Genomic DNA, 54,209 nt, shown 5'->3' with positions numbered 1-54,209 from the left:
CCGAGGTTGAGCTGACCTACAATTGGGACCCCGAGCAATATTCGGGCGGGCGAAATTTCGGCCATCTGGCCTACAAGGTCGATGACATCCATGCGGCCTGTCAGCGGCTGCTGGACGGCGGGGTGACCATCAACCGGCCGCCGCGCGACGGATATATGGCCTTCGTCCGGTCCCCCGATGGAATCTCGGTTGAGCTGCTGCAGGAGGGCGATCCCCTGCCGCCCGTTGAACCGTGGGCATCCATGCCCAATACGGGGGCCTGGTAAGGTTAGGAGATCGTTGATTGCCGATCTCCCAATTGCGGCGTACTGTCGCACCTGTTCATGACAGGGAGGAATGCCATGACAGATAGTCCAATCGAGAATGCGGGTCGCGGCCTGCGACTGGTGGGCGGCTTCTACGCCATCCTTATGATTATCCTGGGTGTTGCGGCGCTGGCCCTGCCGGTGGTGTCGACGCTCGCGACGGTACTGGTCATCGGCATCGTCATGGCGGCAGGTGGTCTGATCGGCCTGATCGCCACCTTTACGGAGCGCCGCGGCAACGGCGTCTGGATGAACGCCCTGTGGTCGATCATGGCCCTGGGCCTCGGCATCTGGATCATCGCCCAGCCGGGCGTCGGAGCCGTATCGCTGACCATGTTTGTCGGCATCGTTCTGGTCGCGCGCGGGATCACCGGCATCATCCTGGCGTTTGACGGTCGGTATGGCTCGTCGCGGATCTGGCTAGGCCTGGGGGGTGCGCTCAGCCTGCTGCTGGGCGGACTGGTGCTGTTCAACCTTATGGAAATGGCGGGCCTGACCCTGGGCACCATCGTCGGCGTGGACTTCCTGGTGACCGGCGTGTCCCTGCTCCTCGCTTCGATGATGGGCAATCGCGCCTCGAGCTGACGCGAACCCCGGCACCGGATCAGGCGTGGCACGACGTCTTGTCGTCCTGACCGGTGCCGGCATTTCGGCCGAAAGCGGCGTCCCGACCTTTCGGGCCGATGATGGTCTTTGGGAAGGCCATCGGGTGGAGGACGTGGCCACGCCTGAGGCCTTCGCCGCCAATCCCGGCCTCGTCCAAGATTTCTACAACAAACGCCGGGCCCTGTTGCCCACGGTGCATCCCAATGCCGCGCATCGGGCCCTGGCCGACCTGGCCGCCCATTGGGACGGCGCGTTTCTTCTGGTTACCCAGAATGTTGATGACCTGCACGACAGGGCTCATGCCGCCGTCTCGCCGAGGCCCGGGTTCGAACTGATCCATATGCACGGCGAGTTGCTCAAGGTCCGCTGTACCGCCACGGATCAGGTGTGCGACTGGCGCGAGGATTTGGCCCCCTACCACGACAGCCCCTTCTCGTCGGACGGCTGGTTGCGACCGCACATCGTCTGGTTTGGCGAGATGCCGCTCGAAATGCCACGCATCTATGCGGCGCTGGAACGCTGCGACCTGTTCGTCTCCATCGGCACCTCGGGTGCCGTCTATCCGGCGGCTGGTTTCGTCCGAGAGGCCCGATTGGCCGGAGCGCGGACGGTGGAAATCAATCTGGAGCCGTCGCTGGCAGCCAGTGCGTTCGAAGAGCATCTCTATGGCCCGGCCACCGAGATGGTGCCGCCTTTCATCGCGACACTCTAATCGCGTCGCCGCCAGCTCAGGGTGATCGCCGCGCCGCTTGAACGATCCGAGGGCGCGATGACCGCCTGACGGTCCTCTCCGGCCCAGACGATGACTCCAAGCGTCGCGCCCCCCTGGACGAAGACCCGGCTCATCCCCAAGGCGGTCAGGGTTTCAGCGGCGAGGTCTGAGAGCTGGATGACACCAGCCTCGGCCATGTCGACAGAGCAGACCTGATCGTTGTCGTTGATCAGAACAACCCGGCCACGATGGGTGAGAGAACCGTCCAAGACGACGAAAGACGGTGGATTGGCTGGGTTGAGATTGGGAGCCGCGCGGTAATCGGCGGCGATGCCGGCCTGAACGGCGGCAGCCAGATCACCTGTCTGCAACCAGGGACCACAGATCTCTGTCAGCGTCACGCGCGTGATCAGCGGGATATTCATGGATTGCGCCGAGGCCGCCGGGGCCGCCACAAGCGCCATCGCCATGATCGGGGCTGCTATCGCACGCATTCGTCCCTCCTGTTCGAGGCGGCTTAGCGCGCCACGAACCAAGGGGCCACTGACCGGGCCTGACGGCCTAGCCGAGCCAATGCATGTGTTCGACCAGTATGGTCACGCCGATCCCGATCAGCAGCACGCCGCCCAACCCTTCTGCCAGCTTGCCGAAGCGAGCCCCGACCGCGCTTCCGATCATCATGCCCAGGGTCGTCAGGGCAAAGGTGGTGAAGCCGATGCTCAGCGCGACAATCCAGATATTCGCCCCAATGAAAGCCAGGCTGACGCCGACCGCAGCCGCATCGATCGAGGTGCCGATAGCCGTGGCAATCAGGCCCAGCAGGCCGCGGCGGGCCGAAGCCTCGGCATCAAACGCCTCAACCGGCTGAAACGCCTCCCACAGCATTCTGGCCCCGACAGCGCCGAGCAGCCCAAAGGCGATCCAGTGATCAATCGCCTCAACGAAGCTGGCCGCCACCAGGCCGAGCGACCAGCCGATGATCGGCGTAATCGCCTCAATCACGCCGAAGACCAGGCCATTGCGCACCGCCTTGCCCAGCGGCGGGCGGTGCGAAGCCCCGCGCCCAACCGCCGCCGCAAAGGCGTCGGTCGACATGCTCAGGGACAGGGCCGCAATCGCGAGAGGGGTCATGTTGAAAAGTCCGCCGGGCACACAAGACAGCGCGCTCTCGCACTCCGCCGGTCAGGAGCCGAAAGGCACGCTGGTCTCGCTAGGCGGCCACCGGCAAACGGTGATCTCGCTGGTCACGCCACGCCCCGAGAGGCGAGTCTGTTGACGTGACCCCGGCATATGTCTGGGTGCCGGAAGCTACTCCCCAACGGTGCGCTGACTACAGCGAGGGCGTGGCCGATGCAACCTGCGCCGTACCGGCGCGCGGCGATCAGGTTTGGAAAGATGCGGTCGCGGCCGCGTTCTGCCAAACGTGCGGCATCGACCACCGCGTCGATCGGCCCCGGCTTCCAACAGGAGGTGCGGGGCCGACGCGTCTTTGCCCTCAGGGAGAGACGCCATGTCGGATGAAATGAAGCGCCAGCGCCGTCGCCGGGATGCCTTGCGCATGAAGGCCAAGGCGCGCCGAATCTATCCAGACAGGCTCAAGGCTCACTACTGGGCGGACCGCCTGGCCGTCTGTTCATGCGCCATGTGCGGCAATCCACGGCATGTCTGGAAAGGCGAGGCCGAGACGGTTCAGGAGTGGAAGGCACGCCTGCGCGAAACTGACGAGGACTGATGGCGGGTTTGCAGCGCGGCGTTCCTGGGCCATGTAGGGCCATGGGGGAAACTGCGGACCAGACGCCGAGGGGCCTGTCGATCTTCAGCCTGTTGGCGATCATCGTCACCGGCCTGATCCCGATCTGGGGCGTGATCAACTACGGCTGGGACGCGATCCAGATCGTCGTCCTGTTCTGGCTGGAGACCCTGCTCGTGGGGATTTTCACCTGGCTGCGGGTGCGCGACGCTGAGCGCAACGCAGCACAGGACGAACCTTTCCAGCTCAGCGTCTTCTTCCTCATTCACTACGGCCTGTTCTGGCTGGTCCACGGCGTCCTGACCTGGCTTCTGGTGCTGGTGTTCATGCCGGGCGGAGGCTGGAATGCCGCCTGGTTATCGACCTTTGGCGACCGCTCGTTCTGGCTGGCGCTCATCGGGATCGGGCTGATGCTGACGATGATGTACTGGCGCGACTGGGCCAGGCCCCAGGCTTGGCGAGGGGCCGACCCCGCCGCTGAGATGTTCCGGCCCTATGGTCGGGTCGTTGCCCTGCACCTGGCGGTCATCGGCGGGTTCTGGATCGTCAGCCTCAGCGGCGGCGCGCGCAATCTGGTCATCCTGCTCTGCGTGGCCAAGATGCTCATCGATGTGGGGGTGTCGCTCTGGCAAGCCGGCTTCAAGGTACGGCTTGAGGCGGTGCGATGACCGACCAGCCCGCCCGATTCCCGCTGGCCAAGGTCTGGACCGTCATCTCGATCGTGTTCGGCAATCTGTTGCCGGTTTTCGGGGTCCTGTTCCTGGACTGGGATCCGGGCTTGATCCTGATCCTCTACTGGATCGAGAACTTCTTCGTGGGCTTGTTCACCGTGCCACGCATCCTGATGGCGCAAGGACCGCCGCCGACAGCGGGATCGGTGATCGGAGGAACGCCGTTGATAGCGCGCCTAGGGACAGCGGCTTTCTTCACCTTCCACTACGGCGTCTTCTGGATCGTCCATGGCTTTTTCGCCTTGCTGTTGGCGAGCGAGATTTCCCCGGGAGAGTCCTCCCCCGAGGAGATGCGCGGCTTCGGCCTGGCCATCATCGGCATCTTGGTCATTCAGGCCATGCAATTCTGGCAGGGGTGGCTCCGCCCCAGGGCCTGGGAGACGGCCAATCCCAAGATGGAAATGTTCCTGCCCTACCCGCGGGTCATGGTGCTGCATATCACGGTGCTGCTCGGCGCAGCCGGCCTGAATGCGATCGGCGCACCGACCTGGACGATGCTGCTGCTGTGCATCGGTAAGATGGCCATCGAGCTGACCGGCACGCTCGGCAAGAACTGGCTGGCCAAGGCGCGCATCGACTAAATTCCATCGACGGCTGAAGCAGCGCCTTGCCCGGCCTTGTACCGGGGTCCCATTACCGCATCGATCGTTCGTGAGTTTCGATGTTCCAGCCGTCCACCGGGTGTCGAGGTAATGGGTAGCCGGGACAAGCCCGGCTATGACGGACGTACCTGGAACCCGGCAAGATGCACCGCTGAATGTCGATTGACCCTAGGCGTCGACCTTCACGACCCCGCGCCGGATCTGGTCCAGCTCGATCGAGTCGAACAGGGCCTGGAAGTTGCCCTCGCCGAACGCCTGGTTGCCCTTGCGCTGGATGATCTCGAAGAAGATCGGGCCGAAGGTATCCTGGGTGAAGATTTGCAGCAGCAGGCCGTCTTGGTCCGAGCCGTCGATCAGGATGCGGTTCGCACGCATCCGCTCCACGTCTTCGCCATGGCCCGGCAGGCGTTTGTCGATCAGGTCGAAATAGGTTTCGATGGTGTCCTGGAAATCGATGCCGCGCCGCTTCATCTCTTCGACCGTTTCGAAGATATTGTCGGTGTGCAGGGCGATGTGCTGGATGCCCTCGCCGTTGTAGCGACGCAGGAACTCCTCGATCTGGGATTGCTCGTCCTGGCTCTCGTTCAGCGGAATGCGGATCATGCCGTCCGGCGCGACCATGGCTTGCGAGAACAGGCCGGTCGCCTTGCCCTTGATGTCGAAATACTTCTGCTCCTCGAAGCCGAAGACGTCGCCATAGAAGCCCGACCAGGTCCGCATCTGGCCCTTGCGGACGTTGTGCGTGAGGTGATCCAGCAGCGTCAGGCCCACCTGGTTCTTCGCCTCGGCCTCGGCCCAGCCCGGCGCTTCGGTCCAGCCGTCATAGAGGCTTTCGCCCCCGAACTGGTCGACGAGATACAGCAGGCTGCCGCCGATGCCTTGCAGCACATAGGGATAGTCGCCCAGGGCGTTCTGCGGTGCCTCAGCCGGCCTGGCACCGCGCTGGACAGCCAGATCATAGGCCTCGGCGGCATTCTTGACGCGGAAGGCCATGCCGGCGGCTGACGGGCCATGAGCCTCACGGAAGGCCACAGCATTGGGCTCGTCAGAGGAGTTGATCAGGAAGCTGATGTCGCCCTGCTTCATCCGCACCACGCCACCGTCCGGGCGAGTATGCGAAGCAACGAAGCCCATCTTTTCGAAATGGGCCTTCATGGCCTGGGGATCGGGGCTGACGAACTCGACGAATTCAAAGCCGTCCAGGCCCATCGGATCGGTCGGGTTGGCTGTCATGGCGGCCTCCTGCTGTGTCTCGGTTGCGCGGAACCTAGGCACTGGCGACCCGAAAGCCAAGGTGAGGCCGTGCGGAAGTCACGCCTGCGGCGCGGTGCCCCGTCCGTTGGGGCGGCTTTTTGGTGGATCAACCCGCGCGGGCGGCTCGTCGAATGGCCTGTTCGTCCATGGCTGCGGATTCGCGACGAGCGAGCGCGGCCAACTGGCTCAATCGGGTCGCCTCGGCGACGTGTTCGAACTTCTTGAGCTCCTCGAACGCCGACATCAGGGCGTCTCGGGCCCCCAACTCTTCCGATTCAACCTCGCGCAGATCGGATTGGGCGGTATCGCGACGCAGCTTCCAGCCACCCAGATACGCCTCAAGCAGCCGGCCCGACGACGGACAGGCGCGCGCATTCTCTGTTTCCAGCTCGCGTTCGGCATCCAGCACGGCAATGCGCATTTCGGCGGTTGCCCGGCGCGTGGTGATGTCCGCCAGACGCTTCTGCAGCGTCTCTACCTCGTAGTTGGAGATGCGGATCAGCGACTGTGCCCACTTAGTCATTGGATCGGCTCCTCAACCCTGCCCTGGTTCAGTATGGCTGCCAGACGAGCAAACGCTTCGTTAAGAGGCGTCGAATCGTCCTTGTCCTGACGCAGGAATTCCTCGAGCGACGGGTTCAGGGCAATGGCCCGGTCAACGATGGGGTCGGCACCGGCGCGATAGGCCCCGATGCGGATCAGCTCTTCCATGTCGGCATAGGATGACAGGCTCAGGCGCGCCCGCTTGTTCAGTTCACGCTCCTCGGGCGTCTGACAGTCCGGCATCGTCCGGCTGACGGACTTCAGCACATCGACAGCCGGGAAACGTCCGCGCTCGGCGATCTTGCGATCCATGACGATGTGGCCGTCGAGAATCCCGCGCACGGCGTCGGCGATGGGCTCGTCGTGGTCGCCGCCGTCCACCAGCACGGTGAACAGGCCGGTGATCGGCCCGCCCCGCTTGCCATTCGGCCCGACAGGCCCCGGCCCCGCACGTTCCAACAGCTTGGGCAGTTCGGAAAAGACGGTGGGCGTATAGCCCTTGGTCGTTGGCGGCTCGCCCGCCGCCAGGCCGATCTCGCGCTGGGCCATGGCGAAGCGGGTGACCGAATCCATCAGGCACAGGACTTCCAGACCCTGATCCCGCAGATATTCCGACAGGGCCAGGGTCATATAGGCGGCCTGGCGGCGCTTCAGCGCCGGCTCGTCAGACGTGGCCACGACGACGATGGATCGGGCCAGCCCGGCCTCGCCCAGCGTTTCTTCGATGAATTCGCGGACCTCTCGGCCCCGCTCCCCGATCAGGCCGACGACGACGGCATCACAGGTCGCCTCGCGCGCCAGCATCGACAGCAGCACCGACTTGCCGACACCCGACCCGGCAAAGATACCCAGGCGCTGCCCCCGACAGGTGGTGACGAAACAGTCGAGCGCCCGCACGCCCAGGTCCAATCGTTCCCCCACACGATCCCGCGCGTGGGCGGCAGGCGGCGCGGCGCGCAGCGGATAGGGAACGGGCCCGCGCGGCAGCGGCCCCTTGCCGTCGATCGGCTCACCGAAAGCATCGACGATGCGACCCAGCCAGGCGGTCGTGGGCCGCACATTGGCACCGTCTGCCACCAGCCGGATATCGGCACCGGGCGACACGCCCTCGACCGGTCCGAACGGCATCAGCAGGGCCTTGGAATCGCGAAATCCCACCACCTCGGCCGGCAGGGGATCGTTGGCGGCGCTACGGATGATCTCGGCCCGGGCCCCAACCGACAGACGCGACAACCCACCGCGGGCCTCGATCAGCAGGCCCGACACCGCCGCGACCTTGCCGGTCACGACCAGCGGATCGACGGCGCGGACAGACTGAATGAGATGACGCAAACCTAGGCCCCGCGGAACTGATCTCCACGAATGCGGGAACGTGGTTAATGGGGGATGAAATTCGGCACCTCTCCTCCCCATCATCATGGGGAAAGGACCGAGAAACTAGGCCGGTGCGTCTGTTGGGATGGCCGACTTGGGCGTCGGGTCACGACTGGTGGCCGCCGCGCCGACAGACGCCGCGACAATGAAGGCCACGGCCAGCCACTGAACGCCCGTCAGCATCTCACCCAGCAACAGCAGCCCGAACAGGGCCCCAACCGCAGGATCAAGGCTGAGCATGACGCCAAAGGTCCGGCGCGGCAGGTGGCGCAGGGCCGCCATCTCCAGGGAATAGGGGATGGCGCTCGAGAGGATAGCGACCAGCAAGCCCAGGCCCAGCACGGTCGGCGTCAGGACGCCGGGCACGGACAGCGGCTCAATCCCGATGGGGGCGACGACCAGCACGGCGGCAAACATCCCCAAGGCCAGCGACCGCCCCGGATCGAAGTCCGACAGCTTCTTGCCCAGCACGATGTAGAGCGCCCAGAAGACCGCAGCCAGCGCGGCGAAACCGGCCCCCACCGGATCAATGCCACCACCGGCGATCGGCAACAGCAACAACAGGCCGGCGGCCGCCAGAGCCACCCACAGAACATGCGACAGCCGCCGCGCACCGATCAGGGCCACACTGAGCGGACCAATAAACTCAATGCCCAGCGCCACGCCGATCGGAAGGGTCCGAAGCGACAGGTAGAAGGTCAGGTTCATGGCCCCCAGCACCAGGCCGAACAGCACCGTCAGCCACAGGTTGGCCCCCGTCCGCCGCGCCTTCCACGGCCGGAAGATCACCGCCAGCACCACAGCCGACAGAATGACGCGCAGGGTCACGGCCCCTTCGGCCCCGACCAGGGGGAAGAGCGACTTGGCTACCGTCGTCCCGACCGCAAACGAAACAATGGCCGCAACCACCGCCGCATAGGGCCAGATCGCGCGCAGGCGAGCCGTCATATCATCGTGTCTCAGGGCCAGTTGGATCATGCTGTGACCGTATCGAATTCCCGCTTGCGCTTCCCGGCGATCTTCGCAGGATGTGCGTCTGTTTTCGTCGTGCACGGGCCTGAAATGACGGAATTCGTCAAACTCGATTCCTTTGACCGCAAGCTGATCGCGCGGGCACGGGCCAATAACCTGGAACCGGCGCGGGTGACGGCAGACGCCGTGGGCCTGTCGGAATCGGCGGTCCTGCGCCGGATGCGGCGGCTGCGGGCCGAGGGCGTGATCGTGCGCGACGTGGCGGTCGTCGATCCGGGCCGGATCGCGCCTCACATGACGATCCACGTTCTGGTACGTTTTCCGTCTCGCGATCGGGCACGCGGCACCGCCTTCAAGGCGGCGATGAAGGTCAGCCGTGAGGTCCAGGCGGCCTGGGACGTGACCGGAGAGTGGGATTATCTGCTCAACGTCGCCGTGCCGAACATGGAAGCCTATGAGGCGTTCTGCGAGCGCGCGCTGGGCGACGATGCCGGTGTCGAGGACTTCCAGAGCATGATCACCATCCGCGAGATCGTGGCCTTCGACCCGTCCCGGGCACCGTTGGCGGGCTAGGCCAACCGCTCCAGCAGGTCCTGCGCGAACACCGACAAGGTGTCGTCGCGCGCACCCATGACGATGATGCGATCACCGGACCTGGCCAGTTCAACCAGTCGATCCCCACACGCTGCGCGATCGGCATAGGCCTCAGCCTTCACACCCATGGCCACCAGATCGCCGACCAGATCCTGGCTCCCCACGGACCTGTCCGTGGTCCCGCCGTAGTAGACGGGCTCAGGCATGATCAGCACATCATCGGGGGCGAGCCCCTGCTGGAATGCCTCGGCCAGCTCGCGACGCATCAGACGGATCGGTCCAAAGCCGTGCGGCTGGAACATGACCAGCAACCGGCCGGGGAAGGCCCGTAGCGTCCGCAAGGTCGCGGCGATCTTGTCCGGGTTATGGGCAAAGTCGTCGATGACGATGATCCCTCCGGCAATCCCTGTCACCTCAAGTCGACGCCGGACCCCGCGATAGTCCGAAAGCGCCTGGGCCGCCGCCGCCATGTCGACCCCGAGGGCCCGAGCGGCCAGCAATGCCGCCAGAGCATTGGCGACATTGTGCAGGCCCGGCGTCCGCAAGCTGACCGGCCAGTTGGCTCCATCCCGGGAATGGGCGGTGAAGTCGACGCCATCCGGACGCTGGACGATATCGCGCGCGCTGAGGTCCGCCTCGCTGGAGATCAGGCTGAAACTGACCGCCTCCTGAGCCCGCCCGCCCAGGGCCAGGCTTTCGGCGTTGTCGAAATTCAGGACGGCCACACGCGACTTGGCGACAAAGTCGCCGAAAAGCTGGCGCAGCTCTTCCATCGTTTTGTGGTCAAGGCTGATGTTGGACACGACGGCAACGGTGGGGTCGTACAGGGCAATGGTGCCGTCGCTCTCATCGACCTCGGCGGCAAACAGGTCCGGGGCGCCGACACGCGCCGCGGCAAATGGTGCGTCGGCTGTCACATAGTTGAGCATGTCCGCCCCGTTGATGACGGTCGGGTCCTGGCCGGCGCGGTCCAGAATCCAGGCCAGCATGGCCGTGATCGTCGACTTGCCCGAGGTGCCGGCCACGCCGACGCGCTGGTCCGAGCCGTTGAACAACTCGCTGAGCAGCTCGGCCCGGCGCATGACCCTGGCCCCGACGCGGCGCGCCGACACCATGTCAGGAACCGTATCCTCGACGGCGGCGGACGCCACCACGATCTGATCGGCGCTGACGACACCCGAGCCATCCTGGGCGAACAGGTCGATCCCCTGGCTTTGCAGATAGTCAAATCGGGCAGCCACCCGCGCCTGGTCCAGCGCCCGGTCAGACCCCTGAACCCGGAAGCCCTTCGAACGCATGATGAGCGCCAGCGGGGCCATGCCCGAGCCACCGACGCCACAGAAAAAATAGGACGATTGGGTCATGGGGCCTCTATAGACGGACAGGCGCGTTTGGGGAGAGCCGATTGATGACATCACCGTTCAGGATCGGCATCGTCGCGCCCGCCGGACGGTTCAGCCCCGAGGCCGCCGAACGTGTCGTCAAGCTGGCCGCTTTGCGCCAGGGGCATCCCGTCGAGTTGGTCGTTCACCCTCAGTGCTTCCTGGCCCAGGGCCATTTCGCCGGGTCGGACCGGGCCCGCGAGGATGCCCTGGTCGAGGTGGCCAACGACCCTACCCTCGACGCTGTCTGGTTCGCGCGGGGCGGCTATGGCTCCAATCGCGTCGCTGAGGCGGCGGTCGAGCGGATGAATGCCGCCGCATTGAAAAAGCCGTTCCTGGGCTATTCGGACCTGGGGTTTGTCCTGGCCGCCCTGGCCAAGGCCGGGGCGTCGCGCGCCGCCCATGGACCGATGTGCCAGGACGTTCTGCGCCCCGGCGGTGAGGCGGCGGTGTGGCGCGCGCTCGACTGGCTGGTCGACGAGACTGACGCGGCGTGCGAGCCGAACGCGCTCAAGATGCCGACCATGGCTTTCAACCTGACCGTCCTGTCGAACCTGCTGGGGACACCGCTTGAGCCGGATTTCTCGGGCCGCACATTGATGCTCGAGGATCTGTCCGAGCACCTGTATCGCATCGACCGAAGCCTCTTTCACATCACGTCCAGCCCCAATGTCCGGCGTGCGGCGGGCCTTCGCCTGGGCCGCATTTCAGACATCCCTGACAACGACCCGCCATTCGAGCAGACTCCCGAACAGATTGTGCGGCACTGGTGCGAGGTTTCAGGCGTTTCGTTCCTCGGGGAGGCCGATATCGGCCATGATCTCGACAACAAGATCGTGCCCTTTTCCTGAGCCGCAAGCGGAGGCCGTCATGCGACCGGCGATGATCCCGACGATAGCGATGTCCATGGCCTTGGCCGCCTGTGCCTCGACACCCGCCCCACCCACGGTCTTCAACGGTGAGGCCACGACGCGGCTTGGGGAGACGGCCCGCATCGGCGACGTCTCGATCCGGCCGATCGAGGTGGTCCAGGACAGCCGCTGCCCCGTTGATGTGCAATGCGTTCACGCCGGCTTCTTCCATGTCAGGGTCGAGATCCGCACCGCGCGAGAGGCGCGCGCCGAGGTGATGGAGCTTCGCCGCGGCATCGCCCTGGAGGACGCTCGCAGCTTGCGCCTGACGGCGGTAACGCCGCCCCGTCGGACCGCACCGGACCAGGGGCCGCTGGACTATCAGATGACCTTCGCTCTCGGACCGGGCGACTGAATCTGGATATGTGAAAGCCGCCCGCCGGCGGGGCGGACGGCTCTCGTCTCCGGGTGGGGTAGTGGCCCCACGGGGTCGGTGGCGGGTCGCAGGACCTCCCAATCCGGAGAGGTTCGTTAAACGGCCTCAGCCCTCGCTGTCGTCCTGGCCTTCATCAGGCTCGGGACTGCCCAGCATGTCGTCGGCAATCCGGTCCGTCGATCCGCGCACGGCCTTTTCAATGGCGTCGGCAATGTCGGGATTCGCCTTGAGAAACTCGCGGACATTCTCACGACCCTGGCCGATCCGGGTCGAGTCATAAGAGAACCAGGAACCAGACTTCTCAATGACCCCGGCCTTGACGCCCAGGTCAATGATCTCACCCAGCTTGGACACGCCTTCGCCGTACATGATGTCGAAGACAACTTCGCGGAACGGCGGCGCGACCTTGTTCTTGACCACCTTCACGCGGGTCGAGTTGCCGACGATCTCGTCACGGTTCTTGATCGACCCGATGCGGCGAATATCCAGACGCACCGAGGCATAGAATTTCAGGGCATTGCCGCCCGTCGTCGTCTCGGGCGAGCCATACATCACGCCGATCTTGTGACGGATCTGGTTGATGAACAGCACGATGCACTTGGACTTGGAAATCGAGCCGGTCAGCTTGCGCAGGGCCTGGCTCATCAGTCGCGCCTGAAGCCCCGGCAGGCTGTCGCCCATCTCGCCTTCGATTTCGGCCCGCGGCGTCAGAGCGGCGACGGAATCGACGACCACGATATCCACCGCCCCCGAACGGACCAGGGTGTCGGTAATCTCCAGCGCCTGTTCGCCGTGGTCTGGCTGGGACACCAGCAGGTCATCCAGGTTCACGCCCAGCTTGGCGGCATAGCCCGGATCCAGCGCGTGTTCGGCGTCGACGAAGGCGGCGACGCCGCCCTTCTTCTGAACCTCGGCGACGGTGTGCAGCGCCAGGGTGGTCTTGCCCGAGCTTTCCGGGCCGTAGATCTCGATCACCCGGCCCACCGGCAGACCCCCGATTCCCAGGGCCATGTCCAGGCCGAGCGACCCGGTCGAAACGCTTTCGATCTCGGCGGCAACGCCCCCGGTCCCCAGCTTCATCACCGAGCCCTTGCCGAAGGCGCGGTCGATCTGGGCCAGCGCCGCTTCGAGCGCCTTCGCCTTATCCGAATCCTGCTTACCCACCAGTCTCAAAGCCGCCTGCGCCATCAAAGATCTCCCCTTACACGATTCCCGTCGCTGTCCGGTCAGCCCGCCATGGACCCGCCGCCGCGTCGAAGGGCATATGTGCATGGTTTGTTCTCGTTCGCAATATGTTCTCGTTCGTTTGTTCGACGAGCACCGCCCGGATACGACCATTTTTGTCGCATCGCTTCGCCCCCAGGGGGTACGGTCAGAACAGCCCTCGCAGCCGTTTTCCCGTGTGCTAAGGCGTAGGCCTGATCCGAGCGAAAGGGTTCGCAATCATGGACGAGTGGACGTTCGGCCTGTCGGCCATGGACCTCGGGGCGCTGGTTGTTTTTCTGCTGTCCTGGCTGGCCTGTGAGCCGATGATCCGCGCGATCAGCCGGCGGCGCGGGGCCCTGAACGCCGACCTCGACCTGATGCGGACGGCCTGGATGCGCGCCATGACCCGACGCGAAATGCGCATGGTCGACAGCCAGCTGCTCGGCCACACGATCAACTCGGCCTCCTTTTTCGCCTCGGCCAACCTGATCCTGATTGCTGCGGTTGGCGGTGTCCTGTTTGGCGGCGAAGCCGCTTTGCGAAACCTCCCGGCCGTGGGGGTTGAGGCCCCCACCCGCGTCATGGAGGTCAAGTTCGCTCTGATCAGTATCTGCCTGGCGCGTGGCCTGCTGGACTTCATCTGGTCCATCCGCCAGCTCAACTACACGGTGGCGCTGGTCGGGGCGGCCCCGGAGTCAGACGCGGCGCCGGACCATCTGGATGCCTATGCCCTGACGGTGGCCGAGGTTCTCAACCCGGCCATGCATGGGTTCAACCGCGGCGTTCGGGTCTACTACTTCGCACTTGCGGCCGGCGCCTGGCTGATTCATCCGGCATTCCTGGCGCTCGGCGCCTTGATGGCCATCGCCCTTCTGGCCTGGCGACAGTCGGCATCGCCTGCGGCCTTGGGGGTCCGCCACGCCCTATCGGTCCTCGGCGGCCCGGCTCCGCCGACCTCATAAGTTTTTTCGCGACTGCGAAAGAATCGGGGTTGCGAATTGTGCATTGCAACGTATCTTGGGTTTGCCCTGATTGGGCGTTTCCTCCCAAATGACTTCAAGCCGCGCTTTCGGGCGCGGCTTTTTTTGACTCCAGCCAGGCGATCAACGCCTCGCCAACTGCCTGGATGTCTGCCTGTAGCCTCTCCAGACCGGGCACCGGCTCCAGGGTTTCTTCATTGAGGTACAGGCTCCGGTCGATCTCGACCTGGACGGCGTGAAAGCTCTGATTGGGCTGACCCCAGAGCTGGGTCGTATACCCCCCGGCAAACGGACGGTTCATAACGACCCGCCGTCCCCGCGCCTCAAAGGCGGCCCGAACGGCGCCGGCGATTTCTGATGACGCACTCTGCCCGTGGCGATCACCCAGCACGATGTCGGGGCGCATCCCTCCGCGTCGTTGCTCCGCCTGTGCCGCCAGCGACGGCATCGAGTGCCAGTCGATCAGCACCGCCCGCCCCCACTGGGTCCGCGTCTCATGCATCATCGCCGTCAGTTCGGCATGATAGAGGCGGTGAACCTCATGGATGCGCCCTTCGATCTCAGTGCGGTCCAGCCGTCCGCGATAGAGTGTCTTGCCGTCCCCGCCCAGGCGCGGAACAACCCCCAGACCGGCGCGGGTGCGAGGCGTCTCGCGTCCTCGACCATCCTCGACAAGTCGAGGGTCGATATCTGCGGGGTCCCGATTCACATCGACGAAGGCCCGCGCCGTCCGGTTGACCAGCCGCGCTATACCTAAAGCCCCTGCCCCGTCGGTCAGCTGGTCCACCAGCGGATCTTCGAGGCTTCGCAGCGTGGCGATATTGGCCTGAAGTTGCGCGCGGTGTGCTTGTGGAAACCCCCGCCCCGCGTGGGCAACGGCATAGATCAAAGGAGTCGACCTGCACGCCGCGAACCACTCGAGGATCATCGTCTGGTCGCCCGTCGCCTTCATTCCCGGTTTACGCCCTTTCCGCTAAGCTGCCGGTTCTGATTGTAGGGGGCACAAGCTGTGGCGCATATCCTTTTGGCCGAAGACGACGGGTCCCTGCGCGGCTTTCTCGCCCGGGCTCTGGAAAAGGCCGGACACACGGTCATTGCCTGCGAAAACGGGGATGACGCCATCGATGCCCTCGATCAGGGGCCTTATGATCTACTGCTGACCGACATCGTCATGCCGGGGGCCGACGGCATTGAGGTGGCGCGCATTGCCGCCCAGCGTCAGCCTGGCGTCAAGATCATGTTCATTACCGGGTTCGCGGCGGTGGCGCTTTCCGCCGCCCAGGCTGCGCCCGAAGCCAAGGTTCTGTCCAAGCCGGTCCACCTGCGCGACATCGTCGCCGAGGTCGATCGCATGGTGGCCGCTTAACCCCCCTTGCGGCCCCCGCGAATGCCGGGCTATAGACCCGCCTCCGCGCCCACAAGGCGATCGGACGGACGCGTAGCTCAGCGGTAGAGCACTACGTTGACATCGTAGGGGTCACAGGTTCAATCCCTGTCGCGTCCACCATTCCTTCAAACAAATCCGCACGACGGGGCTCAGTCGCTGGGCACCGGCGCTTGCGCCGGATTTGGCCCCTCACCCGTCAGCGCAAAACAAGAAACGCCCTCCGGCCGGGACCGAAGGGCGCATCTCGACTCGTCAGGTCATGGAACCTAGGGCCGGTCGCGTTCCGGCAAGGCCGTGACTTCCGCATCGGTCAGACGGCGCACGCCCGTCACCGGACAGGTCGTGCGGCCGCCGGGAAGATCCGGCACGATGAGTTCGGCATCCATGCTGGAACAGACCGAGGTGCCGCCGCCGCGCGGAACAATGCCGATCTGGTGCGACCAGTCGGCGTTGGAGCAGCCCATGGTGCTCAACTCGAAAACTTCATTACGACCGGTCCGTACATAGACATGGCGGTCATCCGAAGAGGCGAAAGATCGGACTTCGCTGGTGAAAAAGCACTCACGCGGGGCACCTGTCTGGGCCATACCGGGGGTCGTGGGTGCACAAGCCGTCCCGGCCCCGAGGGCCAGGGTCGCAAGGATAAGCGGGGTTCTCATTTCTGGGCTCCTGCCTTGGGGGATGCCGCAAGACGATGCGGCACTATGAGAGGGAGGTGATCAGCAGATACAGGCGAAGGTGTGGCCATCATCTCGGCAACCAGGTGTTCCGCCAGAAGCGGGGCCCACATGAAACCGCGACCGCCCAGCCCGCTCAGAGCCCACACCCCCTGCCCGACCTGCCCGCACAGGGGCCTGTGATCAGCGGTGACAGCGCGCACGGCGGCCCGGCCCGCAACCGCCCTGCCCTCCAGCTTGCCGGCAAGGACCGGGCGCGTCTCAACCAGTCGGGCCAGCAGTCGATTCGTGTCCGCGACATCGACATCCGCTTCGGCGCGCCCTCGGTCATGGGTGGCACCGATCAGGGTTCCTGACCGCGTCGGTATGGCATAGCCGGGGCCCCAGATCGCCGCCCGTCCAGCCGTGATACCATCCGCCCAGCACAGTTGCCCGCGGACAGGTGACACCCCCGCCACCCCCAGAGCCTTGGAGGCAAAGCCGGCCGCGACAATGATCGCGTCAAAGCGCCGCTCGCGCCCATCGTCCGTGACGATGACGGGCTCTGAGCCAGGCCGAATCTCCAGCACGCCGGCTCGCACTATCTCCGTGTCCGCCAGCCAGGCATCGAGAACCGCGCGCGGATCAATTGTCAGGGCATCCATCAGCCAAACGCCCGGCTGTCCCGGGGGTTCGTCAACGAGGGCCGCGGCGCCCTCGGCGTCCAACTCTGAAATCAGGGTCGACGGCCAGATGGCTTGTCCCGCTGCGGTCAGCCAACGTTTCTGGTCTGCGGCGTCGCGCGCCAGCTTCAGCACGCCCCGATCGATCACGGCCTGAGGTGTTTCCCGCTGATAGAGGTCAGTCGCGAAGAGGAAGGCCTGGGCCGCCAGCACAGAGGCCGGCGACAGCCCGGCATCGACCCAGGGCGTCACCAGCGCCGCCGGAGCCCCCGAAGCGCCGGCCCCCGGCCCCACTACGTCAAACACCGTTGCCGACTTGCCGAGGCGGGCCAGGGCGCGAGCCAGGGCGGCTCCGGCAATACCGGCCCCAATCACAGCAACGTGCCGGAGATCGGGCGCGTCCTGACATTCGCTCGGATAGACCGCCTCCAGCCGCTCGCGCTTGCGCCCATGGCCTGGCTTTTTCTCGACCTCAAATCCAGCCGTCGCAAGGCCGCGCCGGACCTGGCCCGCGACGGTAAAGGTCGCCGCGCGCGCGCCTGGGGCCGAGCGCTGTCCGACCAGGCTCAACACCTCATCGGACCACATGGCGGGATTGGCTGCCGGTGCAAAGCCATCCAGAAACCAGGCGTCTGCACGCCCGGACCACTGTCGCAACATCGGCTCGACCTCACCAAAGGCGAGATCCAGCGTGGCGTGGCAGTCGGGCAAAGCCATCCGGTGGGTTCCCGGCGTCAGGACCGGCCAACGATCAACAATCTGGCCTGAAATGTCTGACAGGTCCGGCCAGGCGGCATGGGCCTGCTCGAGAGCCTGTTTCCACAGCGGGTGGGCCTCGACCGACCAGATATGCAGATGACCGCCCGCGGGCCGTTCACGCCTCCACAGGTCCAGCAGCGCCAGGATGTTGAGGCCCGTGCCGAATCCCAACTCCGCCACGGTGAAATGGGTCCGACCCTGCCAGACCTGCGGCATGCCACATCCGGCCAGGAACACAGCCCGGCTCTCCGCCAGCCCGCCCTCCCGAGAGAAATAAACGTCGCCATAGACCGACGACAGCGGCTGACCGTCCTCGGTCCAGTCCAGTTCGGCCAGTTTGAGAAAATCGGGACGCATCCAGGATGCTGTGAACCCGAATGCTCCAAAGGAAAAGGGGCCGCCCTGCGGGCGACCCCTTCCCAGACAGTCTGCCTTGCGGCGATGTCTTAGTGAGCAGCTTCCGAAGCAGCAGCCTCGGTTTGCTCAGCAGCGGCTTCCATGCTGGCACCGGCGGCTTCAGCGCCGTCGGCAACAGCTTCACCGGTGGCGGCAGCGGCATCGCCGGCAGCAGCCGCAGCGGCGTCAGCCGAGGCAGCGGCGTCAGCGGCGGCGTCCGTGGCCGTTTCGGCAGCGGCGTCGGCTTCAGCGGCTTCTTCAGCGGCCGGCTGGCAGGCGGCGACCGACAGAGCGGCAACACCGATGGAAGCGATGAGGAGCTTGCGGATGATCATGATGCGTTCCTTCCCTAGGGACTTTTTTGACGCGGGATCATGAGTCCCGCTGAGGGGACGTAACGCGTATTTGATCGCAGCCGCAAGCAAAGAATCACGAAGCCGTGATCACTTTTTTCCCTCCGCCACCGATCAGGCGGCGGCATCCATGGGCGCGGCAGCGAGCGTTTCTTCAAGCTGGGCAAAGCTCGGCTGGGCGGTCGATGGAATGTCGGTTCGGCCGATTTCCACCGAGATCTGGGCGGCGTTTCCGTGCAGGTGGGCGATCAGGACCGACTGGATGATCTTGTAGAAGGCAGCCTCCTCGTCAACGATCGCCTTGAGCCGCGCCGCGATCGGTCCGACCAGGCCGTAGGCCAGGAACACGCCCAGGAAAGTGCCGACCAGGGCGCCGCCGATCATGCCGCCCAGAATCTCCGGCGGCTCGGTGATCGAGCCCATGGTCTTGATAACCCCCAGCACCGCCGCGACGATCCCGAGCGCCGGAAGGGCGTCGGCCATGTTCTGCAGCGCATGAGGCGCGGCCAAGGCTTCGTGGTGGTGCTTTTCGAGCTGCTTTTCCATCGCGTCCTCGACCTGATGCGGGTCTTCGAGGTTCATGGTCATCATCCGCAGGGTGTCGCAGATGAAGTCGATAGCAAAATGGTCCTTCATGATCTTCGGGAACTTCTGGAAGATCGCGGAATCCTTGGGGTTCTCGATATGGCTTTCGAGGGCGATCACGCCCTTGGATTTCATGGTCTTGGTCAGCATGAACAGCAGGCTGAGAAGGTCCTTGTAGTCGCCGGCCTTCCACTTGGGTCCCGCAAAAGCCTTGCCCAGACCGGCCAGGGTCTTCTTGATCACCGCCGGCGAGTTCGAGATCAGGAACGCGGCGATGGCCGCTCCGCCGATAGCCATCATCTCATGCGGCAGCGCATGCAGGATGACGCCAAACTTGCCGCCCGCCAGCACATAGCTGCCGAACACCATGGCAAAGAGCATGACGATGCCGATGATCTGAAACATGAGTTGGCCCGAACGTGAGAATTCTTCCGGCATGGTGAAGTGGAATGCTTAAGGCGGGGTTGCTCGCCGAATGCCCGATCCGGCTGGACCGGCCAAAGTGACCTTCGGCCCCATTTCGTCCCCCGCTGTTCCGGTATAGCTAGGCAGCCATGGCTCTATTGATCGGCATCGTAGGCGGCTCCGGCTCCGGCAAGACCACGATCGCGCGTGCCCTGACGGACCGCCTGGGGGCCGCCGCCACCATGATCGCCGAGGACAGCTACTACGGCGATTGGGGAGCCGAGCCGGGCTTCGATCCGGCGCGCTTTGATTTCGACGATGTCGCCTCTCGCGACCACGCGCTTCTGGCCGAGCATCTGGCGACCCTCAAAGCGGGGGGGCAGGTCCAGGTGCCCGTCTATGATTTTGTCACCCATCGTCGCCTCGAAAGTCAGTCAACCCGCGTCGGACCGGTCGATGTCGTGGTGGTTGAGGGGCTTCACCTGTTCTGTACGCCGGAGGTGACCCGCCTGTTTGATCTGCGGATCTTCGTCGATACGCCTGCTGATATTCGTTTTATTCGCCGCCTCATCCGCGATCAGGCCGAGCGCGGGCGAACCTGGGAATCGGTCGTCAATCAGTACCTGGGAACTGTGCGCCCCGCCCATCTGCGCCAGGTCGAACCCTCTCGGACCGAAGCCGAGGTCGTCATCCTCGATGAGGCCGGTGCCGTGCGCCTGGACGGACAGACAAATCTGGATCGGCTGATTGCCCCGCTCCTGGCCGATCCCCGGCTAAAATCCATCATCGAATGAATTTTCCCTGCACGGCGGGGTTGCGGAACGGCGATTTCCCGGATTAGGACTTACGCCTGACAGGATGTGGGGCGTCCAGTTTAGGGCACAGGCAAGGGGCATGACGGACGGCTTAGATGAGGACTTCGACGACAAACGGCGACTAATTCTGGACAGGGCGCGGGACTGTTTTCTCCGCGACGGCTTTGGCAAGGCGGCCATGGGGACGATTGCCAGATCCGCCCAGATTTCGACGGCAACGCTTTATCTGCATTTTCCGTCGAAGGCGGAATTGTTCCACCACACGATCCTGGATACTTCGGAACATTTCGTCGGCATGATGCGGGCGGTACGTTTCGGATCGGGCGCGGCCGGTGAGCGGATTCTCAACTTCGCACGGGGCTACGCCCAGTTCCTTGCAGATCCCTTTGTGCGGGCCGTTTTGCGGCTGATTGCGGCTGAACGCGGCCGGATTCCACAGGCCGCCGCTGACATCTATGAACGCGGTCGGCGCGAGGTCGGGGGCCCCTTGATCGCGGCGCTGCGAACGCTTGCCAGTGAGGGGAGACTGATCGTCGAGGACCCGGCCACTGCGGCGGGCCAGCTGATGGGCATGATCGAACACCCGCTGTTCATGTCGGCCATGATGTTGGGCGATTCCCATCGACTGGAGCGCAATCTGGATCAGATCGCGGAGGACGCGGTGCGAACCTTCGTGGCCCGCTACGGGACAGCAGAGCCGGTGCCGTCGGAGCGTATCACGGGAAAAGACGGCTTCGCCGCCAGCCATCGGACGATCGGCTGAAAAGAAGCCGGTCGTGCAGACGGAAAGGGCGATCTCGCCAGAACTCCATCTGTTCTGGGATCAGCCGCCAACCGGTCCAGTATGGCGGGCGCGCAACCGGCCCCAGGCCGAATTTGAGGCCGTATTCGGCCACCCGCCGCTCCAGCTCGAACCGACCTTGCAGGGGACGCGACTGGTCCGAGGCCCAGGCACCGATGCGCGCGTCTCGGGCTCGGCTTTCAAAATAGGCGTCGGCTTCTGCCGCGCTGACGGGTTCGACCCGGCCTCGCACCCGCACCTGACGGCGCAGCGACTTCCAGTGAAAGAGCAGCGCCGCCTGGGGATTCTCGCCTAGCTGCCGGCCCTTGGCGCTCTCAGCGTTGGAGTAGAAGACGAACCCCCGTGCGTCGAAGTCCTTGAGCAGCACCATGCGGCAGTCAGGCAGGCCCTCTGCATCCGCCGTCGCCAGAGCCATCGCGTTGGAATCATTGGGCTCACGCTCGCGCGCCAGCGCCAACCACTCGCCGAACAGGGCGAACGGCTCCTCCCGTTCGAACTCAGCCTCGTCGCCGTTGGCGTCCAACTGGCGGGCATAGTCGTCTGCGGACGGACTGGGCGGAATGCGGGCATCTCGGCTCATGCGAGGGATATAGCGCGCTTAACGGGGTTTTCAGAGGCAGGGCGTATTTCCTCGGGTCGATATGCCTATCGCCCGGCCCATGACCTCCAAGGACGCCTGTATCCTGCTCGGCCTGAACGGCCCGGTGGGCGGGGCCGATCTGACGACCGCCTTTCGCCGCGCGGCCAAGGCGGCGCGCCCCGATCAGTCAGGCGGGGATGAGGATCGGTTCCGCCAGGTCATCGAAGCCTATCGCCTGCTTCAGGCCCTGGAAGCGGCGCGGACCACCATGCCGGCCCGACCGGCATCCCAACCGAAGCCTGCGACCGAAACGCCCTGCCCGCCCCCGTCCGTACTGGAAATCTCGCCGCGTGAAGCCATGCTGGGCGTGTCGCGCCGGGTCGAGATCACCTCGGGCCGCACCCTGGGCCTGAGACTGCCGGCCGGGCTTCGGGCCGGTGAAACCGTGCGTCTGGGGGGCAAGGCGGATGACGGCTCGGATCTCCTACTGACCGTCAAAATCAGGCCTGACGCAGACATGCGGATCATCGGCGACGACCTTTGGCTGGAGTGCCAGGTTGATCCGTCACTGCTCAGCCACGGTGGACGCTTCACCGTCGTCAGCCCTCGGGGCGAACATGCCGTCACCGCCCCCCCGGCCCTGCCCGCACCCTACCGGCTCCGCCTGAAGGATCAGGGGCTTCCCGCCCGCGCGGGCAAGCCGCAGGGCCATCTGTTTGTCACCCTCAAGCCCTTGGCAGCGACCGCTCCCGACCCGGTGCGCGAGCGACTGGGCCGCTTCAAACGCGCCTGGATGCGGGGATAGGCGGCGAACGGAGGTTCGGCTAAGCCTGAATCATGTCTCACAACAGCTTCGGCCATCTGTTTCGCGTGACGACCTGGGGCGAGAGCCACGGGCCGGCGATCGGCTGTGTCGTCGATGGCTGCCCGCCGAACATTCCCCTGTCCGAAGCCGACATCCAGCCCTGGCTGGATCGCCGCAAACCCGGCGGCTCTAGGTTCGTCACCCAGCGCGGCGAGCCGGATGCGGTGAAGATTCTGTCGGGCACCTTCGATGACGGTGCCGGGCCGGTGACGACGGGCACGCCTATCAGTCTGTTAATCGAGAACCAGGACGCGCGCTCGAAAGACTATGGCGAGATCGCTCGCGCCTATCGGCCGGGCCATGCGGACTATGTCTATCAGGCCAAATACGGCGTGCGCGATCACCGGGGCGGCGGACGGTCTTCGGCCCGGGAGACGGCCATGCGCGTGGCGGCGGGAGCCATTGCGCGCATGGTGCTGGGCGACGGCGTGGTGGTCCGCGCGGGCCTGGTCCAGATCGGGGCGCATCGTCTGTCTGAAGATCAGATCGACTTCGGCGCGGTTGACGGCAATCCGCTGAATGCCGCGACCGCTGACACATCCGGGTGGGAGCAGTATCTGGATGAGGTCCGCAAGGCGGGCTCATCAATCGGCGCGGTCGTAGCTGTTGAGGTGACGGGCGTTCCCGTCGGCTGGGGCGCGCCGGTCTATGGCAAGCTGGACGCCGACCTGGCCGCCGCGATGATGTCCATCAACGCCGCCAAGGGGGTGGAGATCGGCGCCGGCTTCGGCTCAGCCGAACTGTCGGGCGAAGACAACGCCGACGAGATGCGCCTCGGCCCGGACGGCCAGCCGGTGTTCCTGTCCAACAAGGCGGGCGGCATTCTCGGCGGCATCTCGACCGGCCAGCCGATCACCGCCCGCGTGGCCTTCAAGCCGACCTCCTCGATCCTGACGCCCCGCCAGTCGATCACCCGCGACGGGGCCGAAACCGAGATCCGCACCAAAGGCCGCCACGATCCCTGCGTCGGCATCCGCGCCGTGCCGGTGGTTGAGGCCATGGCGGCGTGCGTGCTGGCCGATGCGATGCTCAGGCACCGGGGGCAGGCGGGCGCGCCCCTTCCGTAACCACAACTGTTACCTATATACCTTCCAACATCACTCTTGGGAGGATCTCCAATGATCGAACGCAGACCCTTCGACAAGCTCGGGGGCGCCAATCACGGTTGGCTGGACGCCAAACATCACTTCTCGTTCGCGAGCCACTATGACCCCAACAACATGGGCTGGGGCCGGCTGCGCGTCTGGAACGACGACACCATCGCGGCCAACTCGGGCTTTCCGCCTCATCCGCACGCCGACATGGAGATTATCACCTATGTCCGCAAAGGCGCGATCACCCATCAGGACTCGATGGGCAACAAGGGCCGCACGGGGGCGGGCGACGTTCAGGTGATGAGCGCCGGCACCGGCGTGCGCCATGCCGAATATAATCTGGAGCCCGAGGCCACGACCCTGTTCCAGATCTGGATCGAGACGGACAAGCCGGGCGCGGCGCCCAGCTGGGACCAGAAACCCTTCCCCAAGGGCCAGCGGGACGGCCGGTTTACGGTCCTGGCGTCGGGCATGGCCGGTGACGACGACGCGTTGAAGATCAACGCCGACGCCCGCGTGCTGGGCGCGACGCTGAAGGCCGGCGAGGAGATCCGCTATCCGCTGGGCGAAGGCCGACGTGGCTATCTGGTGCCGGCGGTCGGCGCGGTCGAGGTCAATGGCGTCGCCATCGGCCACCGCGACGGCGCAGCCATCAAGGATGAGGCCGAGCTGGTCATCCGCGCGGTCGAAGACGCCGAGCTGGTGATGGTGGATAGCCGCTAGCCCGGCGCCGTCCGGTCATATTGCGCTAACCATGGCGGGCTATGAGGGCATGAGCCCCTGGAGCCCGCCATGACCCCTCGCCTTGTTCGTCTCACCGCCCTATCCGCGTTGATGGTGGGAGCTTTAGGCCTGCAGGGCTGTCTGGCGGGAGCTGTCGTCGGCACAGCGGGTGCCGTTGTCGGGGCCGCTGCCGGCGCAGCCGGGGCCGTGGTCGGCGCGGGTGTCGATGCCGTCACCACCTCGGATGCCGAAGAGTATCGTCAAATGCGCCGCGAGTGCGAACGCCGCGTCCGGCGCGGCGCGAACGAAGACTGCTCGGCCTATCGTCCGCAGTAGCCGGGCGAGCTACTCGCTCCGCTGGAAGAAGATCGTCATTTCCTCGACGTCGAGATCGCGCTCAAGGCTGTGCAAGACTTCGTCTTCGATCTGTCCAGTGCGGTGAAGCCCTAGCAAGACCGCCCGCGCGGCCCCAACGGCCTCCAGCGACGCGTCGAACTGGGGCTGCATGTTTTCCAGCTCTTCCTCGGCGTTTTCCGCATAGGTTTCCATGTACTGGGTCCGGCGCGTGTGCATTTCGAGCATCTGCGGGTGCAGCAGCGTGCCGTCCGGCGCATAGGCAAATGCTTCCACCACCTCCAGCTTGGCGCGGGCCATGGCCAGCTCGGCCTGGGCCATGGACACCTCGGCTGCCGGCTCAAGATCGACCGGCTTCACCAGCCGGATAAGCCAGCCCAGGCTGCATCCCTGAACGATGACGGTGACGAAGATCACGGCAAAGGCGGAAATCAGGATCAGGTCGCGGCCCGGCAAATCCAGCGGCACGGTCAGGGCGATGGCGAGCGTCACCACACCCCGCATGCCGGCCCAACTCAAGACCGTCGCCTGACGCCAGCCGAGCGGCTCTCGCTTCAGGCCCAGCCGATGGGCCACGACCATGACGGCGTCCGCCCCAAACACCCAGACGAACCGGGCGACCGTGACCGCCCCAACCACGCCCAGGACCACCCAGCCCATGGCAGGGTCAACGCCTCCGTCCTGCCCCATCCGCTCGATCACGCCCCTCAGGGAGAAGCCGATAAGCATGAAGACCAGAGCTTCCAGCACAAAACTCATCAGCTCACCGGCTCCACGGCCTTGCAGGCGCACGCCGGCAGGCACCACCTCGTGCTGGTACCAACCCTGAATCAGACCGGCGACGACCACGGCGATGACCCCTGAAACATGGACCGCCTCCGCCGCCAGATAGGCCACCCAGCACAGCGTCAAGTTCAGACCGATGATCAGCATTCGGTCGTCCAGCCGCTTGACCACAAACAGCCAGGCAAGCCCGATCGCGGCTCCGACCGCGACACCGCCGGCCGCCAGGATTGAGAAGTCCCATACCGCGTCGGTCAGGCTGAAGGCCCCAGTCAGGGCCGCAGCCACCGCGAACCGGAACAGGATCAGGCCCGTGGCGTCATTCAACAGGCTTTCGCCTTCCAGCAAGGTCGTCAGCCGACGCGGTAAGGTCACCCCTTTCAGAACAGCCCGGGCCGAGACGGCATCCGGCGGCGAAACCACCGCACCCAGCGCAAAACACGCCGCCCAGGGCAAGGACGGCACCAGCCAGTGCGTCACCACGCCAACGATCAGGGTGGTCAAGACAATCGCCCCGACCGCCAGCGAGAGGATACCCCTGAGATGATATCGGAACCGCCCCAGGGCGGTGTTGGTCGCCCCATCGACCAGTAGCGGAGGGAGAAACAGAGCCAGCGCCAACTCGGGATCCAGCTCGAAGGTCGGCAGGCCGGGCGCAAAGGCGGTCAGCCCTCCACCAATCAGAAGGACTGTGGCCGGTGGCCACTTCAGCTTGAGCGCCACCCACTGCAGGAAGAACACCAGCGCCAGCAGCACCAGGATCAGTTCGAAGGCTTCCAGCGCGTGCATTCAGATGGCCCCTCCCGCCAGCGACAATCCCGACTAGATGATCGTCGCGCCGTGGGAAAGGACGTGTGCCTTCGAGGCTAGACCTCCAGCACGCACCGCTCGCCGATAGTCGGTCGGATCAGGGTGACTTTCGACAGGCCGGGGAACTCCGGCTTCAGTCGATCTGCAAACCACAGGCACAGGGCCTCCAGGCTGGGCTTCTCCAACCCGGCATGATCGTTCAGGAGGCTGTGATCCAGTTCAGCGGCGGCGGCTTTCAGCCCGGCCTCAAGCTGTGTCAGATCGACGACAAAGCCCATGTCGCCACCACGCTCGCCACGCACCGTGGCCTCCACCAGAAACGAGTGGCCGTGCACGCGCCGGTGCGGGCTGCCGTCCGGTCCCATGGGGAAGTGATGGGCCGCATCAAAATGGGTGGCCTTGGTGACTTCGAAGATCTGGCTCATTTGACGCCGATGTACTTGTGGGTCTGGACGCTCAGGCGCCACTGGGGATGGGCGAGGCAATAGTCGAAGGCCGCGCGGGTATTGGCTTCGAGGTCCGGCCCGTCCATGGGCTGGAGCCAGAAGCGTTCAAAATCGAGGTGGACAAACCGTTCGGGCCGCGCCTTGTCCTGGGGAAAGACCAGTTTCAGCTCCTGGCCTGCTGTCTGGACGACCGGCGCGTCGGCCTTCGGACTGACGCATATCCAGTCGATACCGTCGGGCGCAGCCTGGGTGCCGTTCGTCTCCACCGCAATGTCGAAGCCTCTGGAATGCAGAGCCGAAATCAGGGGGGGATCGAGTTGCAACAGCGGCTCACCGCCAGTGCAGACAACCAGCCTGGGCATGCCGGCTGCGCCGATCCATTTGTCGGCGACCGCGTCGGCCAGGGCTTCCGGCGTTTCGAACTTGCCCCCCCCCTCACCGTCCGTCCCGACGAAGTCGGTGTCACAGAAGGTGCAGACCGCCGTGGCCCGATGGCTCTCCAGCCCGTTCCACAGATTGCAGCCGGCAAACCGCAGAAACACGGCCGGACGGCCCATCTGGCCGCCCTCACCTTGAACGGTGAGGAACATTTCCTTGACCGAATAGGTCATGCGGGCTCTCCCGCATATTCGGTCCACCCGACCGCGCGCAGTTCACAAGCCGGACATTCGCCGCAGCCATAGCCCCAGGCGTGGCGTGCGCCGCGATCCCCCAGATAGCAGGTGTGGCTGTCCTCGAGGATCAACTCGACCAGCGCCGTGCCGCCAAGCTCGTCGGCCAGGGCCCAGGTCTGAGCCTTGGTCAGGGCCATCAGCGGCGTCTCAATCCTGTAGTCGCGCGCCATGCCCAGGTTCAGCGCCATCTGCAGAGCATCCAGCGTGTCGCGGCGGCAATCCGGGTAACCGGAGAAATCTGTCTCGCACATTCCGCCGACCAGACGCTCGATCCCACGCCGATCGGCCAAGGCCGCCGCATAGGTCAGGAACACAAGATTGCGCCCGGGCACGAAGCTGGTCGGCAAGCCCCGGCTGTCCATTTCGATGGCGCGGTCCTCAGTCAGGGCGCTGGATGCAATCTGGCCAAAGCCACGAATGTCGACGGTGTGGTCCTGCCCCAACCGGTCCGCCCAACCCGGCTTGAGGGCCGGCAGGCGTTCCAGCATTGTCTGCCGCGCTTCCAGCTCAACGGCATGGCGCTGGCCGTAATCAAACCCAACCGTCTCGACGCGCGCGAACCGCTCCAGCGCCCAGGCCAGGCAGGTGGCCGAATCCTGACCGCCTGAAAACAGGACCAGGGCCGAGTCTTGCAAGGAAGCGTGGGTTTCAGACATGACAAACCTGCGGTCGGCCCGCAGGCCGCGCGCATGAGAAAGGGCTCAGACGTGGAACAGATGGCGCTGCTTTACACCACTTGGCCCGATGCGGGAACTGCCGAACGCGCGGCGGCCACGGCCGTCGGTGCTCGCCTGACAGCCTGTGCCAATATTCTCCCTGCCGGGCGCTCCATCTATCGCTGGCAAGGCCAGATCGAGACGGCAGACGAGGTGATCGTCGTGTTTAAGACGACGCGCGCGCTGGCCGAGGCCCTGTCAGACCTGCTGATCGGCCTTCACCCCTATGAGACGCCGGCTGTTGTGGCTCTGGATATCCGGGTGTCAGGCTCCAATCCCGACTACCTGCTATGGATTGACGGAGAGACAAATTAGACGACCAAAAAAATCTAGCGTTTCCGCTTAACGGTTCTGAAAAAGGTGCTGTGGATATTGTCGGTCGAGTTCAAGGAGCTACGGCCCGAGTATGCCGACGATCGAATTGTACACCGAACACCTGGATCCCCTGGCTCCGAGCGCGAGCGGTGGTGACGCCCTGGCTCGATTTGAGGCGGAAGCAGGCACACTTCTCTTGCCGATCGTCGACGATGGACGCCTGCTCGGTGTCATCGAACGCGACCCCTTCCTCAGGCAACTGGCTCGCACCAACGACACGCATGAGACGCTGGATGCCGTTGTGGTCGACCTGATGGACGTCGAGCCGGTCGTCATCGAAGGCTCCATCAAGCTGATGGGCATGGCCGACGTTCTGCTGCAACAGAGCAACCATCAGATGACACGCGGCTTCGTGGTCACCCAGCAGGGCAGATACATGGGCGTCGGCTCCCTGTTCAGCCTGCTCAAGGCCGAACACGACCTGCGCTCCGATGCGGATTTCAAACGTTTTGAGATTCAGGCAATCCGCGCCGAGGCTGACGACGCCATCCAGTCTGCCGCCCAGGCCCGATCCGGGTTCCTGGCGTTGCTCAGCCGCGAACTTCGGACCCCATTGAACGGTGTGGCCGCAGTCGCTGATCTCTTGCGCCGCCAGCCTATTGGACCGGACGCACATGCCTATGTGCAGACCATCATCGATTCCTCTGAGGCCACCCTGCGTATCCTTGAGGATGCCGTTGACCTGAGCCGAGCCGATGCTGGTGAGCTGATCCTCGACCCTCAGCCAATGCATCTGCGGCAGTTCATGGATGACCTGGAAGGTCTATGGGCTCCGCGCGCCTTGCAGGACGGTGTCAGCCTGATGATCGGCTACGAAGGCGATACGGAACTGGCCGCTGAAATTGACGGCGCTCGCCTGCGTCAGGTGTTCAACCATCTCATCGGCAATGCCCTGAAGTTTGCCCGCAACGGTGTTGTCGAGGCTTTCCTGGCTGCCAGGGCCGAAGGCGAAGACGTCGTTCTTCAGGCCCGCGTCCGTGACAACGGACCCGGCATCGCGCCAGAGCGCATCCCCGGCCTGTTCGAAGTCGGCGGCACGCATGACGCAAGCAAGGCCGGCGGCCTGGGGCTGCCGATCTGCCATCAGGTTCTCAAGACCATGGGCGGCGGCATCCGGGTCAGCTCCAATGCCGGCCAGGGCGTCACCTTCACCTTCGACGTGACCGCGCCGGCTGCCCATGTTGAAGCCGAGACGGTCGATGCGCGTGTGGCCGGCATGGGTGAGTTGAGCTTGTCGGCTGCGCCCCACATCCTGATCGTCGATGACAATGGCACCAACCGCATCGTCGCCCAGGCGCTGTGCGAGATGTTCGGCTGCACCTCGGCCCAGGCTGAGGACGGTGTCGAGGCCGTCGAAGCCGTTCAGGCCGGGCGCTATGATCTGATCCTGATGGACATCAAGATGCCCCGCATGGACGGCGTTGAGGCGACCCAGGCCATCCGGGCTCTCGGCAGCGACAAGGGGCAAATCCCGATCATCGCCCTGACCGCCAATGCCGATCCCGAGGACGCCAAACGCTACGTCGCGTCCGGTATGGCTGCCGTGGTCGAAAAGCCGATCAAGCCCGAACGTCTGATGCAAGCCATCAACGCGGCCCTCTTCGAGGTTCACGAGACGGACGACCAGACCGGCCAACGCCGCGTGGCCTGATCCCCATCTCGCCGCCCTTGCTCCCGGCGCGCCTTCCCCCTAGGAAGCCCCGAGCGTTCGATTTAATTCATCGAACGGTGAAGAAGGAGCGGAGAGCCCATGCAAAAGGTCTATCCTGACGCCAAGAGCGCCCTTGAAGGCCTGACCTTCGACGGAATGACGGTCATGTCGGGCGGTTTCGGCCTGTGCGGCATCCCCGAGTTCCTGATCGCCGCCCTGCGCGATTCCGGTGCGAAGAACCTGACGGTCATCTCCAACAACGCCGGTGTGGATGGCTTTGGCCTCGGCCAGTTGCTGGAAACGCGCCAGATCAAGAAAATGATCTCGTCCTACGTCGGCGAGAACAAGGAGTTCGAGCGTCAGTATCTGGCCGGCGAACTGCAGCTGGAGTTCAATCCGCAAGGCACCCTGGCCGAGCGCATCCGGGCCGGCGGCGCGGGCATCCCGGCCTTCTTCACCGCCACCGGCGTCGGCACCCTGGTCGCCGAGGGCAAGGAAGTGCGCAGCTTCGACGGCCGCGACTATGTGATGGAAACCGGCCTGGTCGCCGACCTGTCGATCGTGAAGGCCTGGAAGGCCGACGAGCGCGGCAACCTCGTGTTCCGCAAGACCGCCCGGAACTTCAACCCAATGATGGCCACCGCGGGCAAGGCCTGCGTGGTCGAGGTCGAAGAGATCGTGCCGACGGGCTCGCTGGACCCGGACCACATCCATACGCCGGGCATCTACGTCGACCGCATCATCCGCTCGACGCCCGAGAAGCGCATCGAGCAGCGGACTGTCCGCCAGAGAGAGGGAGCCTGATCCATGGCACGCACCCGCGAACAACTGGCCGAACGCGCCGCCAAAGAGCTGCAGGACGGCTTCTACGTGAACCTGGGCATCGGCATCCCGACCCTGGTGGCCAACTACATCCCCGACGGCATGACCGTGACGCTGCAGAGCGAGAACGGCATGCTCGGCATGGGTCCGTTCCCCTATGACGACGAGGTCGATCCCGACCTGATCAACGCCGGCAAGCAGACGATCACCGAAATCCCCGAGAGCGCCTATTTCAGCTCGGCCGACAGCTTCGCCATGATCCGCGGCGGCCACATCAATCTTTCGATCCTCGGCGCGATGGAAGTCGCCCAGAACGGCGACATCGCCAACTGGATGATCCCGGGCAAGCTGGTGAAGGGCATGGGCGGGGCGATGGATCTGGTCGCCGGCGTCAAGCGCGTGGTCGTGGTCATGGAGCACGCCAACAAGCACGGCCAGTCCAAGGTGCTGAAGGCCTGCACCCTGCCCCTGACCGGCACGGGCGTGGTCAGCCGCATCATCACCGACCTGGCTGTCTTCGACGTGAAGCCCGACGGCTCGGGTCTGGTCCTGATCGAACTGGCCGACGGCGTCACCCTGGACGAGGTCGCCCGGAAGACCGAGGCCGCCTACGAGGTTGCCGAGGCGTTCGTTTGACTAACCACAAGTCTAGACGGGAAACCGCCGTTCGGCCTAATGCTGGATGCGTCACTCCCAATAAATTGATTAAGAAACATCATGTTCGATCCTGATTTCGAGTCAGGCAAGAAGGGTGGCCTGTTTCCCCCAAACGGCGACTGGACTAAGTTTCGTGAAGGTCGTCTCGCGAACGACGCGACTGTTTCCGTCGGAAACAAGTTCTCCGTGGTCGTCGTAGCCATAGCGGCATGCGCCCTGCTGATCTGGGTATTGCCTATACCCATCGCGGCGCTCGTGGCTTCTCTGACGGCACTTCTAGGAAACAGAGACCTGCCGCGGTCGCGGACTTGGCTGCCGATGGCGATCTGGTTCACGGCCTGCGGATTTGCAGGTCTTTGCGTCTACATGACCATCTTTCTCGTCCTACCTTCAGCGCCTGAAGAAATCACCACCGCGCTGTTCTCCGAAAGAATGGAGGTGGACGGATACATCACAATCGTGCCGAACTGGCTTTACTGGGCTTGCCACGTAGTGCCGTCCCTGACGATTTTCTTTGCTCTGATGTGGGCATGCCGGCCACTGCACCAGCCTCAGTCCACGTCCCTTCAGGTGACCTATTGGATGATCAGCTGCTTGGTGATGCTGCTGACTTCAACCGCAGTGGCGGTCAGCAGCCTTCTCGTCCTGCGCGCAGCAGATGTAATCTCCGCGGATGACGCCGCAGCCCTATCGGGCGGAGTCCTGACCTTTCCTCCAACTGTGGTGGAGTCTGAGCAGCCCAGAGCGAGAAACTTCTGAGACAGTCGTTACTGTCTCAGATGTAAAGCGTCGCCAGCATGGCCAGCGCCTCTTCGGTCTCGGCTCGGTTGGGGGTCTCATCGTCGAGGCCGTAGCCGACCATCTCGTTGATCCCGTTGGCCTGGATAACGATGCCGTCGTGGCGCGGCACCATGCTGACGGCGTTGTAGTTGATGCCGTAGGTGACCTCTTCCTGCGGAGCGAGCCAGCCGATCTGTCCGCGCACGGGCACGATGCTGTCGTCGCCGAACAGGGCCCGCGCCCCATAGCCGGTGCAGTTGACGATGACCGGCTCGGCCAGGCTCGACAGTTCGGCGGGCGCGTTGAAGGTCTGCTGGACGATGCGCCCGCCCTCCATGAGGAAGGCTTCGGTCAGCTGACGCGCGTACTCGGCGACGTTGAACGTCAGGTTCGGATAGACGCGCGCGCGGGCCACCGGGAACGGGTGTTCCGCGTCGGTCAGGTTCCGACCATCGGGTCCGAGATCATCCAGCCGACTCCCGAAATGGATGAAGTTGACCTGACCCGGCTGGGGCACCGGGCCAACGGCGCGCCGCCGGTCGTCGAGGGCTCGCAGATTGTAGGTATCTATGAACCGTACCGGGTCACCGTCCACGCCGACGAAAGCGAGGTGTGTGGCGTACGATCTGCGCGCCAGGGTCTCCCAGGTGTCGGCGAAGCCGGGCGCAACGGCACCAGCGTCGGCGATCCGTGATTCCGGCGACCAGACCCCTGTGGCCCGCGCCGAGCGGGTATAGGGCGTGCGTTCGGCGGCATAGATGGTCGTGCGCGCGCCGCTTCTAAGAATTTGAAGCGCCGCCGTCAGGCCCAGGGCACCACAGCCGACGACCGCCACCTCGCGTGTCCCCGCGTCCAGCGCCAAATCGCGCGCGGCGGCCCCCGATCCCCAGGACAGGGACCATCCCGAGCCGCCGTGCCCGTAGTTGTGGACCACACGTTTGTCTCCAACCCGCTCGACCTCGATACGCGGGCCTGCGGCTCGGAAGGGGCGGGTGCAGACGGTGATATGGCTGATCCGGCTGGGATCTGTGATCAGCGGGGCGAGGCCCGGGCGCAGGAACCCTGGTCGGGGGACGACCACCGGTGAGGTCGACGTACACGCAACCAGACCGGATGCGCCAAGACCCGTCAGAAGCATGCGCCGGTGCAAATGCAATCCCATGACCCCATCCCCGCCTGGGCCAGACCGGTATCAGCCACCTTCCGATGCAACAACGCAAATTCGGGGCTGCGGCAATCCGCTCCGCTTCGCCTGATAAGAGGCATGGGGTGACCACCCGGAATTCGCACGGCATAGTCAGATCCATGTCCACAACCGCTCCCACTGTCATTCCCGGTCCGACGCCTGATCGCATCTCCGAACTGAGGGCCAGCCTGGACCCGACACAGCCGGATAGCTTTGCGTCCTACGGTGCCGAGGCCGAGGCGGCGATCGATGCCGCCCGCGCGTCCCTGACCCAGGCGGATGCCTCTCGGATCAGTCAGGGCACCCGCACAGACCTTGACCAGATCGCCACCACGGCGCGCGCGCTGGATCCGCGTGGTCTGATACCCCGGCGCGGCCTGGCCGGCCTCTTTGACAGTCGCGGGCGGCGACTGAAGCGCACGCGCGAAGCCTTTCTCGACGTGGATCGTCAACTCGCCCAGTCGGCCGGAAACCTGAAAGCCCACGCTTCGGCGCTGACGGCGCGGGCCGCACAGCTTGACCCGGCCCAGGAGGCCATTCGCCAGCCCATCGTCGACCTTGGGGCCTGGATCGAAGCCGGTCGGCAGCGTCTGTCTGATGCCGCCGCCGAGGCGGCTGAAGGCGAGATTGCGCCGCGCGCGCGCCTTTCAGAACGTCTGGAAGGTCTGGCCGCGAAGCGCATGTCCGCGCTGGCCCACCTGCCGCTGGCGCGCGTCATGCAAAATGCCGATGTCGTGGCCGCAGCTCGACTGGAGGAGGCCTCCACCGCCATCGACACCTGGCGGGCCGACTGGCGCAAGGGTCTGGGCCTGGACGGAAAACGCAAGCGCAAGGTCCAGCCAGATCCCGCCGAAATGGCCGCGCTGACGACCCGCCTGACCCGAACCCTCGACCGCGCGGGTCAGGCCCTGTCGGACGGCACAGCGCGACGCAAGGCGGCTGAAGGCCGGCTCGCCGCCTTCACGGCTGCGGTTGGGTCTCGCGCGGGCGCAGAATAAACGCCGAGATCGTCGGAACCACACCATCCGCCAACGGCAGCGCAGGGTCGGCATAGGTGGCCAGATTTGCCGTCCGCTCGATCGGGGCCGTCTTCAGGACGTGGTTCACACCCTCCAGAACGGCCAGCTCAATCCCCTCGCGCGCGCCCGCCAGGGCCTGGGCATCCGTCACCGTTGTCTGGATGTCGGTTGATCCCTGCACCACCAGGGTCGGCAAGGCCGACTGAGCCGCCAGCGCCGCCGGGTCCACGTCCATCCACGAGATGACATAGGGCTGGACCGACGCGCGGCACAGGGCTGCAAATATTGGCGGACAGTCGATGGTCTCGCCTGCATCCAGTGCATCGACGATGGTGAGCGCCTGGCTCAGATAGGGCTCCGGCGTACCACCACTGAGCTGTTCGCGCAGAACCACGGCGGCAGGCCGACCGGCCCCCGAGACGAGGACCAACCCGCAAATCCCCGTGGGGTCCTCGGCGGCAACCGACTGGGCGATCAGGGAGCCCTCGCTGTGCCCGATCAGCCAGACGCAGGACTGGCCGGTCTGTTCGCGCAGCAAACCAGCCCAGGCGCGAGCATCGTCGACGAAATGGGAGAACCGCAGGTCGGCTTCGGCGACCATCGCACCCGCGCTCTGGCCGACGCCGCGCTTGTCATAGCGCAGGGTGCTGATCCCCTGGGCGGCCAGGTCGTCAGCCAGCAGTCGATAGGTTCCTGCCGAAACGCCCAGCGGACTGTTGCCGTCGCGGTCGGTCGGACCGGATCCGGCGATGATCAGGGCTGCGGAAGCGTCAGGCCCGGCGTCGACCAAAGTTCCGCTCAAGGCTGCGGGCTCAGATGGAAGCGTGACTTCGCGCGGCATAGGCGTGGTCTGCAGGACCACAGTGGCGGTCAGGACGGACAGGAGCATCTCAGAATTTCCCCTTGAGGATTAGAACGGTTGGCGGTCAGGGTCGGTGCGCCAGACGCGCCAGCTCTCGACGACAGCGGCGAGTGCGGCGAGCAGCAGACCGCCCACGGCGATCCACAGGCCAAGCGGCTGGGGCGCGACCGGTGCGGCAATCAGCGAGGCCAGGCCCAGCCAGAACATCAGCCGTCCGGCCAGCCGGTTCGAGCGATCCCAGGCCAGGCGGCTCTTGAGTGACCAGGGCGTGCGTACGCCGACGGCAACATTGGGCGGGACCCGGCCCAGCAGGGCTCCCGTGACCAGACAGACCAGGCCGATCAGGGCCATCGGCAGCATCGGGCCGGCGAAGGTTTCGCCCGTCGGATATCCGGCCGCTAACAGGACCATCCAGACAAAGAACGGAGCGAGTGAGCCAAAGACCAGCAATGAGAGGAGCTGGCCCGTCCGAAGCCCCCGGCGGCGCGCCTGGTCGGGTGCCCTGGCGGCGTACAGGCCCATCCCGCCTGCTGTCGATGCAACCACCACGGCGAGAAATCCGACCAGCCACGCCAGTTCGCGCCGGTCGCTCCAGCGGTCAGGTCGGCCTTGGGCGTCAAAGTGCATGGGAAGCGGCACTTGCGGTCCGTTGAAGTAGATCCACAGAGCGCCGGCGATCGTGGCGGCTACGACCACGGTTGTGGCGATGTCGAGCAGACTGAAGCGACGGGTCATTGTTCTTCTCCAGATCCAGTGCGGTCAGTGCCGCCTGTCATGTCCATCAGAAAAGCCAGGGCCTCCTCGACCGCCGAGATCTCGAGCCGATAGCGGATCGAGGTTCCGTCGCGCTCCTGCGATACCAGGTGCGCGTCCTTGAGGGCGTTGAGGTGACCGGTGACGGTCGGCCAGCTCATGTCGAAGGCGGCTGCGATGTCGCCGGACGTCATCGGCCCTTTGCGCAGCATCTCGATGATGCGGCGGCGAACCGGATGTGACAGGGCTTTGAACAGATTGTTCATAGGAAAAAGCCTAATTAGCCCCCTCCCTAAGTTCAAGCAAAATGTCGTGGTGGCTCGATCAGGCCTGTTGGGGGGACGTCGTCCCCGGCTCGATCATCCAAGGGGGCGACGCGCGGGCCTGCGCCGCCGCTCAGAGTCGGGCTCGCCTAGCCGGCGCTTGCGTCGACCCAGGCGACGAGCTGGCGGTTGAAGTCGGCGGTGGCACTCTCAAAGGCCGCGACAACGGATGACACCCGATTTTCCGCCGCCGGCTCCTGAGAAATGAAGGTCCGTTCCGCCAACACCGCACGGTCGGCTGACACCAGACGGGCCCGGCCTGTCACGAACACCACCGGGGCCGCATCGGGACCATCCAGGTAGCGGGCTTCAAAGCTGGTGACATCAAGATTGAGGGCCACACCGTTACGAGGAGCCTCGCGCCGTTCGGACACACTGACCGAGCGACCGCTACGCAGGAACTCGGCTTCGAGAGCACGACGATACAGTGTCTCGGACGGGCCGACCCAGCGCGCGCCGGCCAGATAGGCCACCTGCCCGCCCGTGGCCGTCAGGATTCGATCTCCGCCGGCCCCTTCAGGAAACCCGATCGGATTGAGCACCACCACGGTTCGACCTGCCTGGGCAACGGTCGCCGGCGGGTCGAGATCACCGAACCGGTAAAGTGTTACCGGGTCCGGCGGGCTCAATAGCGAACAACTCGCCAGCGCCAGCGTCGTCGCGGCAACAGCTAGAGTACGGATCATTGTTCAATCTCCATCTCTTCGGACGGGGGCCGCTGGATGAACTCGCGCGGGCTGCGATTCACGTCGGCGATCAGGTCATTCAGCGTTTCGGTGGCTTCTTCCAGTTCGCTGATGGTGTCGGCCAGTTGCGGCAGACCCTGATCCGCAAACTCTCCAACCGGGCCCTGGAGCTGGTCGGTCATGGTTCGAACGTCACGCGCCGCCGCTTCGGCCTCGGCCGCGGCGCGTTCGATATTGGCAATGGCAGCAGCCCCGTCGCCCTGAACGATCTGGCGCAGATCCTGCCCCAGCCCCTGGTACTCCAGGATGGCCGCATTGGCGTTGGCGACGGCCTCTTCCAGATCGGCAAAAATCTCGCGGCGGGCCTCCATTTCGGCGGTCAGCGTTTCGACGTTTTCGAGGCTTGAGGCAAAGGAACGAATGTTCTCATCCGAGAGAACCCGGTTGATCCGGTTCAGGGAATCGACCGCCTGCGCCAACAGCGTGCCCGACCCTTGAAGCAACTCGGCCACCGGACTGCGCTGGCTCTGGATGACCGGCGTAACCCCGGCCGGGAACTGATCCTTCAACAGCGGTCCGCCCGGCGTGCCTGAGGTAATCTGGATATAGTTCACCCCCGTGATGCCCAGAGGTTCCAGCTGGGCCCGGCTATCGGTACGGACCGGAATGCCCTCATCCAGGCGGATGCGCGCGATGACCTGGTTTCCGGTTTCCCGATCCAGCGTCAGGTCTGTCACCTCGCCAACGCGGATGCCGTTGAAATGGACCTCTCCGCCCACCGACAAGCCGCGCACGGGGTCCGTGAACAGCACGTCATAGACGTCATACTCTTCGTTGAACGAGAAGCGGGCGAGCCAGACCACAAAGACGGCCAAGGCCACCATGAGGGTGACGGTCGCCAGCCCGACGGCGGCATAGTGGGCGTTTCTTTCCATCAGCCGTTTCCTCCAGCTGCCCGGGCTGCGCGACCGCGCGGTCCCAGGAAATATTCCTTGATCCACGGATGATCTGAACGCTCGAGCTCTTCGGGCGGTGCCACTTCGACCACCCGTTTGTCGGCAAGCACCGCAATCCGATCACAGATCGCATACAGACTATCGAGATCGTGCGTGATCATAAAAACCGTCAACCCCAGATCTCTCTGGAGTTGCAGGATGAGGTCATCGAAGGCCGCGGCTCCGATCGGGTCGAGGCCCGCCGTGGGTTCGTCCAGAAACAGCAGTTCGGGGTCCAGCGACAGGGCCCGCGCCAGACCAACGCGCTTTCGCATTCCGCCCGACAGCTCAGCCGGCTTCAAATAGTGGGATTCAGGCCCCAGACCGACCATGGCGATCTTCATCTCGGCCAGTTCGCGGATGGTGTCAGCCGGAAGGCCCGAGTGCTCGACCAGCGGCGAGGCGACATTCTCAAGCACCGTCAGGGACGAAAACAACGCCCCATGCTGGAAGAGAACGCCCCAACGCTTTTCCACCTCATCGAGCTGATCGCGCGTCATGTGCGCGGTGTCTTCACCGAACAGTTTGATCGTCCCCGCGGTCGGCTGGCGCAGCCCCAGGATCGAACTCAGCAGCACCGTCTTGCCCGTGCCCGACCCCCCGACCACACCGAGCACCTCGCCGGCCTTGACCGTCAGATCGAGGTCTTCGTGGATCACCCGGTCGCCGAAGGCATTGACCAGCCCCCGCACCTCAATCGGCGGCGGCAGATGAGCCCGGTCGCGAACGGTGTCTTCGCTCACAGCCCGATCCTCATAAACAAGAGGGCGAACACGGCATCCAGGGCAATGATGGCAAAGATCGACTGCACGACGGCCGCCGTCACTCGCTTCCCGAGGCTTTCGACGTCCCCGCCCACGGCCATCCCCTGGCGGCAGCCGATCGCCGCCACGACAATGGCAAAGACCGGAGCCTTCACCATCCCGGCCAACATATGCTGGGGCATATAGCCGTCCAGCACCAGCCGCTGCAGGAAGAAGGACGGCCCAAGATTGAGCTGGGTCCAGGTCACGACGATCCCGCCGATCAGACCCGACACCATCGCCAGAAAGGTCAGCAAAGGCAGCATCAGCAACAGCGCGGCAAGGCGCGGGATCACCAGCGCCTGAAACGGATCAACGCCCATGACCCGCATGGCGTCGACCTCCTGATTCATCTTCATCGACCCGATCTCGGCCGCAAACGAGGACGCGGATCGGCCGGCCAGCAACACCGCAGTGATCACCACCGCAAACTCGCGAAACACCGCCACGCCGATCAACTGCACGGCAAACACACCGGCACCGAAGTCTGTCAGAAGATCGGCCCCGATGAAGGCGACCACCGCGCCGATAAAAAAGGTCGTGACGACGACGATCGGAATCGCGTCAAGGCCAGTGTTCTCTACCTGGCTGAACCAGGCCGCCCAGCGGATCTTCGTCGGGTTGGTCAGGGTCCTGAGACACGCCATGAGCAGCTCGCCGAGGAAGGCAAACGCTGCCCAGGCCTCAGCGCCGAAATCATAGACCCCGTGCCCCACGCGCGCGAAAAACCGCGTCAGCACGTCGGCCTTGCGCGGCGGCTCGACCGCGTGGCGCTCAAGTTCCTCGACAAGGAGAACGACCTGCTTCACCTCTGGCCGGGTGTTCCAGCCTTCCTTTGGCATGGCTTGCGGGTGCGCCTGCACCAGGGCCAGGGCCCCGGCGGTATCGAACCGGCCAAGATCGGATAAGTCTACGGAATCCAGAGTCTTGTTTCGAAGCTCTGCCGCCAGGCGGCGCGGAAGTCGACCCAGCGTGCGCGCGGTCCAGTCCCCGGCCAGCACCAATGCCAACCGACCGTCATCTTCCCCCACGACTCGGTAAGCAGCCGGCCTCATTCCGCTTTCATAGCAACGGATTCCCTTTCCGTCTTCGAGACTTTGTCGTCGACGCCCCCGGCAATGCGCCGCTGAAAGTTGTCAGTTGCGAAACATTCTCATCTATGTCAGACGGGCGGCAACACGATTGAGGACCCACCATGATCAAGCGTCTGTCGACCGCCGCCCTTCTTGCCAGTTCAGTGCTGGTCGCCGCCTGTCAACCGCAGGCCACCGAAACGGCGTCAAGCCAGGCGGACTGCGTGCCGTCGACGGGAGGGGCGCTCAATCTCTACACCGCCCGCCACTACGCCTCGGATGAGGCCATCTACGCCGCCTTCACCTGCGCCACCGGGATTGCCGTCCACAAGATTGAGTTCCGGGCTCCGGAATTGCTGGCTCGCCTTCAGGCCGAAGGGGCGTCCAGCCCGGCTGACGTCGTCGTCATTCAGGATGCCGGGGCCATGGGCGAAGCCGCCAATGAGGGCTTCCTCGTTCCGTTCGAAGACGCCACGATCGACGCCCGTGTCCCTGAACAATGGCGGGATCCGCAAGGTCGCTGGTTCGGCATCGCTCGCCGCGCCCGCATCGTCGCCTATGACACCCAGCGGGTTCGCCCCGAAGAGGTTGATGACTACGCCGACCTCGCCTCGCCGCGTTTCCGCGGCAAGGTCTGCGTCCAGACCTCCGATGCCGTCTACAACCTGACACTGATGTCCGCCCTGATCGACCGTTGGGGCTCGCAGCGGGCGCTGGAATGGGCGCGCGGGATCGTCGCCAACATGGCGCGCCAGCCGCAAGGCTCCGACAGCGATCAAATCCGCGCCGTGGCCGCCGGCCAGTGCGAGGTGGCCATCACCAACCACTACTATTTCCTGCGTATGGCAGAATCCGATGACGCTGCGGATCGGGCCGTGACCGAACACGTCGCGCTGGCCTTCCCGCAGATCAATGGCCAGGGCTCGCACTTCAACCTGTCCGGTGCCGGCCTGGCCGCGCATGCGCCCAACCGCGAGAACGCCATCCGCTTCCTGGAATTCCTGACCGGGCCCCAGGCACAGGGTATCTTCGCCACCGAGACGAACGAGTTCCCGACCACGACCGAAGCGACCATGCCGGAAGACGTCGCGGCCTATTCACACCACGCCGCCGACCCGCTGCCCTTGCCCGCCTACGCCGAACACCGCGCAGAAGCCCAACGCATTTTCGAGCAGGCAGGCTGGCGCTAGATTGCCGGCCCGAGCATCGGGGTCTTACAGATCGGCATGAGTGTGTGATCCAGGGCGTGCCATGTCCTATCGCCTGACCCCTCTTAGGATCGGGGCGATTCTGGCTGCCCTGATCGCCGTCGTGCCGTTGGTAGCCGTGCTGGTTACGGCTGCCGGCCAGCCCGGCGACACCCTGACCGCCGAAACCTTCTGGCGATACACGCGAACCTCGGTCGCGCTGGTTCTGCTGGTCGGGGGCGGGACGGCCTGCCTGGGGGGAATCGCCGCCTGGCTTGTAGCCTTGCACGACTTTCCCGGACGTCGCCTTTTTTCGTGGGCTCTGGTGCTGCCCATGGCCGCGCCGGCCTTTGTCGTCGCCTACGGCTATGCCAGCCTGTTTGACGTGGCGGGACCTATCCGAACCGCCTGGCGGACGGCGTTTGGCTGGGACCCGCCGCTTGAGATGCGCTCCCTCTGGGGCGCGGCTCTGGTGATGACCCTGGCCTTCTATCCCTACGTCTATCTGACGCTACGCGCCGCCTTGATCAGCCAGTCCAGCAGTCTGGCCGAAGCCGCCCGGACCCTCGGCCTCAATCAGCGCCAGACCTTCATGCGCGTTATTCTGCCCTTGGCCCGACCTGCGCTGGCCGCCGGCATGGCCCTGGCTGCCATGGAGACGCTCGCCGACTACGGGGCCACCTCGTACCTCACCGTTCAAACCCTCACGACGGGCGTGGTCCGGGCGTGGTCCGTCTTCTATTCCGCCGCCGAAGCGGCCCGGCTCGCCCTGCCCTTGCTGGCCACCGCGGCGGTCTTGCTCTGGATCGAGCGCGCCGGTCGTCCGGCCACCTCGGAAACCGGTCAGGCCCGCTGGCGAGAGCTACCGCGCATCCGCCTCAAGGGCGGCTGGGGCTGGGCCGCGACCCTCTATTGCCTCATCCTGATCGGCCTGGGTCTGATATTGCCGCTGGGCTGGCTGGCAAGTCTCGGCTGGCGGGCTGACAACGAGTTGCCGCGGCTGATCGAGGCCGGACGCAATGTCCTGATTGTCGGCGCGGTGGCCGCAGCCTTCACCGGGGGCTTGGCAACGCTGGTAGCCCTGGGAACCCGTCAGGGCCGGTTCCTGCCACGTCTGCTCAGCCTGGGGTATGCGACCCCCGGAGCGGTCATGGCGATCGGCCTTCTGGCGCCGGCGGGGATCATTTGGCGGGCCTTTCCGTCGACCGTGTCCAGCTTCCTGATGGCGATCACCTTGCTGATCCTGGCCTATGCCTCACGACTAATGGCGGCGGCCCTTGAGCCCATAGACGCCGGGCTCCAGCGAGTGGGACGTTCGGTGTCGGCCGCCGCCCGGACGCTGGGCGAGACGGAGGCCGGCGTAGCCCGCCGCGTTGAGCTTCCGATTGCCTCTGGCGCACTCTTCACCGCCGTCCTTCTGGTCTTCATTGATGTGCTGAAGGAGCTGCCGGCGACGATGATCCTGCGACCCTTCGGGTTCGATACCCTGGCGGTGATGGCCGACTACTACGCCAAGGACGAGCGCCTCGGGGAGGCCGCATGGCCGTCGATCCTCATCGTTCTGATCGCCATTCCCGCCGTCATCTGGTTGACCCGGCGTGTTTCCCATTCTCGTCCCGGAGACAGGACATGACCGCAACAATCGAGGTTTCGGGAGCAACACGGGCCTACGGTGACAAGCGCGCCGTCGATTATGTCGATCTGACCCTCGAGGCCGGGCGCATCACCTGTCTTCTCGGACCATCGGGCTGCGGCAAGTCGACCCTGCTGAGGTTGATTGCCGGTCTGGAGCCTCTGGATGAGGGCCGTGTCCTCGCCAATGGCCAGGACATCACGCACCTGCCTCCTGAACAACGCGACATGGGCCTGGTCTTCCAGGATTACGCCCTGTTTCCGCACCTGCGCGTCGATGACAATGTCGGCTTCGGTCTGGGCAGCTTGCCAACCGTGGAGCGACGCGCCCGCGTCGCCGACCTGCTCGGCCGGATTCGGCTGGGCGAACGCGGGCGAGCCTTCCCCGGCGAACTGTCCGGTGGGGAGCAGCAACGGGTAGCCCTGGTGCGCGCCCTGGCCCGTCGACCGCACACCGTCCTGCTCGATGAGCCTTTCTCCGGCCTGGACAGTCACCTGAAATCCGAGGTTCGCGAAGCCACGCTCGCGATCCTGCGCGAAACCGACGCCGCTGTTCTGGTCGTCACCCACGACGCCGAAGAAGCCATGCAGATGGCCGACGACCTGGCCCTGATGATCGACGGCAGGATCCTGCAACGGGGCACACCCCAAGCCTGTTATCTCGATCCGGTGTCTCTTGAGGCCGCCCGCTTGTTGGGAGAGGCGCAGGTCATCTCCGCTGAGGTGTCGGCCGGCGTCGCTCAGACGGTCTTCGGCTCGGTGCCCGCCCCCGGCCATCCCGACGGCGGGGCTCAGGTCATGTTGCGTCCGAATGCCCTCGTGCCTGGGCCCGGTGTAGAGGCGGACGTGTCAGAAGCGCGCTTTGTCGGTCAGGCCTGGCGCGCCACTCTCACAGTTGGCGAGGTTTCGACCCAGGCCCGGCTGGCGCACCAGCCGGGAAGCCGGCTGTCGGTGTCGCTGGATCCCGCTGCCGCGCGCGTCCTCGCCTGATTGGGGTCCATACGCAAACGACCGCGCCCTGATGAGCGCGGTCGCATGTCCTGGCTAATACCTTACGCCTAGCGGTACTGCTGGATGCGCGTCGTGCGCAGGCCCTGCATGCCCCAGCGGTCGATCGAATGCTGCCAGCCGAGAAACTCCTCGGTCGTCAGCCGATACCGCTTACAGGCGTCTTCCAACGAGAGCAGGCCACCACGAACGGCGGACACGACTTCGGCCTTGCGCCGGATCACCCAGCGTTCGGTCTCGGGCGGGGGCAGGTCGTCCAGGGTCAAAGCAGCCCCCGTCGGGCCGATGACATAACGCTCGCCTTTGCCATTGATACGCTGTTGTTCAAGCATGGGCTTTTCGCCTCTCGCACCACCATCACTGATGCAAGAATACCCAGAGGCTCATAACACCCGTTTAAGCGCCTTGGTGAACAGGTTCTGAATCGAGGAAGCCGGTCGTTCATCGTTGAGTCAGGCCTTATTAAGTCGGTATTTATCCACGTTACTCAGTCGTTACTTATCAGCGCTTCACGCGGATGAGCTCTTCGAGCATCTCATCGGCCGTGGTGATGATCTTCGACGAGGCCGAATAGGCCCGCTGGGTCGTGATCAGCCCGGTAAATTCCGCAGACAAATCAACGGTTGAGGCTTCCAACTGGTTCGGCGCGATCATGCCTGCCCCGCCCGTGCCGGGTGCCTTGAGGTTGTAGGTGCCCGAGCCCTGGCTGACGCGGAAGGCATTGCCATTGACCGAGATCAGGTTGTCCGGGCTGGGGAAGGTCGCGATCGCCACCTGGGCGATGCGGCGGGTCACGCCGTTGTCGAAGATAGCGGTGACATAGCCCTGCTCATTGATTTCGATGTTCGTCAGATTGCCGAAGGCGGTCCCGTTGGTGATCACCGCCTGGACAACAGACTGGCTGTCGTACTGGGTCAGGCCACCGGCCGCGGTATCCAGATCGAAGCTGACCTGCTGGTCGTCGACACCCAGGCCCGGAGCCCAGTTGACCTGGCCGGCTCCCGGGGCCGCCCCATCGGAAGCCCCGAAGGTCAGGATCGCGTTTTCAGGATCGGGGAACAGGGCCTGAGCCCCCATGGCCTGCATCGCGTCAACGTCGAGGCGACCATCCTGGGTAAAGGCGACCAGGCCCGTGCGGATCTGGCCGTTCGACAGCCCGGCACCGGTCACGACGTCCGAAGCCGGCACCGCGCGGATCTCCGCCAGCCACTGGTTCGGCACATCGGTCTTCAGGAACGAGATCGCCAGGGTGCGCTTGCCGCCCTTGGAGTCCGAGACGGGGATCTGCATTTCGAAATCCGGTCGCACGCCGGCACCGGTTTCGGGGTCATACATGGCCATGGAGTTGGTCGATGCGTCATAGGTCGCGAACTCGGGCGAGACGGCCTGGCTGGACATCAGGTTGGCGTTCAGCGACACGCGGGTGGTCGGTTCCGCAGCCCCGCCGACGGCCCCGACGTTGATCGAGTTGAGGCGGGTCAGGTCCGAGGGATCAACCGTGATCTCGCCCTCGGTGTTGGCAATCCAGCCCTGCAGGAACAGCCCGGCGCTGTTTCTCAGATACCCCAGCGTATCCACGCTGAAAGAGCCGGCGCGCGTGAACAGCCGCGAGTCCGACGCCGTCAGATCTTCTGCCCGCTCTGTCGTGACGAAGAACCCCTGGCCCGAGATACCCAGGTCGGTCGACGACCCGGTCCGCTGGAGCAGGCCTTCCTGCGTCACATAGTGGCGCGCATGAGCCAGAACGCCGCCGGCGGAGTAGCCGCCCGACGAGCCGCCCGTCACCATGGTCTGAAAATCGACCTGGCTGCGCTTGTAGCCGACGGTATTCACGTTCGCGATGTTGTCAGACAAGGCGGCGAGCGCGGCGGAGTTGGCCTTCAGCCCCGAAACCCCTGCCAGCATGGCGCTGTTGATGCTCATCTGTTTACTCCCCTAGAAATCAGAACAGTCGAAGCGGATTGATCGCGCCCGCCAGGGCAGCGATTTCGTCCGCAGGATTGAGAAGGTCTTTGGCCAGGTCGACGGCAGAGGCGATCAGCCCCTGCTCTTCGCCGTCGTTGCCCTCCGAAGTCGGAGCCTCGGCATTGACGCTGATGATCTGGCTCATCGGCACGATGGAGCCGCCGACGGTGACATAGGGCAGACCGTCGTACATCTCGACGCCCGAGACGATGCCGCGGATCAGCACCTGGCTGTCGACCGTCTGGCCGCCCGTCGTCGTGGCCGAGACGCGTAACGTATAGACGCCACCGTCTGCCAGACGGTTGCCGGAGGAGGTGCGACCGTCCCAGGCAAAGTCATGGATGCCTTCGCTATTGGCCGGGGCCGCGCCCGACCAGACAACAGCCCCGCTGGAATCCAGCACCTCAAGCTGAACATCAGCCGCATTGGTCGCCAGTTCGTAGCTCCAGGTCGCCGCACCGTCTTCCAGGCGCGTCGCCGAGCCGGCGGCCGTGACGTACTTGCCGATGTAGCTGACCGCGCCGTCCAGGCCGCCGGACCCCTGGTTGACCAGGGCCTGCAACAGGTCATTCGTCAGCAGCTGCTGCTCGACACCTGCCATCTGGGTGAGTTGGGCGGTGAAGTCGTTGGAATCCAGCGGCGACAGTGGGTCCTGGTTCTTCAGCTGGGTGGTCAGCAGTTGCAGGAACGTCTCGAAGTTCGAGACGAGATTGGCCCGTCCCGAAACCGTGGCGCTTCCCGTGACCGCAGGATTGATGGCATTGACCGGCATTCCTAGACCCTCACATCCAGACCCAGCCGCGTCAGAGTGCGCAGGGCCGGTTGGGCCGCGATGTCTGTCTGATCGGCAGCCTCGATAGACCGCGCATGGGCGCGGCGGCGGTCATCAGCATCAAAGCTGCGGCGATCGTCCGAACCCCCGCGATCCGTGAACGAGAAAGCGTCTTCCGCCAGCTGGAAGCCGGCCTGCTGAAGGTCGCGACGCAGCTCCTCGACCCGCCCGCGCAGCTCCGTCGCCGCCAGCGGATTATCAAACGCCAGACGCGCCGCCAGGCGCCCCTCAGCGTCAATATCCAGCCGAACGTCCACGCGACCCAGCTCGACCGGGTTCAGCTCCATGTCGAAACGGGTCACCCGCGTCTCGAGCCGGCGGATGATCTGGGCCGACACCTGGGCCAGAGCATCAAAGGACAGACGACCCGCGACACTGGCCGCATCGGCCCGGCTCGTGTGCGTCACCGTGATCGGCTCCGGCATCGCCGAGGCCACGGTCATGTCGGCTTCCGCCGCCTGGGGATCGGTGGCCGCGTCGTCTGTCTGTCGAATATCGACGGCTTCAACAGACGACCCTGTCGAAGGCTGTGCGCCCTGGACGGCACCTCCCGTCGTCGCCGCGCCCGCCTGGCTCCCGCCAGAGGATGCCGCGCCGCCTGCCGCCACCGGGCCGTCGGTCTGCGGCGACAGGATCACCTCGGGGTCGATCGCCTCCAGATCGAGCGCCGGGGCTGACGGCTGGCTCACGATCGATGTCTCGGGCGCGCGGGCCACCGTCTGTTGAGCGGCCTGTGCAATGGCCCCCACCGCCTCAACCTGCCCATCAGCGGACAAGGCCTGGAGCGCCGTCGCCATGGCACTTTCAGCAGCCGGTCCCGCCGCCGCCGCAGCACCGGTGCCGGGCAGGACCAGGGGCACGTCCGGCTTGGTCTGCGTCGGACCGGGATTCACCAGCGGCGCTTCAGGTTTGACCGACCCAGGGCCAGAATTGATCAGCGGCCCATCGGTCTTGGCCTGACCACCCGCGCCGGGATTGATCAACGGTCCCAGCGGCTTGCTCTCGTTCGTCGGCCCCGGATTGATCAGCGGGCCATCCGCCTTGCCCTCATTTCCAGGGCCGGGATTGACCAGGGGTTGATCGGAAGGCCACAGGCCACCGCCCGTGAACAGACCGATCTCTGGCGAGTCTTCCAGACGCATCACAGATTCTGTCTGCTCGGCCAGGCGCGCACCAAAACCCAAGCGCCCTCGGGGCCGCGAGGCACCCTGGCTTTCCAGCAGGCCCGTGAACAGACCTGCATCGCCGGGCTCGCCGGTCGACGGGGTCTGGCCAGACATGGCCGCAGGGCTGAGGAGGTCGATAGGCAGCATGAACGCGATCTGGGGCCGCCAGGGGCCCGTATGGAGCAGCGCGTTCGGCGCAGGGGTTATTCGACCCCTTCCAAGCAACCCATGGGCCAACCGCCGCCCACATTTATGATGTTGTTTATATTGATTTTAACGACCTGTTAGGCAGTCAGATTTGACCGCCCTCGGCTGATTTTGCCGCCTGGTCCGGTCCGGCCTTGCCGCCCGCAGCGTGATCGGCATCATTCCCTAGGCCTCGGCAAATATCTCGCTGATCAACCGTTCCAGGGCCTGGGCATCAACGCCGTCGAATGTCCCGAAGTCGGCGGAATCGATATCCAGAACGCCGATCAGATCGCCGCGGATATCGGTGACCGGAACCACGATCTCGGAATTCGAACGGCTGTCGCAGGCGATGTGACCTTCAAAGGCGTGGACGTCTGCGATCACCTGGGTTTGCCGTTGCTCGGCCGCGCGACCGCACACCCCCCTGCCGAAGGGGATCCTCAGACAACCCAGCTTCCCTTGATAGGGGCCCACGACCAGTTCGCCGGGCTTGTCGGGGTCGACCAGATAGAACCCCGTCCAGATGAACGCCGCAAAGGCGTCCGCCAGCATCGAGGCGACCGTGGCCATGCGCGCGATCCGGCTCGGCTCGCCCAGGAGAACGGCCCGGATCTCCTCGCTCACCTCCTGATAGCGTTCAGCCTTGTCAGTGGGGCGGTCATCGCGTGCGACGTGGGCCATGGGGGACAGTCTCCGGCTTGGTCAGGGTTAGATAGGCTTCGCTGTTGAGGAAAACAGGCACGATGCGAAAGGGGCTTCCCGTCAGGCGTGCGTGCCCGAACCGTTCCTCAAGTCTGCGGCGCAGTTGCCGATGGTCGAAGCCCAGGTGAAAGGAATGGTATTTCCGATCCGGCCCGAGCATTTCCGGGGGGCGGTCCGTGGGGGCTCGCCCCGTCGTAGCCTGCCAGATGCGACCCAAATCGGCGTCATAGGCCCCCGCCCTGCGCCAATGCCGGAACAGGCCCTTCAACAGGGCCGGGGGGCCGACCTCAACCGGCACGCCGATCACCAACCGGCCCCCAGCCTTCAGAATGCGGTCGATTTCGTCCAACGCCCGATCCGTCTCAACGTCCGGGAGATGCTCGAAGACCTCCGTGCAAAAGATGACGTCGGCCCCGGGGGGTAGGTCCACTTCCCGCTCGACCACGGACACCGTCGGATAGACATCCAGCCGGCGCCGCGCCGCCTCGGCCATCTCGGCATAGGGTTCAAAGACGACGACGCGCGTGCCGGGCCATCGCTTCTGAATCACTTCGGCCAGCATCCCGTCACCGCCGCCGAAGTCGACGATCAGGCCGCGCGCCTGATCCGGGCCGATCTGGTCGAGCGCATCCCGGATACGCCGATGCTGGAGCCAGCGTTTGACCGCATTCGGGTCATTCCAGGTCAGGTCCGCGTAGGACACAGGGATCGCTAGGCCCGCAGCCCGATGGCACGCAGACGTTCATCCAGAAGTTCACCCGCTGTGATCGGCGGCGGAACCGGCGCATGGCTGCGGCACGACGGCAGGACATCCAGAGATGTCGCCAAGGTCGGATGCATGAAGAACGGCATCGAATAGCGGCTGACATTCGGCCCGCTGGGATTGACCACCCGATGGGTCGTCGCCGGGATCACCCCATTGGTCAGGCGCGCCATCATGTCCCCGCTGTCGACAATCAGGGTTGAGGGATCGGCCACAATCGGCAGCCAGCTCCCGTCTCGATCCAGGAGTTCAAGCCCCGTCCCCCGCGCCGCCGGCATCAGGGTCAGGAAGTTGATGTCTTCATGGGCTGCCGAGCGCACCGCGCCCTCGGGGGTGTCGGCTGAGACCGGCGGATAATGCAGAATCCGCAACAGCGAGGTGCCCCATCGAACCTTGTCGTCGAACCAATGAGTGGTCAGCCCCAGCTCGGGGGCCAGGGCCTGGAGAACCACCATGCCTGTGTCGTTGAGCCGATCGAACAGCTCCGTCACCGTCGCCTGAAAGGCGGGAACATCCTCAGGCCAGACGTTCGGCTCGAACGGCTCATCATTCAGATCCCGGCGCGCCGGGGCGTGGCCGACCTGCCAAAATTCCTTGAGGTCCGGTTTGCCGGAATCCTTGGCGTGCTCGACCCCGAACGGCGTGTAGCCGCGCATCCCCGCCGCAGACTGGCGCTTGGTCGCTTCCGGCAAGGCGAAGACCGCCTCCGCGGCCGCATAGGCGGCGTCCAGAAGTTCAACCGGCACGCCGTGATCCCGAAGAACCACAAAGCCATAGTCCTGCAAACCGCGCATCAGCTCAGCCGAAAAGGCGGCGCGCGCGTCGGGCGTGCCTTCCAGAAATGCGGCGAGGCTGAGTTCAGGAACGGCGCGAGTCATGAGTGACCTCCTAGCATAGCCTCGACCTCGGCGCGCGTCGGCGCGGCGGGTTGCGCGCCCGGACGTGTGGTGGCCAGTGCCCCTGCGGCACAGGCGAACCGCAACGCATCCTGCGGTGACTGTTGCTCCATCAGGGCCACCGTCAAGGCCGCGACAAAGACATCGCCGGCTCCGGTCGTGTCAACGACCTCAACCTGAGGGGGCGTGGCCGCGGCGATCCGCTCGCCCTGCCTCCACAACTCGGCGCCTCGGGCACCCAGGGTGACGGCGATCAGGGCCGGCGACCAGAAAAGGCTCTCGCCGTAGAATTCCATCTCGGTTTCGTTGACCACCAGCAGATCGGCCCGGGCCATCAGGCGATCGGGAACCGCCGCCGCCGGTGCCAGATTGGCCACCGCGAAGCCGTCAAAGGCGTCAAACGCATCTGCGACCGTCTCGATCGGAACTTCGAGCTGACAGATCAGCGCGCCCGCCTCAATCCGTTGCGGCGCGGCCACCGCAGCATTGGCGCCGGAGCAGACGGTGATCTGGTTTTCGCCTTCAGGCGACACGGCGATCAGAGCCACGCCGGTCGGGTGCTCATCGTCAATGAGAACGTGAGCCAGGTTCGTGCCACCGCGCTTCAGCAGGTCCAGCGCCGGTTCCGCAAACGGGTCGCGTCCGACCCGCCCGTACATCTCGGTGTCAGCGCCCAGCCGGCGGGCCGCATAGGCCTGATTGGCACCCTTGCCGCCGGGGTGCTGGTCCAGCCGCGCCCCTGACACCGTTTCCCCCGCGCGCGGCAACGGCGCACCCGAGGCGACGATATCCAGGTTGATCGAGCCGAGCACCGCGATCTTCATGCCTGAGCCCTCAGGGCCGACACGATCAGGTCAAATACCCCGTCGCGATCCGCCTTCACGCCCCAGAAGTGGCGCGGGGTCGCGCCTTCAGCCAGGCGGAACTCGACCTGGGTGTGCCCCCGCGTCAGTGTCGAGATCGTCTCAACCTGAATGTCGCAAGGGCGCACGTCGAACAGGTCGGGTCGCAGGATATAGGCGATGACACACGGGTCGTGCATCGGGCCCTCCTGGCCCTCGCGCCACTTGCGGGCCGTGTACTGGCCATAGTCCAGCATCGCCGCCGTAGCCTCGGCGGCAGGCGTGCCGATGGCGCGGATCGTGTCGATCACCGCATCCGGCGTGCGAACCTGATGGGTCACGTCCAGCCCCAGCATCACCACCTCTACCGCTGCCGACAGCACCTCATGGGCGGCCTCGGGGTCGGCCCAGATATTGTACTCGGCACTGGCGGTGATGTTGCCCCCCTCGCTGCGCGAGCCGCCCATCGCGACAATCCGCTTGAGGCGCTCGGCTACCTGGGGTTCCCGACGCAGGGCCAGCGCCACATTGGTCATCGGTCCGGTTACCGCCAGAGTGATCGTGCCGGGCGCGGCCTCCATCACCAGATCAACAATAGCCTCAGCGGACGACCCCGCCGCTAGGGGCACCGACGGCTCGAACGGCTCCAGCGTGCCCAGGCCCTCCGGCCCATGGAAATGGTCCGCGATGTCCAGGCTGCGTTCGAGCGGCTGGGCTGCGCCGGCATAAACGGGCGGCTGATCGGTCAGACCGGCGATCTGTCTCAGCAGTCGTCCGTTTCGGGCCGTCCGATCTGCCGGAACGTTTCCGCCGACCGTCGTAACCGCGAGAATGTCCAGTTCGGGCGCGGCAAAGGCCAGGAACAGGGCGACGGCGTCGTCCACGCCGGGGTCGCAATCGATGATGACGGGGATGGATGCGTTCATGCGCCGGTTATCGGAGCCTCATTCGCCGTGAACAAGCCCAGGCCGCGTCGAGCGTTCGAACACGGCCACCCGCTCCAGGGCATCCGCCTCAATGTCTGCGTAGAACAGATTGTAAGGCGGTGACTTTCTGCGATCCGCCCACGACCCGCTCGGCCGCAGGGACTCGGACCGCGGCAGCGAGTGACGCAACACCCCGTCGACGCACTGCGTTTCGATCTGGCGCGAGATGAAGGGTGGGCGCGAACCCCATTCCAGGCCGCTGGCGTTGGCTGCTCCCAGGCTCAGCCGCGCCGGTGCAAGCGCATCGCTCTGAGCCCCCAGAACTGGATTGACACACAGGGGCAAGCGCCCCTCAAGGCCGGTCAGGGCACCACGATCCGTCCAGACCTGAGCGCGATCGACCCGGCGTCGCGCCACATCGTCGGCCCCTTCGCGAACCTGGGCAAAGGCGACCAGACACCCCGCCTGGGCCCGCGACTGACAGGCCGGCAGCAGGTCGGTTGCCCGATGGGTATCCTCCGGGACGATGGCGTCCACGACATAGACAGCCACCAGTCGCTGACGCAGCGCGGGATCCTGTCTCAGCACCTCATCGGCCAGGCGTGCGACCAGCTCAGCCCCCTGCCCTGTCCCCGCCAGGATCAAAGGCCGACCCGAATCCCACGTCGCCCGATAGTGATCAAACGCCGCCCGAATGTCCCGATAGACAAAGGCCCGCGCGTCGCGCGCGTCGTCACGCAGGGTCAGCTGCGTATAGAGGCTCGACTGGCGATAGAGGGGTGCATAGATCCGGCCAACGCGGGCAAACGGCCCCGCATAATTGGGCAGCATGACGCGCCGCAACAGGTCGGACGACGCGGCGTCATCGATGGGGCCCAGCCAATCCGCACCCCCGTCATAGGTGGTGGGATGGACAAAGAAGATGTCCGCCGTCCCGGGCGGTCGGGTGGCTTCCCCCGCCAGGGCCCAGGCCGCCGGGCTGGCATAGTCCGGGGCGGCCGGCGGCTCATAGGTCTGGAACGGCACCTTGGGGTCCAGCCCGGTTTGCAGGATATCTTCCCGCCAGGCGAAGGCGGCGGCCACGCCGAACAACAGCAGGGCTGACAGCGCCAGGGCGACCCGGCGGCTCCACACAAATCGCTTGTGGCGCGCCTTGTCCTCGGCCCGCAGCGCCGCATAGGTTTCCTTGGGCCACCGCTTGTGAACCCAGAACCATTCCTCGGGTCTTTCGCGCACGCGCGCCTCGACCCAGGCGTTCACGCGCCGAACGGCCGTTTCAATGTCGCGCGCCCGGTCACCGGTCTGTTCCAGGTGGATCGGGTCGTGGACGACGACACGATACCGTGCCCCTCGTGTCCGCTCGACCGTCATGGTTTGTAGCGGCGCATCATATTTGAGCGCCAGCCGGCTCGGTCCGGGCGCGGTGTGCGCCTCGTGCCCAAAGAAGGGCAGCGCCAAGCCGGCGTTGAATTTCTGGTCGTTCATCAAGGCGACCGACTGACCGTTCGACAAGGCCGACATCAGGTCGCGGGTGGCTTCACCCTTGGGCGCAAACAGCTTCACGCCATAGGCCGCCCGCCCCTCCTTGACCCGCTTGTCGATCAGCGGATTGTTCATGGCCCGATAGGTCATCAGGCAGTTGACGCCGGACTCGACGATGGTGGCCGGCATCACCTCCCAGTTGGCAAAATGGCCCGAGACGAAGACGACCGGCTCGCCCCTGTCGCGGATTTCCGCCAGCCGCTCACCATTGATGACCTCGACGCGGCCCGTGCCGGGACGAATCCGGTCCATCAGCGGGAATTCGGCAAAGGTTCGTCCGACATTGTCCCATTGGGCGTTGAGCAGGCGGGCGTGCTCGCGCTCACTCAGCTTGGGAAAGGCCAGCCGCAGGTTGTCAGAGGCCGTCCGGTTCACCGGGGTCAACGGGCC

Annotated in this window: 62 protein-coding genes, 1 tRNA gene and 1 riboswitch (2 of these 64 cut by a window edge); of the genes, 27 read left to right on the top strand and 36 right to left on the bottom strand. The window is 65.2% G+C overall.

What is annotated here, in order from left to right; translation table 11 throughout:
- The 3 genes from G391_RS0108415 to cobB form a co-directional block, all read left to right on the top strand.
- On the top strand, positions 1-266 hold the 3' portion of the coding sequence (locus G391_RS0108415; RefSeq protein WP_029087127.1) for a VOC family protein. The gene continues 175 nt to the left of window position 1, outside the view; the window shows 266 of its 441 coding nt (coding positions 176-441); the start codon falls outside the window, past its left edge; it ends in the stop codon at positions 264-266.
- Positions 267-341: 75 nt separating this feature from the next.
- Positions 342-890, top strand: coding sequence for an HdeD family acid-resistance protein (locus G391_RS0108410; protein ID WP_029087126.1), 549 nt, complete (start codon positions 342-344; stop codon positions 888-890).
- 25 nt (positions 891-915) lie between these two features.
- Positions 916-1,623: a Sir2 family NAD+-dependent deacetylase gene (gene cobB, locus G391_RS0108405; RefSeq protein ID WP_029087125.1), complete on the top strand. Its 708-nt coding sequence runs from the start codon at positions 916-918 to the stop codon at positions 1,621-1,623.
- On the opposite strand, the gene G391_RS0108400 is transcribed toward cobB, so the two are convergent.
- Both G391_RS0108400 and G391_RS0108395 read right to left on the bottom strand, forming a co-directional pair.
- The gene (locus tag G391_RS0108400; protein ID WP_029087124.1) at positions 1,620-2,117 is read right to left on the bottom strand and encodes a hypothetical protein; all 498 of its coding nucleotides are present in this window, start codon (positions 2,115-2,117) and stop codon (positions 1,620-1,622) included. The two genes, cobB and G391_RS0108400, sit on opposite strands and share 4 nt — an antisense overlap.
- Before the next feature lie 67 nt (positions 2,118-2,184).
- Positions 2,185-2,754 (bottom strand): manganese efflux pump MntP, encoded by a 570-nt coding sequence (locus tag G391_RS0108395; protein WP_029087123.1) that lies wholly within the window; start codon positions 2,752-2,754, stop codon positions 2,185-2,187.
- Positions 2,755-2,809: 55 nt separating this feature from the next.
- Positions 2,810-2,952: riboswitch (yybP-ykoY riboswitch) on the bottom strand.
- A gap of 181 nt (positions 2,953-3,133) precedes the next feature.
- Here G391_RS0108395 and G391_RS0108390 point away from each other — a divergent pair.
- Genes G391_RS0108390 through G391_RS0108380 form a run of 3 tightly spaced genes read left to right on the top strand, consistent with a single transcriptional unit; the run spans position 3,134 to position 4,685 of the window.
- The gene (locus tag G391_RS0108390) at positions 3,134-3,355 is read left to right on the top strand and encodes a hypothetical protein (protein WP_029087122.1); all 222 of its coding nucleotides are present in this window, start codon (positions 3,134-3,136) and stop codon (positions 3,353-3,355) included.
- Between the two features lie 41 nt (positions 3,356-3,396).
- Complete coding sequence (locus G391_RS0108385) at positions 3,397-4,041, top strand: DUF6498-containing protein (protein ID WP_035304031.1); 645 nt, start codon at positions 3,397-3,399, stop codon at positions 4,039-4,041.
- Positions 4,038-4,685 carry a DUF6498-containing protein gene (locus G391_RS0108380; protein WP_029087120.1) on the top strand — a complete coding sequence of 216 codons (648 nt, stop codon included), beginning with the start codon at positions 4,038-4,040 and terminating at the stop codon, positions 4,683-4,685. The genes G391_RS0108385 and G391_RS0108380 overlap by 4 nt, the downstream gene beginning before the upstream one ends.
- Positions 4,686-4,874: 189 nt before the next feature.
- Here G391_RS0108380 and hppD read toward each other — a convergent pair whose 3' ends face one another.
- The 4 genes from hppD to G391_RS0108360 all read right to left on the bottom strand — a co-directional run bounded on the left by hppD (position 4,875) and on the right by G391_RS0108360 (position 8,855).
- On the bottom strand, positions 4,875-5,939 hold the full coding sequence (hppD, locus tag G391_RS0108375; RefSeq protein WP_029087119.1) for a 4-hydroxyphenylpyruvate dioxygenase: 1,065 nt from the start codon (positions 5,937-5,939) through the stop codon (positions 4,875-4,877).
- A gap of 127 nt (positions 5,940-6,066) precedes the next feature.
- The gene (locus G391_RS0108370; RefSeq protein ID WP_029087118.1) at positions 6,067-6,483 is read right to left on the bottom strand and encodes a flagellar export protein FliJ; all 417 of its coding nucleotides are present in this window, start codon (positions 6,481-6,483) and stop codon (positions 6,067-6,069) included.
- Positions 6,480-7,835 carry a flagellar protein export ATPase FliI gene (gene fliI / locus G391_RS0108365; RefSeq protein WP_029087117.1) on the bottom strand — a complete coding sequence of 452 codons (1,356 nt, stop codon included), beginning with the start codon at positions 7,833-7,835 and terminating at the stop codon, positions 6,480-6,482. The genes G391_RS0108370 and fliI overlap by 4 nt, the downstream gene beginning before the upstream one ends.
- 105 nt (positions 7,836-7,940) lie before the next feature.
- Complete coding sequence (locus tag G391_RS0108360; protein ID WP_084169186.1) at positions 7,941-8,855, bottom strand: EamA family transporter; 915 nt, start codon at positions 8,853-8,855, stop codon at positions 7,941-7,943.
- Between the two features lie 84 nt (positions 8,856-8,939).
- On the opposite strand from G391_RS0108360, the gene G391_RS0108355 reads away from it, so the two are divergent.
- Positions 8,940-9,422, top strand: coding sequence for an Lrp/AsnC family transcriptional regulator (locus G391_RS0108355; protein WP_029087115.1), 483 nt, complete (start codon positions 8,940-8,942; stop codon positions 9,420-9,422).
- On the opposite strand, the gene G391_RS0108350 is transcribed toward G391_RS0108355, so the two are convergent.
- Positions 9,419-10,807, bottom strand: a complete 1,389-nt coding sequence (locus G391_RS0108350; RefSeq protein WP_029087114.1) for a Mur ligase family protein — start codon at positions 10,805-10,807, stop codon at positions 9,419-9,421. The genes G391_RS0108355 and G391_RS0108350 overlap by 4 nt on opposite strands.
- 44 nt (positions 10,808-10,851) lie before the next feature.
- Between G391_RS0108350 and G391_RS0108345 the strand changes: the two genes are divergently transcribed.
- On the top strand, positions 10,852-11,676 hold the full coding sequence (locus G391_RS0108345) for an LD-carboxypeptidase (protein ID WP_035304028.1): 825 nt from the start codon (positions 10,852-10,854) through the stop codon (positions 11,674-11,676).
- 19 nt (positions 11,677-11,695) lie between these two features.
- Positions 11,696-12,091, top strand: a complete 396-nt coding sequence (locus tag G391_RS15185; protein ID WP_051257237.1) for a hypothetical protein — start codon at positions 11,696-11,698, stop codon at positions 12,089-12,091.
- 126 nt (positions 12,092-12,217) lie between these two features.
- Here G391_RS15185 and recA read toward each other — a convergent pair whose 3' ends face one another.
- Positions 12,218-13,300 carry a recombinase RecA gene (recA, locus tag G391_RS0108335; protein ID WP_029087112.1) on the bottom strand — a complete coding sequence of 361 codons (1,083 nt, stop codon included), beginning with the start codon at positions 13,298-13,300 and terminating at the stop codon, positions 12,218-12,220.
- Between the two features lie 257 nt (positions 13,301-13,557).
- On the opposite strand from recA, the gene G391_RS0108330 reads away from it, so the two are divergent.
- Complete coding sequence (locus tag G391_RS0108330; protein ID WP_211226485.1) at positions 13,558-14,280, top strand: DUF599 domain-containing protein; 723 nt, start codon at positions 13,558-13,560, stop codon at positions 14,278-14,280.
- 94 nt (positions 14,281-14,374) lie between these two features.
- On the opposite strand, the gene G391_RS14315 is transcribed toward G391_RS0108330, so the two are convergent.
- On the bottom strand, positions 14,375-15,226 hold the full coding sequence (locus G391_RS14315; protein WP_245572068.1) for an N-formylglutamate amidohydrolase: 852 nt from the start codon (positions 15,224-15,226) through the stop codon (positions 14,375-14,377).
- An 81-nt stretch (positions 15,227-15,307) separates the two neighbouring features.
- Here G391_RS14315 and cpdR point away from each other — a divergent pair, with 81 nt between their 5' ends.
- Both cpdR and G391_RS0108315 read left to right on the top strand, forming a co-directional pair.
- Positions 15,308-15,664, top strand: coding sequence for a cell cycle two-component system response regulator CpdR (gene cpdR / locus G391_RS0108320; RefSeq protein ID WP_029087110.1), 357 nt, complete (start codon positions 15,308-15,310; stop codon positions 15,662-15,664).
- A 66-nt stretch (positions 15,665-15,730) separates the two neighbouring features.
- A tRNA-Val gene (locus G391_RS0108315) sits at positions 15,731-15,805 on the top strand.
- 146 nt (positions 15,806-15,951) lie between these two features.
- Here G391_RS0108315 and G391_RS0108310 read toward each other — a convergent pair.
- From G391_RS0108310 to motA, 4 genes are all read right to left on the bottom strand, one after another.
- Positions 15,952-16,344: a DUF6491 family protein gene (locus G391_RS0108310; protein WP_156893890.1), complete on the bottom strand. Its 393-nt coding sequence runs from the start codon at positions 16,342-16,344 to the stop codon at positions 15,952-15,954.
- Entirely contained in the window at positions 16,341-18,140 is a 1,800-nt protein-coding gene (gene mnmC2, locus G391_RS14310; RefSeq protein WP_035304026.1) for a tRNA (5-methylaminomethyl-2-thiouridine)(34)-methyltransferase MnmC2, read from the bottom strand. The genes G391_RS0108310 and mnmC2 overlap by 4 nt, the downstream gene beginning before the upstream one ends.
- A gap of 89 nt (positions 18,141-18,229) precedes the next feature.
- On the bottom strand, positions 18,230-18,514 hold the full coding sequence (locus G391_RS0108300; RefSeq protein WP_029087108.1) for a hypothetical protein: 285 nt from the start codon (positions 18,512-18,514) through the stop codon (positions 18,230-18,232).
- 132 nt (positions 18,515-18,646) lie between these two features.
- On the bottom strand, positions 18,647-19,522 hold the full coding sequence (gene motA / locus G391_RS0108295) for a flagellar motor stator protein MotA (protein ID WP_029087107.1): 876 nt from the start codon (positions 19,520-19,522) through the stop codon (positions 18,647-18,649).
- Between the two features lie 149 nt (positions 19,523-19,671).
- Here motA and udk point away from each other — a divergent pair, with 149 nt between their 5' ends.
- Positions 19,672-20,316 carry a uridine kinase gene (udk, locus tag G391_RS0108290; protein WP_029087106.1) on the top strand — a complete coding sequence of 215 codons (645 nt, stop codon included), beginning with the start codon at positions 19,672-19,674 and terminating at the stop codon, positions 20,314-20,316.
- Positions 20,317-20,416: 100 nt separating this feature from the next.
- The gene (locus G391_RS14305) at positions 20,417-21,100 is read left to right on the top strand and encodes a TetR/AcrR family transcriptional regulator (protein ID WP_051257235.1); all 684 of its coding nucleotides are present in this window, start codon (positions 20,417-20,419) and stop codon (positions 21,098-21,100) included.
- Here G391_RS14305 and pdxH read toward each other — a convergent pair.
- Positions 21,054-21,719, bottom strand: coding sequence for a pyridoxamine 5'-phosphate oxidase (gene pdxH / locus G391_RS0108280; protein WP_029087105.1), 666 nt, complete (start codon positions 21,717-21,719; stop codon positions 21,054-21,056). The two genes, G391_RS14305 and pdxH, sit on opposite strands and share 47 nt — an antisense overlap.
- Positions 21,720-21,798: 79 nt before the next feature.
- Between pdxH and G391_RS0108275 the strand changes: the two genes are divergently transcribed.
- The 4 genes from G391_RS0108275 to G391_RS15705 all read left to right on the top strand — a co-directional run bounded on the left by G391_RS0108275 (position 21,799) and on the right by G391_RS15705 (position 24,737).
- Positions 21,799-22,524, top strand: coding sequence for a DnaJ C-terminal domain-containing protein (locus G391_RS0108275; RefSeq protein WP_245572063.1), 726 nt, complete (start codon positions 21,799-21,801; stop codon positions 22,522-22,524).
- Between the two features lie 32 nt (positions 22,525-22,556).
- Positions 22,557-23,651 (top strand): chorismate synthase, encoded by a 1,095-nt coding sequence (gene aroC, locus G391_RS0108270; protein ID WP_029087103.1) that lies wholly within the window; start codon positions 22,557-22,559, stop codon positions 23,649-23,651.
- A 51-nt stretch (positions 23,652-23,702) separates the two neighbouring features.
- Entirely contained in the window at positions 23,703-24,401 is a 699-nt protein-coding gene (locus tag G391_RS0108265; RefSeq protein WP_029087102.1) for a pirin family protein, read from the top strand.
- 69 nt (positions 24,402-24,470) lie between these two features.
- Positions 24,471-24,737 (top strand): hypothetical protein, encoded by a 267-nt coding sequence (locus G391_RS15705; protein ID WP_029087101.1) that lies wholly within the window; start codon positions 24,471-24,473, stop codon positions 24,735-24,737.
- A 9-nt stretch (positions 24,738-24,746) separates the two neighbouring features.
- Here the strand turns inward: G391_RS15705 and G391_RS0108255 are convergent, their stop codons facing one another.
- The 4 genes from G391_RS0108255 to queC form a co-directional block, all read right to left on the bottom strand.
- Positions 24,747-26,327: a Na+/H+ antiporter gene (locus tag G391_RS0108255; protein WP_029087100.1), complete on the bottom strand. Its 1,581-nt coding sequence runs from the start codon at positions 26,325-26,327 to the stop codon at positions 24,747-24,749.
- A gap of 77 nt (positions 26,328-26,404) precedes the next feature.
- On the bottom strand, positions 26,405-26,773 hold the full coding sequence (locus G391_RS0108250; protein ID WP_029087099.1) for a 6-pyruvoyl trahydropterin synthase family protein: 369 nt from the start codon (positions 26,771-26,773) through the stop codon (positions 26,405-26,407).
- Positions 26,770-27,405, bottom strand: coding sequence for a 7-carboxy-7-deazaguanine synthase (gene queE / locus G391_RS0108245; protein WP_029087098.1), 636 nt, complete (start codon positions 27,403-27,405; stop codon positions 26,770-26,772). The genes G391_RS0108250 and queE overlap by 4 nt, the downstream gene beginning before the upstream one ends.
- Complete coding sequence (queC, locus tag G391_RS0108240; protein ID WP_029087097.1) at positions 27,402-28,124, bottom strand: 7-cyano-7-deazaguanine synthase QueC; 723 nt, start codon at positions 28,122-28,124, stop codon at positions 27,402-27,404. The genes queE and queC overlap by 4 nt, the downstream gene beginning before the upstream one ends.
- A gap of 33 nt (positions 28,125-28,157) precedes the next feature.
- On the opposite strand from queC, the gene cutA reads away from it, so the two are divergent.
- From cutA to G391_RS0108215, 5 genes are all read left to right on the top strand, one after another.
- On the top strand, positions 28,158-28,499 hold the full coding sequence (gene cutA / locus G391_RS0108235; protein WP_051257234.1) for a divalent-cation tolerance protein CutA: 342 nt from the start codon (positions 28,158-28,160) through the stop codon (positions 28,497-28,499).
- A gap of 91 nt (positions 28,500-28,590) precedes the next feature.
- On the top strand, positions 28,591-30,210 hold the full coding sequence (locus G391_RS0108230; protein ID WP_029087095.1) for a response regulator: 1,620 nt from the start codon (positions 28,591-28,593) through the stop codon (positions 30,208-30,210).
- A gap of 99 nt (positions 30,211-30,309) precedes the next feature.
- Positions 30,310-31,014 carry a CoA transferase subunit A gene (locus G391_RS0108225; protein ID WP_029087094.1) on the top strand — a complete coding sequence of 235 codons (705 nt, stop codon included), beginning with the start codon at positions 30,310-30,312 and terminating at the stop codon, positions 31,012-31,014.
- A gap of 3 nt (positions 31,015-31,017) precedes the next feature.
- Positions 31,018-31,668, top strand: coding sequence for a 3-oxoacid CoA-transferase subunit B (locus G391_RS0108220; RefSeq protein WP_029087093.1), 651 nt, complete (start codon positions 31,018-31,020; stop codon positions 31,666-31,668).
- A gap of 81 nt (positions 31,669-31,749) precedes the next feature.
- Positions 31,750-32,448, top strand: a complete 699-nt coding sequence (locus tag G391_RS0108215) for a hypothetical protein (protein WP_029087092.1) — start codon at positions 31,750-31,752, stop codon at positions 32,446-32,448.
- A 16-nt stretch (positions 32,449-32,464) separates the two neighbouring features.
- Here G391_RS0108215 and G391_RS0108210 read toward each other — a convergent pair whose 3' ends face one another.
- A complete protein-coding gene (locus G391_RS0108210; RefSeq protein WP_035304023.1) occupies positions 32,465-33,631 on the bottom strand; it encodes an FAD-dependent oxidoreductase in 1,167 nt (388 codons plus the stop codon).
- 143 nt (positions 33,632-33,774) lie between these two features.
- Here G391_RS0108210 and G391_RS0108205 point away from each other — a divergent pair, with 143 nt between their 5' ends.
- Positions 33,775-34,653, top strand: a complete 879-nt coding sequence (locus G391_RS0108205; protein ID WP_029087090.1) for a toxic anion resistance protein — start codon at positions 33,775-33,777, stop codon at positions 34,651-34,653.
- Here the strand turns inward: G391_RS0108205 and G391_RS0108200 are convergent.
- The 7 genes from G391_RS0108200 to G391_RS0108170 all read right to left on the bottom strand — a co-directional run bounded on the left by G391_RS0108200 (position 34,616) and on the right by G391_RS0108170 (position 40,151).
- Entirely contained in the window at positions 34,616-35,563 is a 948-nt protein-coding gene (locus G391_RS0108200) for an alpha/beta hydrolase (protein WP_035304021.1), read from the bottom strand. The genes G391_RS0108205 and G391_RS0108200 overlap by 38 nt on opposite strands.
- Positions 35,564-35,584: 21 nt before the next feature.
- Positions 35,585-36,271, bottom strand: coding sequence for an SdpI family protein (locus tag G391_RS0108195; protein ID WP_029087088.1), 687 nt, complete (start codon positions 36,269-36,271; stop codon positions 35,585-35,587).
- On the bottom strand, positions 36,268-36,555 hold the full coding sequence (locus tag G391_RS14300; RefSeq protein ID WP_035304018.1) for a metalloregulator ArsR/SmtB family transcription factor: 288 nt from the start codon (positions 36,553-36,555) through the stop codon (positions 36,268-36,270). Before G391_RS14300 ends, G391_RS0108195 begins: the two co-directional genes overlap by 4 nt.
- A gap of 146 nt (positions 36,556-36,701) precedes the next feature.
- Entirely contained in the window at positions 36,702-37,298 is a 597-nt protein-coding gene (locus G391_RS0108185; protein ID WP_029087087.1) for an ABC-type transport auxiliary lipoprotein family protein, read from the bottom strand.
- Positions 37,295-38,233, bottom strand: coding sequence for an MlaD family protein (locus tag G391_RS0108180; protein ID WP_029087086.1), 939 nt, complete (start codon positions 38,231-38,233; stop codon positions 37,295-37,297). Before G391_RS0108180 ends, G391_RS0108185 begins: the two co-directional genes overlap by 4 nt.
- Positions 38,233-39,036, bottom strand: coding sequence for an ABC transporter ATP-binding protein (locus G391_RS0108175; protein WP_051257233.1), 804 nt, complete (start codon positions 39,034-39,036; stop codon positions 38,233-38,235). The genes G391_RS0108180 and G391_RS0108175 overlap by 1 nt, the downstream gene beginning before the upstream one ends.
- The gene (locus G391_RS0108170; protein ID WP_029087084.1) at positions 39,033-40,151 is read right to left on the bottom strand and encodes an ABC transporter permease; all 1,119 of its coding nucleotides are present in this window, start codon (positions 40,149-40,151) and stop codon (positions 39,033-39,035) included. Before G391_RS0108170 ends, G391_RS0108175 begins: the two co-directional genes overlap by 4 nt.
- 140 nt (positions 40,152-40,291) lie before the next feature.
- On the opposite strand from G391_RS0108170, the gene G391_RS0108165 reads away from it, so the two are divergent.
- The 3 genes from G391_RS0108165 to G391_RS0108155 all read left to right on the top strand — a co-directional run bounded on the left by G391_RS0108165 (position 40,292) and on the right by G391_RS0108155 (position 43,978).
- Positions 40,292-41,359 (top strand): extracellular solute-binding protein, encoded by a 1,068-nt coding sequence (locus tag G391_RS0108165; protein ID WP_035304015.1) that lies wholly within the window; start codon positions 40,292-40,294, stop codon positions 41,357-41,359.
- A gap of 61 nt (positions 41,360-41,420) precedes the next feature.
- Positions 41,421-42,989, top strand: coding sequence for an ABC transporter permease (locus G391_RS14295; protein ID WP_035304012.1), 1,569 nt, complete (start codon positions 41,421-41,423; stop codon positions 42,987-42,989).
- Positions 42,986-43,978, top strand: a complete 993-nt coding sequence (locus G391_RS0108155; protein ID WP_029087082.1) for an ABC transporter ATP-binding protein — start codon at positions 42,986-42,988, stop codon at positions 43,976-43,978. The genes G391_RS14295 and G391_RS0108155 overlap by 4 nt, the downstream gene beginning before the upstream one ends.
- Positions 43,979-44,046: 68 nt before the next feature.
- Here G391_RS0108155 and sciP read toward each other — a convergent pair whose 3' ends face one another.
- From sciP to G391_RS15945, 10 genes are all read right to left on the bottom strand, one after another.
- The gene (sciP, locus tag G391_RS0108150) at positions 44,047-44,328 is read right to left on the bottom strand and encodes a CtrA inhibitor SciP (protein ID WP_029087081.1); all 282 of its coding nucleotides are present in this window, start codon (positions 44,326-44,328) and stop codon (positions 44,047-44,049) included.
- Positions 44,329-44,497: 169 nt separating this feature from the next.
- A complete protein-coding gene (locus tag G391_RS0108145) occupies positions 44,498-45,919 on the bottom strand; it encodes a flagellar hook-basal body complex protein (protein ID WP_029087080.1) in 1,422 nt (473 codons plus the stop codon).
- Between the two features lie 19 nt (positions 45,920-45,938).
- Positions 45,939-46,733, bottom strand: a complete 795-nt coding sequence (locus G391_RS14290) for a flagellar hook assembly protein FlgD (RefSeq protein WP_051257232.1) — start codon at positions 46,731-46,733, stop codon at positions 45,939-45,941.
- Positions 46,734-46,735: 2 nt separating this feature from the next.
- Positions 46,736-48,106, bottom strand: coding sequence for a flagellar hook-length control protein FliK (locus G391_RS15180; RefSeq protein ID WP_051257231.1), 1,371 nt, complete (start codon positions 48,104-48,106; stop codon positions 46,736-46,738).
- Positions 48,107-48,331: 225 nt separating this feature from the next.
- Positions 48,332-48,829, bottom strand: a complete 498-nt coding sequence (locus tag G391_RS0108130) for a GAF domain-containing protein (RefSeq protein WP_029087079.1) — start codon at positions 48,827-48,829, stop codon at positions 48,332-48,334.
- A complete protein-coding gene (locus G391_RS14280) occupies positions 48,807-49,553 on the bottom strand; it encodes a class I SAM-dependent methyltransferase (protein WP_051257230.1) in 747 nt (248 codons plus the stop codon). Before G391_RS14280 ends, G391_RS0108130 begins: the two co-directional genes overlap by 23 nt.
- A gap of 8 nt (positions 49,554-49,561) precedes the next feature.
- Positions 49,562-50,491, bottom strand: coding sequence for an isopenicillin N synthase family dioxygenase (locus G391_RS0108120; RefSeq protein ID WP_029087078.1), 930 nt, complete (start codon positions 50,489-50,491; stop codon positions 49,562-49,564).
- On the bottom strand, positions 50,488-51,333 hold the full coding sequence (locus G391_RS0108115) for a ribokinase (RefSeq protein ID WP_029087077.1): 846 nt from the start codon (positions 51,331-51,333) through the stop codon (positions 50,488-50,490). The genes G391_RS0108120 and G391_RS0108115 overlap by 4 nt, the downstream gene beginning before the upstream one ends.
- Complete coding sequence (locus tag G391_RS0108110) at positions 51,330-52,277, bottom strand: nucleoside hydrolase (RefSeq protein ID WP_029087076.1); 948 nt, start codon at positions 52,275-52,277, stop codon at positions 51,330-51,332. Before G391_RS0108110 ends, G391_RS0108115 begins: the two co-directional genes overlap by 4 nt.
- An 18-nt stretch (positions 52,278-52,295) precedes the next feature.
- Positions 52,296-54,209, bottom strand: partial view of an LpxL/LpxP family acyltransferase gene (locus G391_RS15945; protein ID WP_342663496.1) — the 3' portion only. It continues 141 nt past the right edge of the window; the window shows 1,914 of its 2,055 coding nt (coding positions 142-2,055); its start codon lies beyond the right edge, outside the window — the gene reads right to left on this strand; it ends in the stop codon at positions 52,296-52,298.

Source organism: Brevundimonas aveniformis DSM 17977 (assembly GCF_000428765.1).
GTDB classification, from domain to species: Bacteria; Pseudomonadota; Alphaproteobacteria; order Caulobacterales; family Caulobacteraceae; genus Brevundimonas; species Brevundimonas aveniformis.
This window is presented reverse-complemented; position numbering and strand designations above follow the sequence as displayed.

Coding starts and splice junctions, on each gene's coding strand:
- G391_RS0108410 (WP_029087126.1), top strand. CDS start 342: ATGACAGATAGTCCAATCGAGAATGCGGGTCGCGGCCTGCGACTGGTG.
- G391_RS0108400 (WP_029087124.1), bottom strand. CDS start 2,117: ATGCGTGCGATAGCAGCCCCGATCATGGCGATGGCGCTTGTGGCGGCC.
- G391_RS0108395 (WP_029087123.1), bottom strand. CDS start 2,754: ATGACCCCTCTCGCGATTGCGGCCCTGTCCCTGAGCATGTCGACCGAC.
- G391_RS0108390 (WP_029087122.1), top strand. CDS start 3,134: ATGTCGGATGAAATGAAGCGCCAGCGCCGTCGCCGGGATGCCTTGCGC.
- G391_RS0108385 (WP_035304031.1), top strand. CDS start 3,397: ATGGGGGAAACTGCGGACCAGACGCCGAGGGGCCTGTCGATCTTCAGC.
- G391_RS0108380 (WP_029087120.1), top strand. CDS start 4,038: ATGACCGACCAGCCCGCCCGATTCCCGCTGGCCAAGGTCTGGACCGTC.
- hppD (WP_029087119.1), bottom strand. CDS start 5,939: ATGACAGCCAACCCGACCGATCCGATGGGCCTGGACGGCTTTGAATTC.
- G391_RS0108370 (WP_029087118.1), bottom strand. CDS start 6,483: ATGACTAAGTGGGCACAGTCGCTGATCCGCATCTCCAACTACGAGGTA.
- G391_RS0108360 (WP_084169186.1), bottom strand. CDS start 8,855: ATGATCCAACTGGCCCTGAGACACGATGATATGACGGCTCGCCTGCGC.
- G391_RS0108355 (WP_029087115.1), top strand. CDS start 8,940: ATGACGGAATTCGTCAAACTCGATTCCTTTGACCGCAAGCTGATCGCG.
- G391_RS0108350 (WP_029087114.1), bottom strand. CDS start 10,807: ATGACCCAATCGTCCTATTTTTTCTGTGGCGTCGGTGGCTCGGGCATG.
- G391_RS0108345 (WP_035304028.1), top strand. CDS start 10,852: ATGACATCACCGTTCAGGATCGGCATCGTCGCGCCCGCCGGACGGTTC.
- G391_RS15185 (WP_051257237.1), top strand. CDS start 11,696: ATGCGACCGGCGATGATCCCGACGATAGCGATGTCCATGGCCTTGGCC.
- recA (WP_029087112.1), bottom strand. CDS start 13,300: ATGGCGCAGGCGGCTTTGAGACTGGTGGGTAAGCAGGATTCGGATAAG.
- G391_RS0108330 (WP_211226485.1), top strand. CDS start 13,558: ATGGACGAGTGGACGTTCGGCCTGTCGGCCATGGACCTCGGGGCGCTG.
- G391_RS14315 (WP_245572068.1), bottom strand. CDS start 15,226: ATGATCCTCGAGTGGTTCGCGGCGTGCAGGTCGACTCCTTTGATCTAT.
- G391_RS0108310 (WP_156893890.1), bottom strand. CDS start 16,344: ATGAGAACCCCGCTTATCCTTGCGACCCTGGCCCTCGGGGCCGGGACG.
- mnmC2 (WP_035304026.1), bottom strand. CDS start 18,140: ATGCGTCCCGATTTTCTCAAACTGGCCGAACTGGACTGGACCGAGGAC.
- G391_RS0108300 (WP_029087108.1), bottom strand. CDS start 18,514: ATGATCATCCGCAAGCTCCTCATCGCTTCCATCGGTGTTGCCGCTCTG.
- motA (WP_029087107.1), bottom strand. CDS start 19,522: ATGTTTCAGATCATCGGCATCGTCATGCTCTTTGCCATGGTGTTCGGC.
- udk (WP_029087106.1), top strand. CDS start 19,672: ATGGCTCTATTGATCGGCATCGTAGGCGGCTCCGGCTCCGGCAAGACC.
- G391_RS14305 (WP_051257235.1), top strand. CDS start 20,417: ATGACGGACGGCTTAGATGAGGACTTCGACGACAAACGGCGACTAATT.
- pdxH (WP_029087105.1), bottom strand. CDS start 21,719: ATGAGCCGAGATGCCCGCATTCCGCCCAGTCCGTCCGCAGACGACTAT.
- G391_RS0108275 (WP_245572063.1), top strand. CDS start 21,799: ATGACCTCCAAGGACGCCTGTATCCTGCTCGGCCTGAACGGCCCGGTG.
- aroC (WP_029087103.1), top strand. CDS start 22,557: ATGTCTCACAACAGCTTCGGCCATCTGTTTCGCGTGACGACCTGGGGC.
- G391_RS0108265 (WP_029087102.1), top strand. CDS start 23,703: ATGATCGAACGCAGACCCTTCGACAAGCTCGGGGGCGCCAATCACGGT.
- G391_RS15705 (WP_029087101.1), top strand. CDS start 24,471: ATGACCCCTCGCCTTGTTCGTCTCACCGCCCTATCCGCGTTGATGGTG.
- G391_RS0108255 (WP_029087100.1), bottom strand. CDS start 26,327: ATGCACGCGCTGGAAGCCTTCGAACTGATCCTGGTGCTGCTGGCGCTG.
- G391_RS0108250 (WP_029087099.1), bottom strand. CDS start 26,773: ATGAGCCAGATCTTCGAAGTCACCAAGGCCACCCATTTTGATGCGGCC.
- queE (WP_029087098.1), bottom strand. CDS start 27,405: ATGACCTATTCGGTCAAGGAAATGTTCCTCACCGTTCAAGGTGAGGGC.
- queC (WP_029087097.1), bottom strand. CDS start 28,124: ATGTCTGAAACCCACGCTTCCTTGCAAGACTCGGCCCTGGTCCTGTTT.
- cutA (WP_051257234.1), top strand. CDS start 28,158: ATGAGAAAGGGCTCAGACGTGGAACAGATGGCGCTGCTTTACACCACT.
- G391_RS0108230 (WP_029087095.1), top strand. CDS start 28,591: ATGCCGACGATCGAATTGTACACCGAACACCTGGATCCCCTGGCTCCG.
- G391_RS0108225 (WP_029087094.1), top strand. CDS start 30,310: ATGCAAAAGGTCTATCCTGACGCCAAGAGCGCCCTTGAAGGCCTGACC.
- G391_RS0108220 (WP_029087093.1), top strand. CDS start 31,018: ATGGCACGCACCCGCGAACAACTGGCCGAACGCGCCGCCAAAGAGCTG.
- G391_RS0108215 (WP_029087092.1), top strand. CDS start 31,750: ATGTTCGATCCTGATTTCGAGTCAGGCAAGAAGGGTGGCCTGTTTCCC.
- G391_RS0108210 (WP_035304023.1), bottom strand. CDS start 33,631: ATGGGATTGCATTTGCACCGGCGCATGCTTCTGACGGGTCTTGGCGCA.
- G391_RS0108205 (WP_029087090.1), top strand. CDS start 33,775: ATGTCCACAACCGCTCCCACTGTCATTCCCGGTCCGACGCCTGATCGC.
- G391_RS0108200 (WP_035304021.1), bottom strand. CDS start 35,563: ATGCTCCTGTCCGTCCTGACCGCCACTGTGGTCCTGCAGACCACGCCT.
- G391_RS0108195 (WP_029087088.1), bottom strand. CDS start 36,271: ATGACCCGTCGCTTCAGTCTGCTCGACATCGCCACAACCGTGGTCGTA.
- G391_RS14300 (WP_035304018.1), bottom strand. CDS start 36,555: ATGAACAATCTGTTCAAAGCCCTGTCACATCCGGTTCGCCGCCGCATC.
- G391_RS0108185 (WP_029087087.1), bottom strand. CDS start 37,298: ATGATCCGTACTCTAGCTGTTGCCGCGACGACGCTGGCGCTGGCGAGT.
- G391_RS0108180 (WP_029087086.1), bottom strand. CDS start 38,233: ATGGAAAGAAACGCCCACTATGCCGCCGTCGGGCTGGCGACCGTCACC.
- G391_RS0108170 (WP_029087084.1), bottom strand. CDS start 40,151: ATGAGGCCGGCTGCTTACCGAGTCGTGGGGGAAGATGACGGTCGGTTG.
- G391_RS0108165 (WP_035304015.1), top strand. CDS start 40,292: ATGATCAAGCGTCTGTCGACCGCCGCCCTTCTTGCCAGTTCAGTGCTG.
- G391_RS14295 (WP_035304012.1), top strand. CDS start 41,421: ATGTCCTATCGCCTGACCCCTCTTAGGATCGGGGCGATTCTGGCTGCC.
- G391_RS0108155 (WP_029087082.1), top strand. CDS start 42,986: ATGACCGCAACAATCGAGGTTTCGGGAGCAACACGGGCCTACGGTGAC.
- sciP (WP_029087081.1), bottom strand. CDS start 44,328: ATGCTTGAACAACAGCGTATCAATGGCAAAGGCGAGCGTTATGTCATC.
- G391_RS0108145 (WP_029087080.1), bottom strand. CDS start 45,919: ATGAGCATCAACAGCGCCATGCTGGCAGGGGTTTCGGGGCTGAAGGCC.
- G391_RS14290 (WP_051257232.1), bottom strand. CDS start 46,733: ATGCCGGTCAATGCCATCAATCCTGCGGTCACGGGAAGCGCCACGGTT.
- G391_RS15180 (WP_051257231.1), bottom strand. CDS start 48,106: ATGCTGCCTATCGACCTCCTCAGCCCTGCGGCCATGTCTGGCCAGACC.
- G391_RS0108130 (WP_029087079.1), bottom strand. CDS start 48,829: ATGGCCCACGTCGCACGCGATGACCGCCCCACTGACAAGGCTGAACGC.
- G391_RS0108120 (WP_029087078.1), bottom strand. CDS start 50,491: ATGACTCGCGCCGTTCCTGAACTCAGCCTCGCCGCATTTCTGGAAGGC.
- G391_RS0108115 (WP_029087077.1), bottom strand. CDS start 51,333: ATGAAGATCGCGGTGCTCGGCTCGATCAACCTGGATATCGTCGCCTCG.
- G391_RS0108110 (WP_029087076.1), bottom strand. CDS start 52,277: ATGAACGCATCCATCCCCGTCATCATCGATTGCGACCCCGGCGTGGAC.